At 58.7% G+C, this 57,671-nt stretch carries 54 protein-coding genes and 1 tRNA gene (2 of these 55 cut by a window edge); 12 read left to right on the top strand and 43 right to left on the bottom strand.

All coding sequences use genetic code 11. The features are described 5' to 3' along the window. From AAF659_RS09310 to AAF659_RS09210, 21 genes are all read right to left on the bottom strand, one after another. A protein-coding gene (locus AAF659_RS09310; protein WP_349751468.1) for a TonB-dependent receptor plug domain-containing protein crosses the window boundary here: on the bottom strand, positions 1–1,011 show its 5' end (the start). Its footprint begins 1,407 nt before the window's first position; only the first 1,011 of its 2,418 coding nucleotides appear in the window; the start codon lies at positions 1,009–1,011; its stop codon lies off the left edge, out of view. Positions 1,012–1,037: 26 nt separating this feature from the next. Then, positions 1,038–4,241: a carboxypeptidase-like regulatory domain-containing protein gene (locus tag AAF659_RS09305; RefSeq protein ID WP_349751467.1), complete on the bottom strand. Its 3,204-nt coding sequence runs from the start codon at positions 4,239–4,241 to the stop codon at positions 1,038–1,040. A 549-nt stretch (positions 4,242–4,790) separates the two neighbouring features. Beyond that, positions 4,791–4,867 (bottom strand) — tRNA-Pro (locus AAF659_RS09300). Between the two features lie 65 nt (positions 4,868–4,932). Next, positions 4,933–5,148: a hypothetical protein gene (locus tag AAF659_RS09295; protein WP_349751466.1), complete on the bottom strand. Its 216-nt coding sequence runs from the start codon at positions 5,146–5,148 to the stop codon at positions 4,933–4,935. 74 nt (positions 5,149–5,222) lie between these two features. Continuing rightward, on the bottom strand, positions 5,223–5,579 hold the full coding sequence (locus AAF659_RS09290; protein WP_349751465.1) for a MerR family transcriptional regulator: 357 nt from the start codon (positions 5,577–5,579) through the stop codon (positions 5,223–5,225). Continuing rightward, positions 5,557–5,862, bottom strand: a complete 306-nt coding sequence (gene ihfA, locus AAF659_RS09285; protein WP_349751464.1) for an integration host factor subunit alpha — start codon at positions 5,860–5,862, stop codon at positions 5,557–5,559. The genes AAF659_RS09290 and ihfA overlap by 23 nt, the downstream gene beginning before the upstream one ends. A 3-nt stretch (positions 5,863–5,865) precedes the next feature. Then, positions 5,866–8,238, bottom strand: coding sequence for a phenylalanine--tRNA ligase subunit beta (gene pheT / locus AAF659_RS09280; protein ID WP_349751463.1), 2,373 nt, complete (start codon positions 8,236–8,238; stop codon positions 5,866–5,868). A gap of 31 nt (positions 8,239–8,269) precedes the next feature. Then, the gene (pheS, locus tag AAF659_RS09275) at positions 8,270–9,268 is read right to left on the bottom strand and encodes a phenylalanine--tRNA ligase subunit alpha (RefSeq protein ID WP_349751462.1); all 999 of its coding nucleotides are present in this window, start codon (positions 9,266–9,268) and stop codon (positions 8,270–8,272) included. A 96-nt stretch (positions 9,269–9,364) separates the two neighbouring features. After that, the gene (gene rplT / locus AAF659_RS09270) at positions 9,365–9,724 is read right to left on the bottom strand and encodes a 50S ribosomal protein L20 (RefSeq protein WP_077528962.1); all 360 of its coding nucleotides are present in this window, start codon (positions 9,722–9,724) and stop codon (positions 9,365–9,367) included. A gap of 34 nt (positions 9,725–9,758) precedes the next feature. Then, positions 9,759–9,950: a 50S ribosomal protein L35 gene (gene rpmI, locus AAF659_RS09265; protein WP_095617772.1), complete on the bottom strand. Its 192-nt coding sequence runs from the start codon at positions 9,948–9,950 to the stop codon at positions 9,759–9,761. Positions 9,951–10,005: 55 nt separating this feature from the next. Continuing rightward, entirely contained in the window at positions 10,006–10,548 is a 543-nt protein-coding gene (gene infC, locus AAF659_RS09260) for a translation initiation factor IF-3 (RefSeq protein WP_349751537.1), read from the bottom strand. A 2-nt stretch (positions 10,549–10,550) separates the two neighbouring features. Then, positions 10,551–12,482, bottom strand: coding sequence for a threonine--tRNA ligase (gene thrS, locus AAF659_RS09255; protein ID WP_349751461.1), 1,932 nt, complete (start codon positions 12,480–12,482; stop codon positions 10,551–10,553). Between the two features lie 147 nt (positions 12,483–12,629). Beyond that, a complete protein-coding gene (locus AAF659_RS09250) occupies positions 12,630–15,014 on the bottom strand; it encodes an efflux RND transporter permease subunit (protein ID WP_349751460.1) in 2,385 nt (794 codons plus the stop codon). Between the two features lie 39 nt (positions 15,015–15,053). Then, on the bottom strand, positions 15,054–16,238 hold the full coding sequence (locus tag AAF659_RS09245) for a WD40/YVTN/BNR-like repeat-containing protein (RefSeq protein WP_349751459.1): 1,185 nt from the start codon (positions 16,236–16,238) through the stop codon (positions 15,054–15,056). A gap of 84 nt (positions 16,239–16,322) precedes the next feature. Then, on the bottom strand, positions 16,323–17,735 hold the full coding sequence (locus tag AAF659_RS09240) for a DUF1329 domain-containing protein (RefSeq protein ID WP_349751458.1): 1,413 nt from the start codon (positions 17,733–17,735) through the stop codon (positions 16,323–16,325). A 108-nt stretch (positions 17,736–17,843) separates the two neighbouring features. Beyond that, on the bottom strand, positions 17,844–20,468 hold the full coding sequence (pepN, locus tag AAF659_RS09235; RefSeq protein ID WP_349751457.1) for an aminopeptidase N: 2,625 nt from the start codon (positions 20,466–20,468) through the stop codon (positions 17,844–17,846). Positions 20,469–20,513: 45 nt separating this feature from the next. Continuing rightward, the gene (locus tag AAF659_RS09230; protein WP_349751456.1) at positions 20,514–20,762 is read right to left on the bottom strand and encodes a DUF1315 family protein; all 249 of its coding nucleotides are present in this window, start codon (positions 20,760–20,762) and stop codon (positions 20,514–20,516) included. Next, entirely contained in the window at positions 20,762–21,634 is an 873-nt protein-coding gene (locus AAF659_RS09225; RefSeq protein ID WP_349751455.1) for a rhomboid family intramembrane serine protease, read from the bottom strand. Before AAF659_RS09225 ends, AAF659_RS09230 begins: the two co-directional genes overlap by 1 nt. Next, on the bottom strand, positions 21,631–22,599 hold the full coding sequence (locus AAF659_RS09220) for a metallophosphoesterase (protein WP_349751454.1): 969 nt from the start codon (positions 22,597–22,599) through the stop codon (positions 21,631–21,633). The genes AAF659_RS09225 and AAF659_RS09220 overlap by 4 nt, the downstream gene beginning before the upstream one ends. A gap of 11 nt (positions 22,600–22,610) precedes the next feature. Beyond that, a complete protein-coding gene (locus tag AAF659_RS09215; protein WP_349751453.1) occupies positions 22,611–23,495 on the bottom strand; it encodes an NAD(+) kinase in 885 nt (294 codons plus the stop codon). A gap of 81 nt (positions 23,496–23,576) precedes the next feature. Then, entirely contained in the window at positions 23,577–25,622 is a 2,046-nt protein-coding gene (locus tag AAF659_RS09210; RefSeq protein ID WP_349751452.1) for an oxidoreductase, read from the bottom strand. 96 nt (positions 25,623–25,718) lie between these two features. Between AAF659_RS09210 and AAF659_RS09205 the strand changes: the two genes are divergently transcribed. Continuing rightward, positions 25,719–26,762, top strand: coding sequence for an AraC family transcriptional regulator (locus AAF659_RS09205; RefSeq protein ID WP_349751451.1), 1,044 nt, complete (start codon positions 25,719–25,721; stop codon positions 26,760–26,762). Positions 26,763–26,930: 168 nt separating this feature from the next. Here the strand turns inward: AAF659_RS09205 and AAF659_RS09200 are convergent, their stop codons facing one another. Next, positions 26,931–27,962, bottom strand: coding sequence for an AraC family transcriptional regulator (locus AAF659_RS09200; RefSeq protein ID WP_349751450.1), 1,032 nt, complete (start codon positions 27,960–27,962; stop codon positions 26,931–26,933). A gap of 174 nt (positions 27,963–28,136) precedes the next feature. On the opposite strand from AAF659_RS09200, the gene AAF659_RS09195 reads away from it, so the two are divergent. Beyond that, on the top strand, positions 28,137–29,015 hold the full coding sequence (locus tag AAF659_RS09195) for a MaoC/PaaZ C-terminal domain-containing protein (RefSeq protein ID WP_349751449.1): 879 nt from the start codon (positions 28,137–28,139) through the stop codon (positions 29,013–29,015). Positions 29,016–29,018: 3 nt separating this feature from the next. Here the strand turns inward: AAF659_RS09195 and AAF659_RS09190 are convergent, their stop codons facing one another. The 3 genes from AAF659_RS09190 to AAF659_RS09180 are packed head-to-tail and all read right to left on the bottom strand — an operon-like array spanning position 29,019 to position 32,062. Further along, complete coding sequence (locus tag AAF659_RS09190) at positions 29,019–30,584, bottom strand: ATP-binding response regulator (protein WP_349751448.1); 1,566 nt, start codon at positions 30,582–30,584, stop codon at positions 29,019–29,021. Then, positions 30,581–31,204: a response regulator FixJ gene (gene fixJ / locus AAF659_RS09185; protein WP_349751447.1), complete on the bottom strand. Its 624-nt coding sequence runs from the start codon at positions 31,202–31,204 to the stop codon at positions 30,581–30,583. Before fixJ ends, AAF659_RS09190 begins: the two co-directional genes overlap by 4 nt. A 12-nt stretch (positions 31,205–31,216) precedes the next feature. Beyond that, positions 31,217–32,062 (bottom strand): M23 family metallopeptidase, encoded by an 846-nt coding sequence (locus AAF659_RS09180; protein WP_349751446.1) that lies wholly within the window; start codon positions 32,060–32,062, stop codon positions 31,217–31,219. Between the two features lie 54 nt (positions 32,063–32,116). Between AAF659_RS09180 and AAF659_RS09175 the strand changes: the two genes are divergently transcribed. Continuing rightward, positions 32,117–32,725, top strand: coding sequence for an alpha-ketoglutarate-dependent dioxygenase AlkB family protein (locus AAF659_RS09175; RefSeq protein ID WP_349751445.1), 609 nt, complete (start codon positions 32,117–32,119; stop codon positions 32,723–32,725). Here the strand turns inward: AAF659_RS09175 and AAF659_RS09170 are convergent. Further along, positions 32,691–35,078 carry a Lon protease family protein gene (locus AAF659_RS09170; RefSeq protein ID WP_349751444.1) on the bottom strand — a complete coding sequence of 796 codons (2,388 nt, stop codon included), beginning with the start codon at positions 35,076–35,078 and terminating at the stop codon, positions 32,691–32,693. The genes AAF659_RS09175 and AAF659_RS09170 overlap by 35 nt on opposite strands. Before the next feature lie 219 nt (positions 35,079–35,297). On the opposite strand from AAF659_RS09170, the gene AAF659_RS09165 reads away from it, so the two are divergent. Then, positions 35,298–35,816 carry a PilZ domain-containing protein gene (locus AAF659_RS09165; RefSeq protein ID WP_349751443.1) on the top strand — a complete coding sequence of 173 codons (519 nt, stop codon included), beginning with the start codon at positions 35,298–35,300 and terminating at the stop codon, positions 35,814–35,816. Between the two features lie 18 nt (positions 35,817–35,834). Here AAF659_RS09165 and AAF659_RS09160 read toward each other — a convergent pair whose 3' ends face one another. From AAF659_RS09160 to AAF659_RS09145, 4 genes are all read right to left on the bottom strand, one after another. After that, entirely contained in the window at positions 35,835–36,566 is a 732-nt protein-coding gene (locus tag AAF659_RS09160) for a hypothetical protein (protein WP_349751442.1), read from the bottom strand. Next, positions 36,563–36,823, bottom strand: a complete 261-nt coding sequence (locus AAF659_RS09155) for a YheU family protein (RefSeq protein WP_349751441.1) — start codon at positions 36,821–36,823, stop codon at positions 36,563–36,565. The genes AAF659_RS09160 and AAF659_RS09155 overlap by 4 nt, the downstream gene beginning before the upstream one ends. A 3-nt stretch (positions 36,824–36,826) precedes the next feature. Then, positions 36,827–37,891 carry a recombinase RecA gene (gene recA, locus AAF659_RS09150; RefSeq protein ID WP_349751440.1) on the bottom strand — a complete coding sequence of 355 codons (1,065 nt, stop codon included), beginning with the start codon at positions 37,889–37,891 and terminating at the stop codon, positions 36,827–36,829. Between the two features lie 94 nt (positions 37,892–37,985). Further along, positions 37,986–38,492, bottom strand: coding sequence for a CinA family protein (locus tag AAF659_RS09145; protein ID WP_349751439.1), 507 nt, complete (start codon positions 38,490–38,492; stop codon positions 37,986–37,988). Between the two features lie 78 nt (positions 38,493–38,570). Between AAF659_RS09145 and mutS the strand changes: the two genes are divergently transcribed. Beyond that, entirely contained in the window at positions 38,571–41,159 is a 2,589-nt protein-coding gene (gene mutS / locus AAF659_RS09140; protein ID WP_349751438.1) for a DNA mismatch repair protein MutS, read from the top strand. 68 nt (positions 41,160–41,227) lie between these two features. Next, a complete protein-coding gene (gene fdxA, locus AAF659_RS09135; protein WP_349751437.1) occupies positions 41,228–41,560 on the top strand; it encodes a ferredoxin FdxA in 333 nt (110 codons plus the stop codon). On the opposite strand, the gene AAF659_RS09130 is transcribed toward fdxA, so the two are convergent. From AAF659_RS09130 to AAF659_RS09090, 9 genes are all read right to left on the bottom strand, one after another. Beyond that, complete coding sequence (locus tag AAF659_RS09130; protein ID WP_349751436.1) at positions 41,557–42,150, bottom strand: class I SAM-dependent methyltransferase; 594 nt, start codon at positions 42,148–42,150, stop codon at positions 41,557–41,559. The two genes, fdxA and AAF659_RS09130, sit on opposite strands and share 4 nt — an antisense overlap. A 70-nt stretch (positions 42,151–42,220) precedes the next feature. Next, a complete protein-coding gene (locus tag AAF659_RS09125) occupies positions 42,221–42,838 on the bottom strand; it encodes a DUF938 domain-containing protein (RefSeq protein ID WP_349751435.1) in 618 nt (205 codons plus the stop codon). After that, positions 42,835–43,698 carry a slipin family protein gene (locus AAF659_RS09120; protein WP_349751434.1) on the bottom strand — a complete coding sequence of 288 codons (864 nt, stop codon included), beginning with the start codon at positions 43,696–43,698 and terminating at the stop codon, positions 42,835–42,837. The genes AAF659_RS09125 and AAF659_RS09120 overlap by 4 nt, the downstream gene beginning before the upstream one ends. Further along, a complete protein-coding gene (locus tag AAF659_RS09115) occupies positions 43,695–45,161 on the bottom strand; it encodes an NfeD family protein (protein WP_349751432.1) in 1,467 nt (488 codons plus the stop codon). Before AAF659_RS09115 ends, AAF659_RS09120 begins: the two co-directional genes overlap by 4 nt. Positions 45,162–45,309: 148 nt before the next feature. Continuing rightward, entirely contained in the window at positions 45,310–46,074 is a 765-nt protein-coding gene (locus AAF659_RS09110) for an SDR family oxidoreductase (RefSeq protein WP_349751431.1), read from the bottom strand. A gap of 100 nt (positions 46,075–46,174) precedes the next feature. Beyond that, positions 46,175–46,867: a histidine phosphatase family protein gene (locus AAF659_RS09105; protein WP_349751430.1), complete on the bottom strand. Its 693-nt coding sequence runs from the start codon at positions 46,865–46,867 to the stop codon at positions 46,175–46,177. 10 nt (positions 46,868–46,877) lie between these two features. Next, entirely contained in the window at positions 46,878–47,942 is a 1,065-nt protein-coding gene (locus AAF659_RS09100; RefSeq protein WP_349751429.1) for a phosphotransferase family protein, read from the bottom strand. A gap of 11 nt (positions 47,943–47,953) precedes the next feature. After that, on the bottom strand, positions 47,954–48,766 hold the full coding sequence (locus tag AAF659_RS09095; RefSeq protein ID WP_349751428.1) for an SDR family oxidoreductase: 813 nt from the start codon (positions 48,764–48,766) through the stop codon (positions 47,954–47,956). A gap of 16 nt (positions 48,767–48,782) precedes the next feature. After that, entirely contained in the window at positions 48,783–49,988 is a 1,206-nt protein-coding gene (locus tag AAF659_RS09090; RefSeq protein ID WP_349751427.1) for an acyl-CoA dehydrogenase family protein, read from the bottom strand. A 124-nt stretch (positions 49,989–50,112) separates the two neighbouring features. On the opposite strand from AAF659_RS09090, the gene AAF659_RS09085 reads away from it, so the two are divergent. Beyond that, positions 50,113–51,063, top strand: a complete 951-nt coding sequence (locus tag AAF659_RS09085) for a LysR family transcriptional regulator (protein ID WP_349751426.1) — start codon at positions 50,113–50,115, stop codon at positions 51,061–51,063. On the opposite strand, the gene AAF659_RS09080 is transcribed toward AAF659_RS09085, so the two are convergent. From AAF659_RS09080 to AAF659_RS09070, 3 genes are all read right to left on the bottom strand, one after another. Beyond that, positions 51,031–51,333: a hypothetical protein gene (locus AAF659_RS09080; protein WP_349751425.1), complete on the bottom strand. Its 303-nt coding sequence runs from the start codon at positions 51,331–51,333 to the stop codon at positions 51,031–51,033. The two genes, AAF659_RS09085 and AAF659_RS09080, sit on opposite strands and share 33 nt — an antisense overlap. 47 nt (positions 51,334–51,380) lie before the next feature. Beyond that, a complete protein-coding gene (locus AAF659_RS09075; RefSeq protein WP_349751424.1) occupies positions 51,381–52,145 on the bottom strand; it encodes an EAL domain-containing protein in 765 nt (254 codons plus the stop codon). 96 nt (positions 52,146–52,241) lie between these two features. Beyond that, positions 52,242–53,228, bottom strand: coding sequence for a D-2-hydroxyacid dehydrogenase (locus tag AAF659_RS09070; protein WP_349751423.1), 987 nt, complete (start codon positions 53,226–53,228; stop codon positions 52,242–52,244). A 191-nt stretch (positions 53,229–53,419) separates the two neighbouring features. Between AAF659_RS09070 and AAF659_RS09065 the strand changes: the two genes are divergently transcribed. Then, complete coding sequence (locus tag AAF659_RS09065) at positions 53,420–54,649, top strand: pyridoxal phosphate-dependent aminotransferase (RefSeq protein ID WP_349751422.1); 1,230 nt, start codon at positions 53,420–53,422, stop codon at positions 54,647–54,649. A gap of 20 nt (positions 54,650–54,669) precedes the next feature. Next, a complete protein-coding gene (locus AAF659_RS09060) occupies positions 54,670–55,254 on the top strand; it encodes a YceB family lipoprotein (protein ID WP_349751421.1) in 585 nt (194 codons plus the stop codon). A 45-nt stretch (positions 55,255–55,299) separates the two neighbouring features. Here the strand turns inward: AAF659_RS09060 and AAF659_RS09055 are convergent, their stop codons facing one another. After that, positions 55,300–55,698, bottom strand: a complete 399-nt coding sequence (locus AAF659_RS09055) for an acyl-CoA thioesterase (protein WP_349751420.1) — start codon at positions 55,696–55,698, stop codon at positions 55,300–55,302. 105 nt (positions 55,699–55,803) lie between these two features. On the opposite strand from AAF659_RS09055, the gene AAF659_RS09050 reads away from it, so the two are divergent. From AAF659_RS09050 to AAF659_RS09040, 3 genes are all read left to right on the top strand, one after another. Beyond that, on the top strand, positions 55,804–56,301 hold the full coding sequence (locus tag AAF659_RS09050) for a TspO/MBR family protein (RefSeq protein ID WP_349751419.1): 498 nt from the start codon (positions 55,804–55,806) through the stop codon (positions 56,299–56,301). An 85-nt stretch (positions 56,302–56,386) separates the two neighbouring features. Further along, a complete protein-coding gene (locus tag AAF659_RS09045) occupies positions 56,387–57,580 on the top strand; it encodes a multidrug effflux MFS transporter (protein ID WP_349751418.1) in 1,194 nt (397 codons plus the stop codon). Beyond that, positions 57,577–57,671: the 5' portion of a YaiI/YqxD family protein gene (locus AAF659_RS09040; RefSeq protein ID WP_349751417.1), read on the top strand. The gene runs 355 nt beyond the window's last position; the window shows 95 of its 450 coding nt (coding positions 1–95); it begins with the start codon at positions 57,577–57,579; its stop codon lies off the right edge, out of view. Before AAF659_RS09045 ends, AAF659_RS09040 begins: the two co-directional genes overlap by 4 nt.

The following is a 57,671-nucleotide window of genomic DNA, read 5'->3' as shown; positions in this document are numbered from 1 at the left end:
GTCCGTTGGCGCTTCCCGACTGTTTTCGGAATGGCTGACTGACAAGCGGGCATCGACGTCTGTCCCTGAAGGCGTTTCATGATCAACCGAAAGCCTGGAACTTGTTCCTCCTCCTGTGATGGTGAAGTCGCTGTCCTTGGCGTTGGTGATGAAGAGCTCGTTCCGGTACGGTGCATGACGAGCCTGTACGTCGATCAGGGTGTCATCACTCCAGGCGGTCGAAAATTTCCCCATGACATTGAGATTGCGCTGCCGCTGTGGACGACTCTCCCCCAGTGTCAGTTCGGGCGTGGTCGAGCGCGATCGGGCCGCACTGAGCACCATGCTGGAATCCTCTCCGAGCGGACGTTCGTGAGAGATCGTGCTCCGCTGGCGACTGAAGTCCTTTGGCTCCGGCGGTTCCTGGGGAACGGCATCATCGTCCGGCTCAGGAACGAATACCCGATAATCCACCCATGCATCGCTTGTCTGACTGTGTTGGATCCGTGTCTCGGGCTCCGACCCGGCGCGGCGGGTTTCAACATCCACCACGCCTCCGGTGAAACGTCCGAATTCAGCCGGAACATTGCTGTCGTACACATCAATCGACTTGATCAGAGAACTGTCAATGAAAAGGGACTGCTCATGCCCGGGCACATCATCAAGTTGGTTCGGATTGCTGCCGGCAGGGTCAAGCCGACTGTTATTGGACAGTCCATCGACCCGAAAGTTGTTCTCGTAAAAACGCCCCCCGGAGATTGAAACCGAGTCCGGACGTAGATCGAACAGATCATCAGGATCCCGACGATCCTCACTGAACTGAACATTGGGCACCTGTTCCAGCAAGCTTGTGAAATCACCGGTTGCGGACCCGTACTCCTCGATGTCGCGACGGTTGAGCTCGTATTGCCCTACGGCGTCCGTACCGATTGGCTCATAGCGATCACCGAGGATCTGGAGAATCTCCAGTTCTCCCAGATCCTCGTCGGCTTGGGCAGTCTCCAATGAGGTTGCTGCAATGAGCACCATCATTGGTACAGCGAATCGTCTCAACGGAATCAGGCCCCCCCGCATTCCGCACAGTAGGGGGTCCTGTCACTCGTCGCCGGTACACCATCCCCATCGATATCGGAGTCCAGCATGAGGGGGGATTCACTGCGTTCGGCCTGGCTGCTCGCGGGTGAAAAGAAGTCAGGGCTACCGTCGCCGTCGTAGTCATAGGTCGCCAGGTCAGTGCCCGGATAGTCATCGCGGCTGGTGTAACTCTCCGCGATGGCCTGAAGGCGACGCTCACGTTCCGGACGATCCATCGCGGAGCGGGCGAGCTCCTTCGCCTGCTCAAAGGCTCTTGCATCCGCGAGGCAATCCACCGCTGTGGCGTCTCGCGTTGCTCGATCAGATGGCGATGCCAGGGCATCGCTCAGAGCCAGGTACCCTTCCCAGGACCCAGAGCCCGGTACGTCCTCACCTCCGGTAATCACGGCTTCAGCACTATTCCGGGCACGGGTAATGGCCGAGCGTTGCTCCGGAGCCAGTGACCCGTTTTCCGCTATGCCCCTGCGCCCCTCGTTGGCGGCCAGTATATAACGCTCAGCGGTGCTGGCTGCGTCAGTCAGGGCTGCCTTGATGGCATCTTCCGAGCTCCCAGTTGTGCCGATCTGGGACAGCAGATCCACGGACTCATCAAGAACCTGGTTGGCGCGAACCGTATCGCCTGCCTCCGCCCTCAGCTTGGCGACAGTCATAAGCTTGCTATGACGTTCCCCGGGATCAGAAAGACCGCTTGCCTCTGAGTAGAGTGTATCCACAACCGGATCGATCTGATCATCCAGGCCCACCCATAGATAGCCGAACGCGCTCAATTGGGCGGCCGTTGCCCGATCGCCTGAGCCGGAAGCTCGATCCCGCGCCAGTTTCCAACACTGCTGCATGCGACTACGGGCCTGCTCCGGTGCGTCAAGCCACTCGTAAAGACGGGCGACCTTGCGGCAGCCATCGCTGACATATTCGTTGATACCAATGCTGTCATCCGCTGCCAGTTCTTCAGAACTCGCCAGTTCCCAAGCGGCGTCTGCCACCTCAAGGGCTTCGGATTCCAGCCCGCGGTCAAAGAGCTGCCGGGCCAGGAATCGCAGACCCACATCGCGGGATCCCTCGCCCCGGTAAGTCAGACTCTCTATTTGATCGAGAACCTCATTATGTTGGGATTTGACCCGCTCAACGCCTTCCGCGACCTGCCCACTACGTGCGTCCTCTATTGCTTGGAATATGGCAAGTTGAGTACGGCCCTGTTCTGCATCGTCGGCATCAATAGGCTCGATTACATTGGTAAGAAAATCCTGGAAACGTTGGATTTCACCAAACTGTCCGTAGGCCGAAGCGACATAGCGGACGTAGGTGCTTGCGCGATTTGTATCACCCGCTGTGATCAGATCCTCGTACGCTTTTATGGCGTCCAGGCCCTGCGCGCGGGCATCAAGACGTGCATAAAGTTGTGCCGCCTCGGAGATGTAAAGCGCTCGCAACAGGAACTTACCATCGGGGATCCCTTGCTCGCCCTGCCCTTTGGCGGCCTCGTAGAATAGATTCACTGCGGACAGCGCCTCATTGACCGCACCAGGCGTAAGTCCAGCTGCCTCCGCCTCTTCAACCGCTTCTTCAGCCCCCTCCTGCAAAGCAATGGCGATTCGAGCATACGCGGCGCTGAACGGCTTTCCGGCATTGACCTCAATGAAACGCTCGACGGGTTCCAGGGCATCATCAACACGCTCACTGAGCCCTGCTTCCCTCAGGCGGCGGGACATCCCCTGATAGAATTCCGCATCCTGCTCCCGAAGGTTCTTGATCCCAATGGAATCGATGATCGCTTGATACTCGTCCAGACCGGCATCGAAAAATGCTTCAGCCTGTTCGGTGCGATCAAACTCAGCGACGGCAGCTCCGAGACGGCGGAAAGTTCGTGCACGTTCCTCGGCCTGGAAAATGCGCGTATCAACCACCGTCTCAGCGCGATCGAACAGTCCGGCACGCGCAACCCCCTGGGCGATGTCGCCGAAAACCGGGTCCAGTACGCCGTCGTCCACGACGTCATCAAAGAGCCGTTCCGCCTGATAAAGCGGGGACTCGCGAGAGCTCAGCAAGTACTCCAGCCGTGCCGTATTGTCACTTCCGAGCTCTTCTCCCTCGGCAAGGGGTACATCCGGATCCAGAACCTCAACACCTGCCAGCTGGGCAACGAGTGAATCATCCGCAAGGCCCGCCGGTACGCTGAAGTCGCTGTCGGAGAAATCCGCGGCACTGATCCCGTAACCACCGAGAGCGTATCGGACAACGTTTGCAATTTGGGAACTGCGAGAGGCAATGCCGCGACGCTCGTTGGCTTTCCAGACCGCATCCGCAAAAGCGGTGACATTGCTCTGGGTCTCACTGTCACCGCCGACAGACAGACGGTCCGAGAGAAAGTCCGAGACGGCATTCCTGACCGCTATACGATTTGCGGCTTCAAGCAAGGCCTCAGAGCTTGATTCATCCAAATCACTGATGGCCTCGAGTTCTGGTTTCAGGGTTCCCAGTCGGCCTCGCGCTGCCTCACTCAGAGATTGGTCACTCTCCAGCGCGGCAACGGCGCTGACGGGGTCACCGTTCTTCCGTAACGCCTGTGCGAATCGCTCCATACCGCCATCCTGGACACCGATTGCGAGAGCTGAGCGGGACACCAGGAGGCTGGCGCGCTGCACAGCGGGCGCATCAGCGGGATTGGCTCTAAGCTGACCTTCTGAAAGGCCCAGCCTGTCCGCCACTGCAGAGCGAGCAGCTTCAATTCCCAGATTGGTTGCTTCCGACCCGGCCACGACCAATGAGGTCAGTGGCGAGACGACCCGCGCCTCTCCTTCCTCCAGCGGAGCGGCAAGCGTCATGCCGGTAAAATCCAATCCTGTTTCAGTATCTGTGCCACCACGCGCCTCCACGGTGGCGCCAGCCAGGTCAGCGCCCCGGCCGTAACTGAGCGTGAACTCACCGTCCTGGTCAGTCCGTTCGACGGTACTCAGGGCCTCACCATTACTGGAGCGCAGGAAAACGGCGGCCCCACTTATAGGCGGATCCGTGACGATGCCTGAAATTGAAGAAGAGTCATTGTCAGGGTTGTCACCTGCACCAGACCCTGAAGACGAACCGCCACCGCCACATGCGCTGAGTAATGCTGTCGCCATAACCAGAACAATGGCAGTGACCTGCTTGCTATCAACTGACGGATTTACCACTTCTTATCCTCCGCAAACGCGAATCGTTAACATGCGTACAATAAGGTTAATGATACCCATTTGCAACAAATGATTAGCCAAAGGTGAACGATATGGGCAAGAGCTGCTCAGACAGAATGATGGGGACCAGTGACATAGATGAGCTGCAGATGCTCAATCAGTGCACTAAGTCAGTCTCGAAATTACCCACAGATGGGACAAACAAGGAGGGGCGACATCATAAGATTGGGGAGAGCAGATTCAATGCTTGTACAGAATAGCTTCCCATTTTTCAAATCACTAGAAAAAATACCGGGTTGGCCCGATATCGCTCCGAAAGGTGTTCGATCTTACCTTGAGGAGGAGACCATCAACTCGAACTCTGCAGGACGGACGGATAAAGAGCCTTGAACACCAGCGGTGACGATGACGCTCACGGTGTACTTAAAGTGGATCGATCAGCAGGGAGATCAGCGCGAGATTGCCAAGGCCGTAGGGCCTGAGTGTGCTGAAAATGTGCTGGAACCTACAGGAGGCAGCGTTAAGACACTGAAATAACTCGAAAGGAATTGGTCGGGGCGGCAGGATTTGAACCTGCGGCCTCTGCTCCCCCAGAGCAGCGCGCTACCAAGCTGCGCCACGCCCCGGACCCAGGCGTTCTATGTGAACAGCGGCGCAAATGATAACGAAAGGGGCTTGTAAATGGAAGGGGTCAGTTCAGAACTCGCCCCAATTCTTTCAGTGCCACCAAGCGCGTAATATAGGAGACTTTAACACCCAGCGCACAGATGAGCATGGTTATATGGGCAGCAATCTGGCCTGCCATATTGATGTAGTCTGCAAAGGGATACGCAACCAGAACACAGATGCCGATAACAAGAAGGCTGATAGCGAGAGCACTGTTAGCGATCAGAAGCAAACGTTCCATGGGTTACCATATGATTCATTATTTATGAATCATTTTAAGGGCGCCCCTGGATTGATTCAAGGCAGGCAAAGCCTTCAGGTATTGAGAACATCCAGAACGTCTTCCAGCTCAGTGATCATCTGGCGGATCAACTGCTTGTACTGGGTATCCTCTTCCTTGGTGTCTTCGCTGCTCAGCTTCTGCTTGGCGCCACCGATCGTGAACCCCTGATCGTAAAGAAGGCTTCTTATCTGGCGGATAAGCAACACATCCGCACGCTGGTAATATCGCCGGTTACCCCGGCGCTTAACCGGATTAAGTTGCGGGAACTCCTGCTCCCAGTAACGCAGCACGTGCGGCTTTACATAGCACAGCTCCGCCACTTCACCGATGGTGAAGTAGCGCTTACCCGGAATGGCCGGTAGTTCGTTATTGTGGCTGGGTTCCAGCATAAGCTTCTACTTTCTGCTTGAGCTTCTGGCCGGGCCGGAAAGTCACGACACGCCGCGCGCTGATCGGGATTTCTTCTCCCGTCTTGGGGTTGCGCCCCGGACGCTGGCGTTTATCCCGCAGATCAAAATTGCCAAAACCACTGAGCTTGACCTGCTCATTATGGCCCAATGATTCGCTGATCTCACCGAAGAACGCCTCCACCATTTCCTTGGCTTCACGTTTATTCAGCCCCAGCTCTTCATAGAGCCTTTCCGCCATGTCTGCCTTGGTCAGTGCTGCCATTCGCTAACTCCTCAACTGCGCTCCCAGCCTTGTGCTCAATGCGTCGGTAACGCCGTCCAGCAATCGCTGCACTTCGGCGTCACCCAGGGTACGTTCAGAGTGCTGCCAGAACAGACTTAACGCCAAGCTTCTGCAGCCCTCCTTCACATGCTCGCCCTGATAAACGTCGAACACCCTGAGCCCGGTCAGCAGCTCGCCGGCTGCTTCCCGCGCCACATTCTCAACCGCCGCCCATTCCGTTTCTTCCGCCACAAGCATAGCCAAATCACGGCGAACTTCAGGAAATTTTGAAAAAGCTTTGAAATGAGGGACATGCCCGTTGAGAACTGTGTCCAAGCTTAGTTCATACAGACAAACGTTGCCATTCAGATCCAGTGATTTCTGGATCTTCGGATGCAGGGCGCCAATCCAGCCTACGGGCTGCTCCCCCACATAGACCCTGGCTGATTGCCCCGGATGCAGTGCTGGGTGACGTTCTGCTGCTAAACGCAGGTCTTGGCCAAGCATGGCGCCAAGCGATTCCAGATCCCCTTTGGCATCATAGAAGTCCACTTCCCGGTTGCCATTGACCCAGTTCTCACTGGCAACAGGCCCGCTGAGCAGGCCACTCAGCATGCTCTCCTGTTCGATTGACTGGCCATTGCGTTCGAATCGCAGCCCGGTTTCAAAAAGCCGGACGCGATTCTGCTGGCGCTTCTGGTTGTGTGCCAGCGTTTCCAGTAACCCCGGCCAGAGACTGGTCCGCATCACTGCCATATCCGCTGAAATTGGATTGGCCAGCTCGATGCTCTCCGCCTCCGGCGTGATCTGGTTTTGACGTTCCGGCGCCACAAAGCTGTAGGTGATAGCCTCCTGGTAGCCCAGGGCCACCAGATGATCCCGCACCCGATCCAGTGGCCGGTGGGATTCCGGTTCGGCGCGCAGACGCAGGCGCCCTTCAGGCTCGGTGACCGGCATGCGGTTGTAACCATAGATCCGCCCGATTTCCTCGATCAGATCCACCTCCAGGGCAATATCAAACCGGAAGCTGGGAACTTCCACCTTCCAGCCGTCGCGGTAAAGATGCACAACCCTGAGGCCCAGTCGAGCCAGGATCTCTTCAATGGTGGTACGGTCGATCACCAGACCAAGCACCGTGCTCACCCTCTCTTCCCGCAGATGAACAGTCGTCTGTTTGGGTAGATGCTGCTCATTGACCACTTCAATCACTTCGCCGGGTTCGCCGCCAACAATAGCAAGCAGCAGCGCTGTGGCGCGCTCGGTGGCCGCCCTCTGAAGTCGCCAATCAACACCGCGCTCAAAGCGGTGGGAGGAGTCCGTGTGCAGCCCATGTTCCCGGGCTTTACCGGCCAGGGCAATCGGGTCAAAGAACGCACTTTCCAGCACAATATCCCGGGTATGACCGGACACACCGGAGCCCTCACCGCCCATTATGCCGGCCAACGCCAAAGGCCTGCCGTGGTCAGCGATCACCAGATTGTCTGTGCCGAGGGTCAGTTCCTGACCATCCAGCAGAGTCAGTTTTTCTCCCTCGCTAGCCATACGCACAACAATGCCGCCCTGAACCTGAGCACGGTCGAAGGCGTGCATGGGTTGCCCCAGTTCAAGCATGACGTAGTTGGTGACATCCACTACCGGGTCGATGCTGCGGATACCGGAACGTCGCAGCCGCTCCTTCATCCAGACCGGCGCCTCGGCCGCAACATTGACGTTACGGATGATGCGCCCAACATAACGTGGGCAGCCGGCAGCGGCGTCCACTCGTATGGCAGGGATCTCGGAATGCGCAGCCGGCACCGGCTCGGGCTCCAGATCCTCAAAGGGCTCTTCGGTCAAAGCCCCCAGATCCCGCGCCACGCCACGGATGGAAAGGCAGTCACTGCGATTCGGCGTGAGATCCACATCCAGGCTCTGATCGTCCAACTGCAGCCATTGCCGCAGATCCGCTCCGGGCTCGGCATCAGGGGCCAGCACCATCAGCCCCTCAGAGGCGTCGGAGAGCTGAAGCTCGGATTCAGCGCAGAGCATGCCGTTGGACGTCTGCCCCCGTACCTGCGTGCGCTCAATCGCCATGCCTCCCGGCAGGGACGCCCCTGGGCGCGCGAACGGCGCCTTGAGCCCTGATCGGGCATTGGGTGCGCCGCAGACCACATCCAGGGTTTCCTGGCCATCCCATACTCGGCAAAGGCTCAGCTTATCCGCTTCCGGATGAGGTTCAATCGCGGTAATTTCCCCCACGACAACGCCACCGAAGTCGCCGGCCACCGGCTCAACCTCATCCACCTCCAGGCCAGCCATGGTAATGGCCTCTACCAGTTCGGTGCTGTTCATGCGGGGATTGACCCACTCCCGCAACCACTGTTCGCTGAACTTCATCGGTCTGAATCCTGTTTATTCCACTCGGGCTTCAACGGAACTGGCGCAGGAAGCGCAGATCGTTTTCAAAGAATTGGCGCAGGTCGGTTACGCCATAGCGCAGCATCGCCAGGCGCTCCACGCCCAAGCCAAAGGCAAACCCCGACCACTGCTCCGGATCCACACCACAGTTGTCGAACACATGGGGATGGACCACACCACATCCCATCACTTCCAGCCATTGTGTATTGCCATCACCATCCCGCCCCCACTCGATATCCACCTCAGCAGAGGGCTCTGTGAACGGGAAATAGGAAGGACGGAAACGCACGGCCAGGTCCTTTTCAAAGAACGCCCGCAGAAACGCCTCGATGGTGCTCTTGAGGTCGGCAAAGCTGGCATAACGATCGACGAGCAACCCCTCCACCTGGTGGAACATGGGCGTATGCGTGAGATCCGAATCACAGCGATAGACCCGACCCGGGCAGATCATGCGGAACGGCGGTTCACCGTTTTCCATGGTACGGATCTGAACCGGCGACGTATGCGTTCTCAGCACCGTGCCCGGATTGAAGTAGAAGGTGTCATGCATGGCCCTGGCCGGGTGATGGGGCGGTATGTTGAGCGCCTCAAAGTTATGGTGATCGTCTTCGATCTCAGGCCCTTCTGCGACCTCATAGCCAGCGCCGCCGAATATGGACTCGATGCGGCGCAGCGTCCGCGTCACCGGGTGAAGGCCACCCGCGTCACGCCCCCGACCGGGCAGCGTTACGTCAATCGACTCGGAGGCCAGCCGGGCCTCCATCGCCTCAGCTTCCAATCGCTCTTTTTTTTCAGCGATCGCATTCTGGACCTGCTCTTTCGCCTGGTTGATGCGCTGGCCTGCTGCCGGGCGCTCTTCAGCACTGAGCTGGCCCAGCGTCTTGAGCAACGCCGTGAGATGGCCTTTCTTGCCCAGATAATCAACCCGGACCTGCTCAAGCTGTTTCAGGTCCGCACTCGCCTCAACCGCATTCAGCCCCTGTTCGAGCAGGGCTTCCAGATTCTCCATGCATTGGACTCCAAAAAAATAGGGGAAGAGCGTGCTCTTCCCCTACTGATCCAGGTGAGGCCCTGACGGGCCGGTTTTCAGCGGACGATGAAGAGCTCAGGCCGCGAGTGCGGTCTTAGCCTTTTCCACGACTGCCGAAAACGCCTGCTTTTCATTCATCGCCAGATCCGCCAGAACCTTGCGATCAATCTCGACATTGGCCTTCTTGAGACCCGCGATCAGGCGGCTGTAAGACAGCCCATTAGCGCGGGCGCCGGCATTGATACGGGCGATCCACAGCGCGCGGAACTGGCGCTTGCGCTGCTTGCGGTCACGGTAAGCGTACTGCTTCGCCTTGATGACTGCTTGTTTCGCAACACGATACACACGGCTACGGGCACCGTAGTAGCCCTTCGCCTGCTTCATAACCTTCTTGTGACGACGACGCGCCACTACACCACGTTTAACGCGAGGCATAATCCAATCCTTCTATCTACTGACCTTGAACGGTTTACTGGCGAAGCATGCGACGGATATGAACCTCGTCGCTCTTGTTCACCTGAGTCGTGCCACGAAGCTGACGCTTCCGCTTGGGACTCTTTTTGGTCAGGATGTGACTGGTATGCGACTGCTTGCGCTTGAAGCCGTTGGCCGTCTTCTTGAAGCGCTTCGCCGCCCCGCTGTTGGTTTTCATCTTAGGCATTTCAACTACTCCGCATTCGAGATCAGATAATGGATGACAGCTCGCAGAGAGACCGTCATTTCTTCTTGCGGGGGGCAACCACCATGGTCATCTGACGACCTTCCATCTTGGGCCGCTGCTCAACCTGAGCAAGCTCCTCAATGTCGGACTCAACACGCTGCATAAGCTGCATGCCGATTTCCTGGTGCGCCATCTCACGTCCGCGGAAGCGAATGGTGACCTTGCCTTTATCCCCTTGCTCAAGGAAACGTATCAGGTTGCGCAGTTTGACCTGATAATCCCCTTCTTCAGTTCCAGGACGGAATTTGACTTCCTTGATCTGGATCTGTTTCTGCTTCTTCTTGGCAGCTGCTTTGGCCTTTTTCTCCTCAAACAGCTTTTTGCCATAGTCCATGATCCTGCAGACCACGGGATCTGCATCAGACGCCATCTGGACCAGATCCAGATCAGCCTCCGACGCTTTCTCAAGCGCCTCTTCCAGAGGCACGATACCCACTTGATTGCCCTCTGAATCGATCAGGCGAACTTCGGATGCTTCGATGTTCTCGTTGATCGGTGGACGCTGACTGCGGCCACCACGCGGGTTCGACTTTTTGATAGTTAGGTCTCCGTTTCGACTCTGCCCTTGCGTTTGGATTCCGTCTCCAGACGGCTCTGGAGCTCCTCCAGAGTCATGGTACCCAGATCCTCGCCAGTACGGGTCCGGACAGCCACCTCGCCTTTCTCGACTTCCTGGTCGCCCACCACGATCAGGTAGGGTACCTTGTCAATCGTATGCTCGCGAATTTTAAAGCCGATTTTCTCGTTTCTCAAGTCAGCATGGGCGCGAAAGCCTGATTCCTCAAGTGTCTGCGCCAAATCCCGGGCGTAATCGGCCTGGTTGTCCGTGATAGTAAGTACCGAGACCTGCGTGGGAGCCAACCAAAGGGGGAACGCGCCTTCATACTCCTCAATCAGGATTCCGATGAAGCGCTCGAACGATCCCAGGATGGCCCGATGCAGCATGACCGGTGTCTGACGCCCCTGCTCCTGGTCTCTTGGAACGTATTCGGCCCCTAATCGCCCAGGCATAGCAAAATCCACCTGAATAGTGCCGCACTGCCACACCCGCTCCAGACAATCCGTCAGCGAGAATTCAATCTTGGGCCCGTAGAAAGCGCCCTCACCCGGAAGCAACTCCCATTCAACGCCTTCATTGTTCAACGCTTCTTCCAGCGCTTTTTCCGATTTATCCCAGATCTCGTCCGACCCCACCCGATGCTCAGGACGAGTGGAAAGCTTGTACTGAATTTCCCGGAAGCCGAAATCCTGATAGACCTCATGCAGCAAATCCATAAAGGAAGCGACTTCAGCTTGGATCTGAGACTCCTCACAGAAGATGTGGGCGTCATCCTGGGTGAAACCGCGAACCCGCATCAGGCCGTGCAGCGCTCCCGAAGCCTCGTTACGATGGCAGGAGCCGAATTCGGAAAGGCGCAGCGGCAGCTCCTTGTAGCTCTTAAGGCCCTGATTGAAAACCTGCACGTGGCAGGGACAGTTCATGGGCTTGATGGCATAGTCGAACTTTTCGGACTCAGTGGTGAACATGTCGTCCTGGAATTTTTCCCAGTGACCGGATCGCTCCCACAGACTCCGCGACACCACCTGGGGCGTCCGGATCTCATCGTAACCGTGACTGCGCAACTTGCCCCGCAGGTACTGCTCAATCTGCTGATAGACCGTCCACCCTTTGGGGTGCCAGAACACCATACCGGGGGCTTCTTCCTGCATATGGAAGAGCGACAGTTTCTTGCCAACTTTGCGGTGGTCGCGTTTTTCTGCCTCTTCCACCCGCTGCAGATAGGCCTTGAGCTGTTTTTTATCCGGCCAGGCGGTGCCGTAGATCCGTTGGAGCTGTTCATTGTCGGTATCCCCCCGCCAGTAGGCGCCAGCCACGCGGGTCAGTTTAAAGGCTCCAAGACGACCGGTTCTGGGGACATGCGGGCCGCGGCACAGATCGATGAACTCGCCCTGCTTGTAGAACGAGAGCTGCTCCTCACCCGGGATGTCATCGATGATCTGAACCTTGTATGCTTCTCCCATGCGATCAAAGAGCTGCTTAGCGCTCTCGCGGTTCATGACCGAGCGCTCAATGGCGTAATCCTGATCCGCCAATTCCTGCATCCGCTTTTCGATCTTTTCGAGGTCATCCGGCGTGAAAGGCCGGTCATACTTGAAATCGTAATAGAACCCGTTTTCCACCACAGGCCCGATGGTTACCTGGGCGTCAGGGAAAAGTTCCTTGACCGCCTGGGCCATCAGGTGGGCCGTGGAGTGGCGGATCACCTCAATGCCCTCCTGATCACGATCTGTCACGATCGCGACTTGCGCGTCGTCTTCAATCGTATGGCCGGTATCCACCAGTTCGCCATTAACCCTGCCGACCACAGCGGCTTTGGCCAGACCAGTACCAATGCTGCGGGCTACTTCCTCGACAGTGACGGGATGATCGAAAGTGCGCTGACTGCCGTCCGGCAGCGTAATGACGGGCATTAAAACGGCTCCTGTCAGTGGTGATCCCCACGAAAGATCACATGCATGTCTGGTAAGCGCAAAATTCTAACAATGGAAAAGCCGCACGGCCATCCGGATTCGCTTTGAATCCAGCGACACGTGCGGCCCGCGGCGCAATGCGCGTTTTTACTGCGGTCCGTTACCCGCCTTGGCCGCCATTTTCTCAGGCCGCAGCAGGAACCGCGCCAGAGCCGGCATCAGCCAAATGGCGCCGACCATATTCCAGAGGAACATAAAGGTCAGCAGCAGGCCCATGTCCGCCTGGAACTTGATCGGCGATAGCATCCAGGTGAACACGCCCAGCGCCAGTGTGATACCAGTGAAGGCCACGGCCTTGCCGGTGCTGCGCAGTGTCTCGAAGTAGGCTTCCTGCAGCGGATAGCCTGCTTTCAGGAAGCGCTCCAGCTTACTGAACATATAGATACCGTAGTCCACGCCAATACCAACACCCAGCGCGATGACCGGTAGCGTGGCGACCTTGATGCCGATACCGGCCTGGGCCATGAGCGCCTCAGCGATGATCGAGGTCAACCCCAGCGGCAGGATGACACAGAGCACGGCACGCACAGACCGGAAGCTGATCAGACACAGCAACGAGACCACGCCATAGACGGCCAACAGCATCTTGTTCTTGGCACTCGCAATCACCTCGTTGGTGGCCGCTTCAACACCGGCATTGCCCGCACCCAGAAGGAAGCGGTGACTGTCGTTGTTGTACTCGTCCGCAAAGTCCTCCACCTCGTCGGTCACACGGCGCAGGGTCTCTGCCTTGTGATCGTCGAGATAGGCCACCAGCGGCGTGAGGCTGCAATCGGTGTTGATCATGCCACTCGGCGCCTGCCGGATGGAGGCATTGATAATGGTCTGGTTCCGGGAGATCTCGTACCAGTTCCAGTTGCCTTCATTCAGCGCCCGGGTCACGATCTTGGAAACATCCGCCAAAGAGCCGGTCGACTCCACGCCTTTGGTATTGGCAAGCCGCCACTGGAGCCGGTCCAGCGAGCGCAGAACCGGGTACTCGGTACAGGTCTCTGGTGGCGTCTCAACCATAACGACCAGCACATCCGCGGACTGGCTGTAGTTGTCCACTATAAAACGGTTGTCCTGGTTGTACTGACTTTCAGGCCGCAGTTCAGGTGCCCCCTGATCCAGATCGCCGACCTTGAGATCCTGCTTGTAGTACATGGCAACACTAAAGCCGACCACTGCGATCAGCAATGAAACCGGTGCCACGCCGGGATGGGCAAAGTAGGACATGAGGCGCCACTTGCGATCCGCGCCACCCTCATGGTTCTGCACATGCTTGACGCCACCTTTTGTGATCCCGATGTAGGACATGACCACGGGATGCAACACCAGATTCGTAATGATGATTACCGCTACCCCGATGCCAGCCGCTACTGCCAGATCCCGGATCACGTCGATCTCGATGAACAGCAGCGTCAGGAAACCGAAGGCGTCACTGACCAGCGCGACGATACCGGGGATATAGAGGGACCGGAACGCCAGCCGGGCGCTGGTCAGCGGGTCAAAGCCCTTGGCCGCCTCCAGCGCCATGGCATTGACCACCTGCACCCCGTGGCTTATTCCGATCGCGAACACAAGGAATGGGACAAGAACCGAGTAGGGATCCAGGCCGTAGCCGAGCAGACGCAGAATGCCCATCTGCCAGAACACTGCGATGATCGAGACAAGCACGGGCACCAGGGTTCCGGCAATGCAGCGTGAGTACCAGAACAGGAACACTGTGGTCAGCACAATCGTGACCAGCGCGAACAGCGCAACGGACTCAATCCCCTCGATCAGGTCACCCACAAGCTTGGCAAAGCCAACAATGTGGATATCAACACTGGGATTCTGCTCCTCGAACTGCTGGCGGATCTTTTCCTCGAGCTGGCGTGAAAATGCCCGATAGTCAATCGGCTCGCCGGTTTCCGGATTCTGCTCAAGCAACGGCGCGTAGATAATTGAAGACTCAAAATCGTCCGCTACCAGTGAGCCTATAGTGCTGGAGCGCAGTACGTTGTTACGCACCTTTTCCAACGACTCAGAGGAGCCATCATAATCATCCGGTATTATGGTGCCACCCTGGAAGCCCTCCTCCGTGACCTCCTGCCACCGGACATTGGGTGTCCAGAGTGACTTGAGGCCGGAACGATTGACGCCATTAAGATAAAAGACCTCGTCTGTAATCTTCTCAAGCGTCTCCAGGTACTCCTTTTCAAAGATGGTGCCGTCCTCGTTCTCAACAGCGATCCGCACAAAGTTGCCTAGGTTCGACAAGTCCTCGCGGTGTTCCATCATATTGACGATGTAAGGATGCTCCAGCGGTATGAGCCGCTCGAAGCTGGCATCGGGCTGGATCTTCACCGCGTTGTAGCCGAGAAACAACGTCAACGCGAGAAAGACGATCAGGATGATCGGCCTATTATTGAAGATCAGCCGCTCAATCATGGGCTCAGTGCCCGCGGACGGAGCGCGTCGCTCACCGTCGGAATTCCAGTTAGACATTCAGTAAATCCTCAAAACCGTTTGCTGGGGTACTGCCGTTCAGTCGGGTTCAGGCGCCATCAGCGGGTCTTCTTCCTGACCCTTGCCACGACGGTCTGTAAGAACCGCCCCGTTTTCACCCACCAGCACCAAGCCATTATCCGGAACCTGGGTTACGCCCACGTAGGAATGGCGGGCCGGGCGGACATGCTCTGAAAAGCTCTGCCCGCCATCGCTGCTGTAGATCACAGCCCCGTCGTTGGCGACGATAACGATCTCTCCCTCGTCATTCACATCCCCGGCGTTGAGCGTACGGTCGCTGCTGGAATCCACTGATTTCCACTCGTCTCCATTCTGTGAGCGGTAGACATTGCCGCGCAGACCGAAGGCCAGTACACCGCCGTCACCAGTGCCGACAACACCGAAGAAGGACCCTGGATACCCGGGCTCAAGGGTTTCCCAGGTCCTGCCTTCATCGGTCGAGCGATACACAAAGCCCGACTCACCCGCGATATAGAGCTCGCCCCCCTCAACCTGTGTGATCTCATTAAGATGGAAGCGGTTCGGATTATCGATACTGTCCGAAATCGGCTGCCAGGTCTCACCCCCATCCTCCGTGCGGTAAATAAGGTTGTAGGCGCCAACCGCGATGCCGTAATCAGCATCCCGGAACCAGACGTCCAGCATCGGCTGCCAGGGCCCGAACTTTTTCAGATCTTCCTGTAGGATATCCCGTGCGTAGATCAGGTCATCCAGCTCCCACTTCAGGTCCGATATGCGACCTTCATCCTCAGCCGCTTCAATTTCCGCCTTCTGGGCGTCAATCCGCTGCTCATACTGGGTTACCAGCTTAGGGATGCCTTCACGGCCATCGAACTGGTGTTCCCAGGTTTCACCACCATCACCGGAGTGAAGGATGACACCACTGTGGCCTACCGCCCATCCCTCACTGGCGTTGCCCTCTGGAAAATCAACGCCAGTGAGTGTTGCGGAGACAGGTACCTCCGCCTGAGTCCAGCTCTTGCCGCCATCGTCGGAGTAAACAATATGGCCACGCTCACCCACAGCGACCAGCCGATCACCAAGATGCTCCACATCCAGCAGCAAAGACTCGGCCGCGAGATCCGTGTCCAGCGCGGGTATCTCAAGGATGTCGCGCTCGGCGTGCGCCGATCCGACACCACCAGCAGCAATAGCAGCGGTCATACCGATACCGACAATACGTTTCCTGGTTCGAGAGAACATTCAGACTGCCTTTCTGACTTGAACTGATTTAAGGGTTCCAGACGCCAGCAGACCCGGGCTGCGCCGGGTCTGTCCGAGCCTCTTTCAGCGGCGCCCGCGACGCCGCAGCGCCTGGGGAGAGAAATACCGTCGGTTCGGCACACGGTCCGTGAATACCCGGGTCTGCCCTTCCTCGGTATCGAGCCCCTGCACGTGGTACCGCTTGGACTGGAGATCGTGGAACACGTCAATCGCCGTCCAGACTGTGGGTACCTCGTAGTAGCTCTTCTCCATGGCTTGGCTCACCCGCCAGAGTTCACCGCGACCGTCGTACTGATCAACACTCACAACCTTCCAGCTGTCCGCGTCGATGTAGAAGACTCGGCGTGAGAAGATATGGCGCTTGTCTTCCTTGAGATTGGCCTCAACCACATGCACCCGATGGCGTTCCCAGCGCTGCAGGTCTGGATTCAGGTGTTTTTTACCGAGAATCTTCTCGTACTCAAGTCCACGCTGAGCGATATCATAATTATTATACGGAATGTAAAACTGCTGAATGCCGCGATATTCCCAGTTATATTTGTCGAGTGCCCCGTTGAACAGGTCCGTCTCATCCGCGGTTCGGAGGTTGTCCGCAGCCGCAATGGGCGAATCATACGCCAGATTGGGCGCCCGACGTACCCGGCGCTGACCGGCATTGTAGCCCCAGGCCCGGCGCGGCTCATTAACCTGGTTCAGCGTCTCATGGATCAGTACCGCGCCCCCGGCCAGACGCGGCGGTGATGTGGCCTCTGAGAGATAATAGAACAGCGTGTTTTCAAGCGTGCTCTCATCCCCTTCCGGGTTGTAGAAGTTGTAGAAAATTTCCTGTTCAGACATGGTCAGGCTATAGTCGCCATCCGTTTCAACGGCCACCTCGCCGGAACGGCGATTCACGAAGATACCTCGCCAGCTGGTCAGATGATTCCACATGGCCTGCTGGGCCTGTTGCTCATTAGTGCCATGCAGGATAGGGAAAGGAATACCACCGTAGGCACCGTCAATGCCGTTGCCTTCACCCACCAATTCCGCCTCGGTCGCATTTTCCTCAATATTGTTAAGGATCCTGTCCGGCCAGGCCATTGTGCGCCGTGATGGATAGACATTGATCTCGTAGGTATCCGGATAGGTCTCGAGCAGCGCCTTGGTTCCGGCAGTCAGGTACTGGTCATACTCGCCCATGTTGTCCGCCGTGACGGTATGACGGATCTTATCGTCCGGAAACGGATTCGGGTGAAAGTCACCGGAGCCACCGTAGTCAACGTTGCTCGGCGGGCCGTCCAGCCCGCCGTCGTAGGCTGGAATGACGCCATCGTCGCTGCCGGCACTAGGAGCACCGAAACGCGTAAATTCCTCGCCGCCCAAACGGGCCGCCTCGGAACTGGAAACCTCGGCCAGCGGGCCTGCCGTGCCAAGCAAAAGCCCACCGGTAACGGCGGCCACAAGCGCGCGGCTCAGCCGTAGTTCTCTATTTCGCATCGTTAGGGTCCTGTTGTTTTGTGCTACCAGCCGGGATTTGGCATTGACTGCAGACACGGCTCTCCGAAAGCGTAGACGATTGCTCCGTTTTGTCCATTCAGCAGTACATCACCCGGATTCATCCAGACTTTTGGTAACCACTTCGTAAAGATCGCGGGACAGGTCCGGAAGATCCCGTAGTTCACGCAGGACACCAGCCATGGAATCACGCAGGTGCGGTGCATACCGCTGCCAGCGGGTGAGTGGCTGAGCAAGCTGGGCTGAAATCTGGGGGTTGAAGCTATCCAGCCGGCGGATCTGCTCGCCGAGAAAGCGGTGTCCACGGCCATCCGGGCTGTGGAAATGCGCCAGGTTCCGGCCCGCGAAGACACCGACAACCATACGAACCTTGTTAGGGTTTTTCCAATCAAAGGCAGGATGCTCCAGCAATTGTGTGACACGCGTCACATCGCCAACCCAAGGGCTTCCGGACTGTGCTGCAAACCACTGCTCAACCACCTGCGGATCGTGCTGCCAGTCGTCGTAGAAGCGCGCGAGAACATCTTCGCGTTCCTCGTCGAAGGGAGAGTCGACCAGTGCTTTCAGCGCCGCCAGCCGATCGGTCATGTTGGTGGCCTGACCAAATTGGGTAACCGCCTGGTTACGACCCTGATCATCACCAATACGGGTCAACATTGTGAGGGCACTATTGCTCAACGAGCGGGCTGCCACCTGCCGGGGCTCAAAGGCATAGTCTTCATCAGGGTGATGATCACGACGCACCTGCAGCAGTTCCTCACGCAGGGCCGAACTGAGCGTCTGTTCCACCTGATGCCGGGCCCGGTCAATGGCGGCCACATCCGCCTCTTCGGTAAGCTCTATAAGCCAGGCTGTAGCCGGAAGTGCGAGCATCCGCGCCACCATGGCGGGATCCAGCCCCGGAGTTGTTAGCAGTGTCCGATACGCCTCGATCAATCGTGGATCCACTTCCGTATCAAGACCCTGCTGGATCGAAAGGATTACATCCACAGCCAGTTTCTGTCCGGCATCCCAACGATTGAAACCGTCCGGATCATGGCTTGCCAGAAACATGAGCTGATCCCGCGTCCAGGGGTAATCAAGCTTGACCGGAGCGGAAAAGCCCCGCAACAGAGACGGCACAGGGCGCTCGCCCAACCCCCTGAAGTGAAAACTGTGCTCGCCCTCCATGAGTTCCAGAACAGCCTCGGTATTGTGCTCCGAATCCAGCACCAGCGGCTCGCCGCTGGTGCTGATCAGCCCCATACGGACCGGAATGTGAAATGGCTTTTTGTTCGATTGACCCGGCGTAGGGGGGCACGATTGGCGGATGGTCAGGCTGTAGGTTCCCGAATCGGCATCGAACTGATCCGTGACACGCAATTCAGGCGTCCCTGCCTGCTCATACCATCGACGGAACTGCGTCAGGTCACGGCTGCTGGCGTCTTCCATGGCCCTGACGAAATCATCAGTTGTGACCGCCTGCCCGTCATAGCGGGCGAAATACAGATCACTGCCCTCCCGGAACAGATCCGGCCCGAGCAGGGTATGGATCATCCGCACCACTTCCGCCCCCTTCTCATAGACAGTGAGGGTGTAGAAATTGGCGATCTCAATGTAGGAGTCCGGCCGCACAGGATGTGCCATGGGGCCCGCGTCCTCAGCGAACTGCGCCGTGCGCAGCATGTTCACATGGTCGATGCGCTGGACCGTGGCCGAGCCCATGTCAGCAGAAAACTGGTTGTCACGGAAAACGGTAAAACCTTCCTTGAGACTGAGTTGGAACCAGTCCCGGCAGGTGACCCGATTGCCGGACCAGTTATGGAAGTACTCATGGGCAACAATGCTCTCAATCCGATCATAAGCGGCATCGGTGGCGGTTTCAGGGCTGGCCAGCACACAGGAGGAGTTGAAGATGTTCAGGCCCTTGTTCTCCATGGCCCCCATATTGAAGTCATCCACGGCCACGACTATAAAGATATCGAGATCGTACTCACGCCCATAAACCTCTTCGTCCCAGGCCATGGCCTTTTTAAGGGATGTCAGAGCGTGGTCACACTTAGCCTCATTGCGTGCTTCCACATACATGCGCAGATCAATGGTGCGCCCGGACCCGGTGACGAATTCATCCCGCTTCTCCACCAGATCGCCAGCGACCATGGCGAACAGATAGCTGGGCTTGGGGTAAGGATCTTCCCAGGTCACCTGGTGTCGTCCGTCGCCCAGCTCCCCCCAGTCAACCGGATTGCCGTTAGCTAGAAGGACCGGATAGGTATGCTGCTGCGCTTCGATCCGGGTGCGGTAGCAGGCCATCACGTCAGGGCGGTCCAGAAAATAAGTAATGCGCCGGAACCCTTCCGGCTCGCACTGAGTGCAAAACATCCCCGAAGACTGGTAGAGCCCTTCAAGCCGGGTGTTGTTCTGCGGCTGGATGCGGGTGGTGATATCAAGATGAAACTGATCCGGCACACCGGGCACGGTAAGAGAGCCCTCGTCAACACGGTGGCCCTCAACAGGTCGCCCATCGAGCATCAGTGACACCAGCTCAAGATCCTCGCCATGCAGTACCAGCTCCCGTGCCCCGGAGTCATCCTCTGGATTGCGGTGGATCTGCAGCCGTGAATGCACCATGGCGCTGTCCTCAAACAGTTCAATGCGCAGGTCGACATGATCGATGAGAAAGGCGGGGACGCGATAATCCGCCAGATGAACGGCCTTGGGTTGCTCTGCTCTCATGACGGTAGCTCTTGTTGTTGGTTGGTTCTGTCGCTCAAGCGCGGATCAGTGGCGGGTATCGTGAACCTGAACATCACCATCCCCTTTACTAGAGTCCGGTCGCTCGATGCTACCGGTTCGCTCCTCCGTTGGGATGTTGTGCTCGTTCTCATACCAGATGATGGCTTCCATGCAGATGCGCTTCTGCTCCTCGCTCAGGGGCTGGCCATCCGGCCACTTGCCCAGTTGCAGTGACTCGCGCAGACGTTGATAGATGCGCGGATCGAGCTGTCGGATCAACTCTTCATAAGTCATTATCCTCTCCTCATATCATTCGCTAACCGTACCAGACCGTAGGCCAGACCACTGAGCAGGCCACCCAGATGGGCCGCGTTCGCCATACTGGCGCCCAGCAGGGCTTCTGTCAGCGGTGTGAGGCCGATCAGCAACCACACCACTGCGACCGTCATCAGTGCTGGCGGGAACTGGAACCGTGGTCGCCGTTGGTTGCTCAGCCAGACGTAGCCCAGAACCCCGTACACCACCCCAGAAAGTCCGCCGAACAGCGGCCCCGAGAGCAGGAACTGCGGAATGTTGCCGCCCAGTGAGGTCACCAGCACCAGGGTCACCATATGACGCCGCCCGTCCATCGCCTCAATCTGGCTGCCCAGGAACCAGAGCATGACGCCGTTGAAGATCAGATGCATCAGGCTGAAATGGAGAAGATCCGGCGTCAGGAGGCGCCAGAGCTGCAGGTTCCCGAGGGTTCCGGTCAGGGCCTCGACGCGGTATTCGAAACTGGCGACAGGCCATTCATAGGGATTGACGATGGTCAGCAGCACCATGAGCTGCTCACGCGCTCCAAAGGCGGTCATCCAGGCCACCAGGGCAGCCGCCACGATCAATGCGAAGGTAAAGGGGGCGTCCTTCGGGCCGGCCTGCCAATGGCCTGGTATCCCGCGACGCTGACGCGGCTTTGTAAAGCCTTCCGGGGCACCGGCATGACGGGGATCGTCCAGGTAGCGTGATAGTGCGTCCGTCACCGGCTGGCGCAGCTGTTCACCCTTGATGAAAAGCACCTGATGACCTTCCTCATGCTCAATGACATGGGTTACTCCCTGCGAATCCAGCCAGCGCCTGAACGGTTCCAGGTTCACTCGCTCCGGGATGGCCGCAATGCGGATCATGACTCCTGCTCCGAACGGTTGACCTCAACCCAGACAAAGTGATCAGGGTCCAGATACGCCTCATCACCCAAGCGATACGCCACCATGCGTCCATACTTCACCGCACTGTAATCCAGGCAGGCCACATTGGGCGTGAGCGGCTTGGGTACGCCTTCGAGCCAGTAATGGCCGACAAACACAGGTGGTTCACTCTCGTCATAGCTGAGCACTCTTTGACGTTCTTCACGCTCCAGCGGGCGATCGGCCACATCAGCCGGCAGCGGATCCGGCTGGAAAACGATATCACCGTAGGTTTCCGCTTTATCTGCCCAGAACTTGGTTCGGAAGAACTGACGCTGGAAACCGTCCCGACCGGTCATAACCCGATCATCCGGCAACTTCATGGCCGTGCCGCGCAGCAGCCTATCCATCACCCGGCCAGCAAAGGAGTTTGGCGCCATGGAAGCGTGCAGGAAATCCTCATTGATGCATCCGTCGGGATGGATCTGCTCGAACTGGCGGATCAGGTGCTCATCCCAGCAGGCGTGCACCACCCGGAAACCGTCCCGCTCAATAAAGAGCGGCAGCTCGTAGAACCAGTTGAGGAAGTCGTGCCACTCGTCGTCATAGCGCTCAAACTGATCAAGCGTCGCCTGGATCAGACGCGTGTGACGCTCGTTGTGCTCACGTACATGACGCCGGCCACTGCCCGGGCGCGCCAGGGTACAGAACCCCAGAGCGTTATATTCATGGTTGCCCATCACGATCAGGGCGGAACCACGTTCGACCATATCGCGCACAAGGTGCAGCGCCTCCCGGATACGCGGGCCGCGGTCGATGATATCGCCCAGAAACACGGCCATGCGCGAGGGGTGTTCATAGACACCCTGGCGTTGACGGTACCCCATCTGCTCCAGCAGCCGCACCAGCGTCAGTGCACAGCCGTGGATATCCCCAATGATGTCATAGCCCTGCGAACGCCTCATGCGTGCCCCATTCAGCTTGCTGCAATGGTGCTGGCCCAGCCCAGTTTCTCGCGGCAGGTCGCGTAGAAGTTGTGGTCACTGGGATGAATCAGATTCAGGCGGAAGGGGCGCTTAGCGATGGAAATAGCATCACCCGGACCGCAGGAGAGCTCCTTCTGACCATCACAGCTGATCTGGGGCCAAGCTTCGTTGGCCTCGTCAACAATCAGCTTGATCTCGCTGTTGCCGTCCACGACGATCGGCCGACTGCTCAGCGTGTGCGGGAACATAGGCACCAGCACAATGGCATCCAGCTTGGGATGCATGATAGGCCCGCCCCCGGACAGGGCATAGGCAGTGGAACCGGTGGGGGTGGAGACAATAAGCCCATCAGAACGCTGGCTGTAAACGAACTGGCCCTCGATGTAGAGATCAAACCCGATCATCCGAGTGGATCGCCCCGGATGCAGAACCACATCATTGAGCGCGGTGCCGAAGCCCGTGGGCTCGCCGTTGCGCTTGATCTCGGTATCCAGCATAAAACGCCGCTCCTGGATGTAGTCCCCTTCCAGAACGGCGTTCAGCCGGGTTTCAAGTTCATCCGGCGAGATATCGGTGAGAAAGCCGAGTCGCCCACGGTTGACCCCGAGAATCGGGATGTTCGATTTAGCCAGGTCCCGCACGGCGCCCAGAAGGCTGCCGTCGCCGCCAACGACGATGGCCAGATCGCAGATTTCGCCAATCAGCTTCTTGCTGGCCACCTGCAGCCCATGGCCGGGCAGCACAGAGGCGGTATCGGCCTCCAGCACCACCTGGTAGTCGTTTTCAATGAGGTAGCTCTTGAGCCTGCGCAGCGTCTCTACAACCTTGACACTGCCCATGCGCCCTATCACACCAATGTTCTTGAAAGTCTCCATCAACCGCCTTAGTCCGCCGGTAGCCCGTGGGTAACATCCCCACAGTCTACCGGATCACGGCCGAGCACGGGAATCGCTGATTCAAAGTGCTGCGGCCACCCGACTGCCCTGATCAATGGCACGCTTGGCATCCAGCTCCGCGGCCACATCCGAACCACCGATCAGAGTGACCGTCTCGCCGGCATTCTCAAGATCCGCCTGGAGCTCACGGAGCGGTTCCTGGCCAGTGCAAACGATGATGTTGTCCACCGCCAGCACCTGGGGCTCGCCATCGATGCTTACATGCAGCCCTTCGTCATCGATGTGGTGATACTCGACACTGGGAATCATGCGCACGTTGCGCATTTTCAGCGAGCTCCGGTGAATCCAGCCAGTGGTCTTGCCCAGGCCCTTACCCGGTTTGGAGGTCTTGCGCTGAAGCAGCGCGACCTCGCGTGGCGGTGTTGGTGGGTTGGGCTGCAGACCTTCCACGCCCCCCGGGGTTTCCACGCTGACGTCAACACCCCACTCTTTCATGAAGTGCTCCGGATCCAGCGACGGTGACGCTCCCTCATGCGTCAGATATTCGGAAACGTCGAAGCCGATACCGCCGGCACCCATCACCGCCACGCGGCGGCCTACCGGCGCCTCCTTCTTCAGAACATCGATGTAGCCCAGGACGGAGGGATGATCGATTCCCGGAATCTCCGGTGTACGCGGATAGACGCCCGTCGCCATCAGAATCTCGTCATAGCCCTGCCCGGCCAGCGTTTCCTTTGTCGCCCTGGTGTTCAGGTGCAGGTTCACCCTGTACTTCTCAATCATCCGCCGGTAGTAGCGCAGTGTCTCGTGGAACTCTTCCTTGCCGGGGATCTTCTTGGCCATATTGAACTGGCCGCCGACCTCATTGGCGGAATCGAACAGGTGCACCTGGTGACCGCGCTCGGCCGCCACTGTGGCAGCGGCCAAACCCGCAGGACCGGCGCCGACGACCGCGATGCGTTTCGCCTGATCGACCGGCTCATAGACCAACTCCGTCTCATGACAGGCACGCGGATTCACGAGGCAGGAGGTAAGCTTGCCCTGAAAGGTATGGTCCAGGCAGGCCTGGTTGCAGGCGATGCAGGTGTTGATCTCATCCGCGCGATCGTCCGCTGCTTTAGCAATCAGGTCGCCGTCCGCGAGGAAGGGGCGCGCCATGGAAACCATGTCGGCATCTCCTTCAGCGATCACCTTCTCCGCCAGATCCGGCATATTGATGCGGTTGGTGGTCACCAATGGAATGCTGACTTGGCCTTTAAGGCGCGCCGTCACCTTACTGAAGGCCCCACGCGGCACCATGGTGGCGATGGTCGGTACCCGGGATTCGTGCCAGCCGATGCCGGAATTGATGATGTTGGCGCCGGCCTTCTCTACTTCCTTGGCCAGGTGCACCACCTCTTCCCAGGTGCTGCCCTCATCCACCAGATCGATCATGGAGAGTCGATAGATGATGATGAAGTCCTCGCCCACGACCTCACGCACGCGGCGAATGATCTCCAGCGGCAGCCGGATGCGGTTCTCAAACGAACCGCCCCACTTGTCAGTGCGGTGGTTGGTGCGCCGGGCGATGAACTGGTTGATGAAGTAGCCCTCCGAGCCCATGATCTCGACGCCGTCATAGCCGGCCTCGCGTGCCAGGCGTGCACAGTTGGCGTAATCGTCGATCTGTTTCTCAACCTCGTCCGTTTCCAGGGCCCTGGGTGTGAAGGGGTTGATGGGAGCCTGGATGGCCGACGGCGCCACAAGATCCGGAGAGTAGGCGTAGCGACCAGTGTGCAGGATCTGCATGCAGATCTTGCCGCCGGCCTGGTGTACGTGATCGGTAACGATGCGATGTTCCCGAGCTTCCTCCTCGGTATCCATTTTAGCGGCGCCCTTCATGACCGCCCCTTCCGGGTTCGGCCCAATGCCACCGGTGACGATGAGCCCCACACTGCGCGCCCGTTCCGCGTAGAACGCCCCCAGGCGCTCGAAGCCATTGGGCGCCTCCTCCAGACCGGTATGCATAGAGCCCATAAGGGCCCTGTTGCGGAGCTGGGTGAAGCCCAGATCAAGTGGCTGCAGAAGATGCGGATAGGCGTTGCTGTCGGATGGGTTCTGGGTCATGGCGGTCTCCTTATTCTGGATGCCTCACAAAGTACGCACGTGGTCCTGATGCTACAATACGACCAAATTGGTTTGGATTATTTTGGAATTGGTTTTATGGTCAATAGCCGCGCCAACCGGCTTGGAGACATCAGTATCAACCATGTAGCGGTCATGGCACGCACGTTACGCAACCGAGGTCATGAGCCCGGCCCCTGGTTGGCCCGCTACCGGGTCTCGCGACGGCTGCTGAACACGCCCGGCGCCCGCATCAGCATTCCCCGGTTCATGCGCATGGGTCACGCCGCCATTCAGATAACCGGCGACCCGGCATTGGGGCTGGACTTTGGGCATCACACCCGCATGACGGATCTCGGCCTAGCCGGCATGGCAGCTGCCAGTGCGCCCTCTCTAGGAGAGGCGCTGGAAACCCTGGTGCGCTATGAACGCCTGATGAGCTATAACAGCCGCGGCCAATCGCACACCTCGCGCGAAGCCGATGGCGGACTGAATGCCGTTTTCTACTCCATCAGTCCCTACAATCGCTACAATTGCTTCGTGGTGGATTCGATCCTTGCCGGCTGGATGGCATTACTGCGGGAACTCGATGAGCAGGCTCCGCCGCCTTCAAAAGTCAACATTGAATACGCAGAACCGCCCAACGCAAGGCGTTACACCCAATGGTTCGGCTCTCCAGTTTCATTTAAGGCAACGCATAACCGCGTTGAGTTGGCACCGGAGACGGCCTCGCGCCCCAACCGCCTGGCTCAGAGTGCTCTCTTCCAGGAGCTGTGCCAGTATTGTGAGACAGAGCGACAGAGGCTGGCTTGGGGGCAGAGCACAACAGAGCGCGTCCGCGAGGCCATTGCGCAGCGAATGGGGTCAACACCGCCGACAATGGGAGCTGTAGCGCTGGCTCTGGGAACCACGGAATGGGGGCTGCGGCGAGCGCTGGAACAGGAAGGCATAACCTACCGAACCCTGGTGGACCAGACCCGGCGGGAACTGGCGGAGGACTATGTGCGCGGCACACCACTGTCGTTTTCGGACATTGCCTCGCTGGTCGGATTCGCAAACCCCAGCGCCTTCCACGGCGCGTTCCGCCGATGGTACCGATGCAGTCCCGGCCGATACCGGCGCCGATATGGAATGGCGCGCTGAGTCAGAGGTCGATGCCGTCGTCGCATTCAACCTCCTCAATCTCGTCAACCTGCAGGCCAAGCTCCAGCAGTTCTTCTTCGTATTCGCCCATGGCAACCTCCCGGTTACTTTTCACTATCCAACTCAGGATGCCAGTGGGAGGTGACAGGGTTATGACATCTTCCGAGCTCAGGTGGCCATCGCCTCGTCACGCTCAGCGGATTGGCGCCGGTACTCAATGGGAGTCATGCCTGACCAGCGCTTGAAGGCACGATAGAAGGTGCTGGGTTCGGAAAAGCCTGTCAGATAGACAATCTCGTCGATGGATTCATTCGTGGCTGCCAGCAGCCGACACGCCAGCCGGTACCGGAACTGAGAGACGACCTGATTGAAGGAAGTATTGGCCTCGGTGAGTCGCGTGCGCAGAGTCCGTGGCTTCATGTTGAGGCGCGTTGCCACCGCATCCAGCGTCACTTCGCCCGAGTCCAGCTGTTGCGCTACCAGCCGCTCCACATCCCCGACAATATCCTGCTTCTCGAGTTCGGCAACCTGCTCACTTGCAAAGCGCTCATGCAGTGCCAGCAACCCGGGTTCGTGGTGCGGCGAGGGGTGCGTCAGAAGATTGGCCGGAAAGTACAGCCGTGTCTCGCCCTGTCCGAAACGTACCGAACAGCCCAGAATTTCAGCGACCCGATCCTGACCCTGACTGCGTTCATGTTCGAAATGAACGGCCGAGGGTCGGAATTGACCGTCCGTGACTGAGTTGAAGAAAGTCAGCACACCCTGAACAAAGCACTCGGAAAAGTGACCGATCCGCCGGATTTCCTCAGCCGCGGCATTCAGAACAAGGTGACACGACTCTCCGCCGTGCTCGTGCAACTCAAGGTCCGCGGCATCGGTGAGCAGACGCTGATAGTTCTTCGCCCGCCTGAGCCCATCGCCGAAAGTGGGACTGGAGAGGAACAGATATTCCAGCACTTGCCCTTTGTAGGTAGGCACATGCAAGCCCAGATGCAGGCCGATATCCGGATCCCCGGTGACGTCCTCAACCACTTGCCAGAACAGAACCTGAGCGGCGTGCGGTGTTCTCAGATTCTCCCGCTGAAGGTAGTTTTCATCCACTCCCAGTCGACGGAAAATTACGTCAGTATCGACGCCCGCCTTTTGCATCGCCTGATAAACCAGCCGAAACAGGACCCCTGAGTCCCTTTGTTCCTGCATATTGTCACTTCCCGGCCTATTGTTGTTTTGACTCGAGTGTCGTGCAGCGCCGGTTTTCGCGCAATTGACGCTGTCACAGACTGTGTGCATTCTTCACCTCATCATACAGGCCGATTGGCCCAGATGACATCCACCTGCAAAACGGCTCTCAGCCCAGACACAAACCGGACGCTTATGAACCAGACAGCCCATTACCGTTTCAGTGGCCCCGCCCTGCTGCCCATGTACGGCAGAGCCCTGCTCGCCAGTAGCAAGGGTGGCCGCCAGTCAGCGGCCGACATACCCGGCCTCAGCGCTGATATTGAAGGTGTACGCACTAACACTACAGAACTCCGTCGGTACCGTGATGTCTGTGGTTTCATGACCAGCAGTCGCTGCCCCATAACCTGGCCACACATACTAGCGTTTCCGCTGCACATACGGCTTATGACCGACCCCGCCTTCCCGCTGCCATTGATGGGGCTTGTGCATGTGCGTAACCGGATTGAACAGCAACGGGCGATCCGCCAGGGCGAGACCATGGAACTCCAGGCGTGGATTGCCAATGCCGCGGATACCGAACGCGGGATCGAGTTCGACATCCTCACACAGGCGAGCGCCGCCGGGCATGTCATCTGGCGGGAATACAGCACCCTGCTCTATCGTCAAGCCACCGACAACGGCGGGCAAAGTAGCAGGAAAGACCAGCCTGAAGCGCCCCAGATGCTCTCTGGTCAGGCCGCGGTTCAGGCCCCGGGCAATATCGGTTACCGATACGGTCGGGTTTCCGGGGATATGAACCCCATCCACCTGCACCCACTCTCGGCGAAGGCGTTTGGATTCCCAGCCAACATCGCCCATGGCATGTGGAGCAAAGCTCACTGCCTGGCACTGATGGAAAAAGCCGAGGGCCAATTGGAAGCGGTGACTGCTGATGCCCAGTTCAAGAAACCATTCTTCATTCCCGGAAGCGGCATCCTCACCTGGAAACGCAGCCAGAGTGAAACGCCCTTCCGGCTTCTGAACCGGGATGCATCGGCGCCCCACTTTGAGGGGGTGCTCAGCCGCGGCTGAGCATCAATCCGGTTCGGGGGCGGTATCGCCTGCCAGCGGCAGGGTGAACTGGAATACAGTTCCACCGCCCTCACGGCGCTCAAATCCGATCTCGCCCCCCTGGCCGGTGATCAGACTCCGGCACAATGACAAGCCAATTCCCATACCCTCGTCCTTGTTGGAATAGAACGGCTGGAACAGACGCTCCTCCGCATCCTCGGGCAGACCGCAGCCACGGTCCGCCACGCGTATGCGCACCGCATCGTTCAGCACCTCCGCACTGACTTCCACCGATTCATCACTACCACAGTTGCGTGTCGCCTCTAGCGCATTACGAATGAGATTAAGCACCACCTGCTGGACCTGCACTGGGTCCGCTACAGCCCGAGGCAAATGCGGCGGAATGGAGAGCGTAATCGCGACCGCGTTGTTGCGTGAATCCACTTCCGCAAACTCCCGGCTTTCAGCCAGCAGTCGCGCCACATCCACAGTTTCCTTCCCTGTGGCCGGCTGGTGCACGAACTGACGGATACGGCGGATAACCTCGCTGGCACGATGGGACTGGGCTGTAATCTTTTCGAGAACCTCCGCAAGCGCGTCCTGATCAAGAGTGTCCTTTTCCATCATGCGCGAAACAAGGCTCACGTAATTGGTGATGGCTGTCAGAGGCTGATTCACCTCGTGGGCTACCCCAGCCGCCATTTCTCCCATCAGGGAGAGACGCGAAGCATGGGCGAGCTGCTCACGCTGCTCGGCGACCAGATCCCTGGTTTCCTCCAGCGCCCGCTCCTGCGCAAGTTCCTCGGTAATATCCCGGAAAACCAGCACGCTCCCGGTCAGCCTATCTTGCTCGAAACGCGGCGCAGCCCGGTATTCCGCCATGAAGGTAGTGCCATCAGCACGGGCCATGGTCACGCCACGGCGCAGCACCGCATTGCCATCCCGACACAGGGCCCGCTGCGCATGAGCTGTTTCGTCACCAGCATGTTCCGTAAAATGAAGCTCACCAATATCACGCCCCACGAGAGTCTCCTGCTCGGCGCCCGCAATATCGGCTGCTGCAGGGTTGGCGAAGGTGATCACACCATTGGGATCGAGTCCGTAAATACCCTCAAATATGGCATTGAGCAGACTGGTCTGTTCACTCTCAAGCTGACGGTTGCGTGCCTGCATGGCACGCTCAAGCTGGATAACCCGTATCTGGGTATCGACCCGCGCCATAACCTCCTGAGCCTGGAAGGGCTTGGCAATATAATCCGCACCCCCCATATTGAAGCCCTTGACCTTGGCATCAATGTCATTAAGCGCCGACAGGAAGATGATGGCGCTCAGAACAGTAGTGGGATCATCACGCAAATACTGGCACACCTCGTAGCCATCCATGCCGGGCATCATAATATCGAGAAGGATGACTTCCGGTTCGTGCCGGCGTGCCAACTGCAGCGCCTTTTCGCCATCATTGGCGATGAGCAGCTGATAGCCCTTATCCCGCAGAGTTTCGTAAAGCACCTTGAGATTCTGCGGATTATCATCAACCAGCAGAACGCAGGCCTGCTCCGGGTCGGTGGGCGTCTGGCTCACCGCGGTCATTGGCCATCTCCATCCCGCACGCTCATGACCATGCGCACCAGCTGCGCCAGTGAATGGGTGCCCATTTTGTGCATGACCCGTGAACGATGGATTTCCACAGTGCGCTGACTGATATCGAGCTCAATGGCGATGACCTTGTTGGCCTGGCCAGCCACCATCCGATCCATGATCTCACGCTCACGCGGGGTAAGCTGGCCCAGCTGATCCTCAACCGCCCGCTTGTGTTCACGCCCCTGCTGCTGTTCCGCATCCGCCGCCAGGGCACCACGGATCTTCTCCAGAATCTGATCCTCTCGGTAAGGCTTCTCGATGAAGTCAACCGCCCCCTTGTGCATAGCTTCTACTGCCAGCGGTACGTCTCCATGACCGGTCACGAAAATGATCGGCAGGGTTGAACCACGTTCAATCAGCTCTTCCTGGAGCTCCATGCCATCCATTTCAGGCATGCGGATATCCAGCACAATGCAGCCCTGCATCCCGGCATGCCAGTCTTCCAGGAAACGCGTGGCGCGCTCGTATCCCTGGACTGCAAGCCCTTCCGAACGCAGCAGCATGGACAGGGAATCCCGAACCGCCTCATCATCCTCCACGATGTAGACCGTCTGCTCGGCCTCCGCCATTGAGATACTCCTTTACTGATTACTGTCGCCCGCTCCGGGCATGGTGGTAGCGCCTTCGACCAGAGGCGGCGCCACCGTCATCGGGTCCACCCGCTCCTGCCGCCAGTTCATGCGCCAGTCCAGATGGGGACCGGTGGCTCGACCCGAGGCCCCCACTTCGCCAATAACATCCCCCAGCCTAACCTCATCACCCTCGCTCACGTTGATGGCACTCAGATGCAGAAAGGTGGAGGAAACACCGTAACCATGATCCAGGATCAGGGTACCACCCGAGAAGTAGAGATCCGGCTCCACCAGAACCACACGGCCACCTGCCGGTGCCGCTACCGGCGTACCGCTTGCTGCTGCAATATCAATGCCATAATGGGGCTGGCGCGGCTCGCCATTATAGAAGCGCTGACTGCCATAGACACCCGTAACGGTTCCGGCCACAGGCCAGATCCAGGAGCCCGCAAAGTCTCTGCGCTTTGAATGCTCTTTGCGAGCCGCGCGCACTCGGCGCGCCTCTGCCCGGATGCGCTCCAGCGCCTGCTCGTCAGGGGTTACCGTCTCCTGGGGAACTCCTTCAACCCGCTGGATGTCGTACTCTCGCGCCTCCAACTCAATGGCGCGGGTGATCCGCTCGCCATCCGGCGAGACCACGTCCAGCTCATGGCTGAGCTGCGCCTGCCGTCCGAAGCCGACCGCAAAATACCCGGAAGCCGTAATCGCGACAGGATCACCGTTGAGATGAACCTCGCTCCCAGGCGCAACATTCCCCCTCAAAAGAGTCCCCTGGGTTCGCGGCCCTTCAAGCTCAAGCGACATCACGGAGGTGGAAATAAAAACCAGGCAGAACAGCCATACAAGGCGTGACACGCGCAATCTCCGGTTGTTGGATCAGACAGATGCCCGTTATTGTTAGCGAACCCAATGAACAACTGCAACCGCGGAGCCTTCTCGTTGTACGAGCTTCCTCCTTTCCAGCTGCCCTTCCACCATCCCTTACTGGCTCCCGAGGAAGCCGATGACCTGTTGGCACTGTTGCAGGAAAGCTTACCCTGGCAGCAGGATTGGATTACCCTGTTCGGCCGCGAGCACCTGATTCCCAGACAGCAGTGCTGGATCGCCGATAATGGCCTGACTTACCGATACTCGGGCCAGACCATGGAGCCGACACAATGGCCGGACTGGCTCAGGCCACTGGTGCTTAAAGTCAGTGAGCTCGCGGGCGAGCACTTCAACAGTGTGCTGGCTAACCATTACCGCCACGGCAGTGACAGTATGGGCTGGCACAGTGACGACGAACCCGAGCTGGGGCTCGCACCAGTAATCGCCTCACTGAGCCTGGGCGGCACCCGGCGTTTCCGCTTCCGAAGCCGCACTGATAGTGGCCGCACTCTGGGCATCGACCTGCCACACAACAGCCTCCTGGTTATGCCGGCCGGCGTCCAGTCCGAATGGCAGCATGCGCTACCAAAAACCCGGAAACCGGTAATGCCCAGAGTCAATCTGACTTTTCGTCGTCTTGTCGACGCCTGAGCTCGGCAAGACGTTCTTCAACACGGCCATAGAGACTATCAGCCGGGTAACGGCCGTTAGTATCAGGTTCACCGACCGCCAGCCCCAACATCAGCTCCAGCGCCTCCTCGATCCGTGACACGGCATAGACCTGGAAACCGTGCTCCCTGACGGCCTCGCGCACGCGCTTCGCCAGCATCAGGTTCTGGACATTGGAGGCTGGCAGGATCACCGCCTTAGTCTGCGTGTCGCCGCGCGCCACACAGGCATCCAGGAAGCCTTCCACTTTTTCGTTCAGCCCCCCGACCGGCTGAACATCACCATGTTGGTTCACCGATCCCGTTACCGCTATATCCTGTCGCACGGGCTGTTCGGCCAGAGCCGAAACAATGGCGCAGAGCTCGCCAAGAGAGGCGCTGTCGCCATCGATCTCGGCGTAGGACTGCTCAAAGGTAAGAGTCGCGGTGAGCGGCATGGGCTGTTCACGGGCAAAGCGCGAAGAGAGCCATGCGGAGAGGATCATCACCCCTTTGGAGTGGATGGAGCCGCTGAGTTTCACATCCCGTTCGATGTGAATAACGTCACCATCTCCATACTGGCAGGTGGCACTGATGCGATTGGGCAGACCAAACTCGTAGCCACCAGTAGAAAGCACGGACAGCCCATTGACCTGCCCCACTGCACCGCCGCTGAACGACAGCAGCATGGAGCCATCCGAGAAGCCCTGGAGAAACTCATCCCGTATCCGCCCATTGCGGTAATCCGCGCTGACCAAGGCTTGGTCCACGTGCTCTGGATCGATGCCTTGTCCGCCATTGCCACGGGCATGGAAATCCGCCTCCCGCAGCACATTGGCGATGTCCACGGCCTGCAGTGACAGCCGGTTCTGGTGTTCCGCCAGGCGTGAGCTGTATTCAATCACCCTCGCCACGGCCTGTTTACTGCAGGGCAGGAGCCCTTTGTCCTGACAAAGGCTTGCAATGAACTTAGCGTAGAGCATCTGGCTGTCGCTGGTGCGCGGCATTTCATTCTCAAAATCCGCCGTTACCCGGAACAGTTCCGCGAACTCCGGGTCATATTCCTGCAGCAGAAGCCAGGTTTCCCGATCGCCAAACAACACCAGCTTCACATCCAGCGGGACTGCTTCCGGTTCCAGGGAAATGGTGCCTGAAAGGGTCAGTTCACGTTCCAGCGAATGGATACTGATTTCGTGGGATCGAATGGCGCGCTTGAGCGCATCCCACACGAATCCCTGCTCCAGAACCTTGGTGGCGTCCATCAGCAGGTAGCCGCCATTGGCCCGATGCAGGCTGCCTGGGCGGATCAGCGAGAAATCCGTGTAGACCGTGCCCTTGTAGGTGACAGTTTCAATGAATCCGAACAGGTTGTGATAGGTGGGATTGTCCTCCACAACTACCGGGACCGACTGGTCCTGGCGCGACACCAGCAGGTTGATGCGATAGCGTCTGGGCAGTCGCTGCTCCATGGAGGCATAGGCGAAAGCCGCCTTATCCTCACTATCCTCGAGGAAAATATCGAGGTTATTCGCAATATCCTTCTTCATGGCCCGAAAGTGGTCGGGCACGCCATCATATTCACTGTAACGCTCAGACAGCTCATCAATCAGATGCGCTGCCACGTGGTCCACAGTTTCTTCATTCAGCTTCTGCTGCTGCTCAGCGTGTTCCTCTTCCCATTCCGCGATCTGGCGCATCACACGACGCAGTTTTTTCTCCAGATCCCGTATGGTTTCCTCAAAACTGCGCTTCTCCTCATCAGAGAGCGCATTGAACGATTCATTGGTATGCGGTTCATTACCGTTCAGGGCGGTGAGGCGATAGCCGCCGGGCGTGGTCATGGACAGGTCCACGCCCTGCTCACGGGCCTCGTGCGCAAGAGCGTTCAGCGCCTCCTCCTGGCGGGCCGCAAACCTCTGCTTAAGGTCTTCAAGGCGGCTTTGGTATGTATCGCTGTCGAATGCCTGGGGAACCACTTTCACCAGGCGCGAAACCAGCCGGTCAACATCATGGCGCAACCGTTCACCGACGCCCGCAGGCAGTTTCAGCACCCTGGGGTTGCGCGGGTCATCATAATTAGCCACATAGCACCAGTCGCTGGCCGGGTTATGGCTTTCCTGGCGATGCGCCAGATAACGCAGCATCATCGTACGTTTACCCAACCCGGAGCGGCCCAGCGCATAGACGTTATAGCCATTGTGGGGCATGGCGAGAGCGAACCGTACGGCCTCCCGGGCACGGTCCTGACCCACAATCTCATTGAGGGGTTCAAGCGCGTCCGTGTTGCGGAAGGGCAGGTCCTTCAGGACACACGCCCTGTAAAGCTGTTTCTGGGAAAGTGGCTTCAACTCAGTCAATCCGTCATCTGTGGGGAACGGTCAAACGCCGCACTTTACAGGGCTCAGAAGGATTCACAAAGGAACCCGCCAAATCGGGTCGACTTTTACCGCTCAGCAAACTGTGAGAGGCGTCACATGGAATCTTTAGCTAGGTTTGACTCGGTCACCGATTGAGCGACAATCCCTGAAGACAAACAAGTACAACATTCGATCCGACTCAAGAGGCAGCAACCGCTAATGAGTACTCAGAGTGACTCCCCCGGGATCACCATGGATCTCACGGCCATGCCCTTTGCTCTGCGCAGGGACCAGGAAGACTGCGACCAGAACTGCAGGGAAGCACCACTGACCCGTTCCTGGTCAAGCCAGTCCCGTGAAAGCGAACAGCGGATCCAGCCGCGTTTTGCCGCTCCGGGCCTGAACGTGCGTGTCCGGAGTCGGCGTTTTCTGGGCTGGGAAAGCGATGGCCAGCCCGTGGAATGCCTGGACATCAACCGCTATGGAGCCGCCATTATCGCGAAAGCAGCCTTCCGGGAAGGCACTCACCTGCGAATGGATTTCCGGGGCGAGTACATCACCCAATCCGACGTAAACGGTCAGGTTCAAAGCTGCATAAAGGACGAGGATGGCCATTACCGGCTCGGCATCCAATTCACCTACTGTTCCATGCGGGGCCACTATTCCCGCGCCAGCGACAACGCGCTGTCCCAGATCGAGGCATTCTGCCGCCGTCAGATGGCTCGTTACCGGCGTTGAGCAGGCTGAGGGCGGCGCTCAGCGCATTCCGCTGAACAGCATCGTCAGGATGATCATGACGACAATCCAGCCAATCAGCGCCATTCCGAACCCGTTCGGCATTTGACCATTGACACCATCCGCTTCCCCGGTAGCGGGGAAGGGCGTTTCCATGTCCAGAGGCGACTCGCCGCCAGGTGTGCCTCCCCCGAGCAGAAGCCGCACCTGATCCTCAGAAAACGCCTTCTCAAGCTGGCTACGATGCTGGCGCCATCCCAGTCGTTCATCAAGGTACGTCATAACGTCCTCGGTGAGCGGCGGCTCATTGGGTCTGGCCTGGCGTGACAGGAAATCGAACAGTTTGAATCGCAACACTTCGGTAACACCCGGCTTATGCGCCCTCTCGCTCTCAAGCTGGGCCCGCCACCGACGCAGATCATCCCGCCAGCCAGGATTCGAAAACACGGTTTCCAACTCCGTCATCACCCGTCCTGCCTGGATTTCGGTTTCCTGACTGGGCGGCTCAGGCATCCCTACTGATGCGCCATTATCCCCGGACGCCGGTTCACCATTCCCTACTTCCGTTCCATAATCCTGTTCCTGGGGATCGGCCCCGGCCTCCCGCATGGCGGCCTCATAGGCATGTACCAGTGTCTGGTAACGATCCGGATGGGCATCTGGATCCACGAATTTCAGCTGATGCTCGAACGCCGCCTCAATAGACTCTGGATCATGAGTCTGTTCAATGCCGAGTGTTGACCACTTGCTCACGATGCCGGATCCCCCTGCTGTTCCTCCGGAATCTCATTCTCGTCAAACCGATCAGCGGGCACCAGCGACGCCACCTGGTTGGGATTATAGGGAGTATGGACGACGACTAGCTGGCCCCTGGCCACTGCTTTCGCGACCTGAGAGCGACAAGCGGCCAGAGGGTCTTCTGTATCCATGCTCCCGGATTCCCGGAGACAATATTCCTCAACTAGGGCTTCAAGCGCCTCAGCAGAGAGCTGATCCGGCGGAATAACCATTATTCAGAGTAAATCCTCACCGGTTTCCTCTCCGACGGTATCATCGCCTGCAGCCTTTTCCTTACCAGAGGATTCATCCGCTTTTGGCATCAACCGCTCCCGGATCTGGGTCTCGATCTCCTCCGCAATACCAGGATTATCCCGCAGGAACTTACTGGCATTAGCTTTACCCTGACCGATCTTATCACCCTTATAGCTGTACCAGGCGCCGGACTTTTCCACCAGACCTTCCTTGACCCCCATATCGATGATCTCGGCCATACGATTGATGCCCGTTCCATACATGATCTGGAACTCAGCCTGTTTGAAGGGCGGCGCTACCTTGTTTTTCACGACCTTTACCCGGGTCTCATTGCCAACCACTTCCTCGCCTTCTTTCACCGACCCTGTTCGCCGGATGTCCAGACGGACTGAAGAGTAGAACTTAAGCGCGTTACCGCCGGTTGTGGTCTCGGGCGAACCGAACATCACGCCGATCTTCATGCGGATCTGGTTGATGAACACCAGCATGGTGCCCGACGTTTTCACGCTGGCTGTGAGCTTACGCAGTGCCTGCGACATCAACCGTGCCTGCAGGCCAACATGAGAGTCGCCCATTTCACCTTCTATCTCAGCCTTGGGCGTAAGCGCCGCCACGGAATCCACAACGACGGCATCGACGGCCCCTGAGCGCACCAGCATGTCGCAGATCTCAAGCGCCTGTTCACCGGTATCAGGCTGCGATACCAGCAGTTCATTGATGTCCACGCCAAGCTTCTCGGCGTAGATCGGGTCCAGCGCATGCTCCGCGTCCACAAACGCGCAGGTCTTACCATCGCGCTGGGCTTCCGCAATCACCTGGAGCGTGAGCGTTGTTTTACCGGAGGATTCCGGTCCAAAAATCTCGACAACGCGCCCCAGTGGCACCCCACCAATACCCAGTGCCACGTCCAGCCCCAGTGAGCCGGTCGACACTGCTGGCATCGCCTCCCTTGGCTGCTCGCCCATTTTCATCACCGCACCCTTGCCGAACTGGCGCTCGATCTGGGATAACGCGGAGTTCAGTGCCTTTTTGCGATTGTCATCCATTGCCTATGCCTTCTGGTCGGTCGGTTGCTGCCCGCGACGCGCTGCGGCGCCACTGTATGCATGGACAGTATTATGCACGCACCTGGTCAGTGATTCAACGGTCACCCTCAAGCCAGCGTTTGAGACGCTGAAGGGCAAAGTCCACGGCCTCACGCCGCACCTGGTCACGGTCCCCATCAAATTGTTTGCAGGCAGTAACGGGCGTGCTGCCTGCCACTCCCCAGCCGAACCAGACACTGCCAACCGGTTTCTCCGCGCTACCACCTCCGGGACCGGCAATACCGCTGACAGCCACGGCCACATCCGCCCCTGTTTTCTCCAGAGTTCCCGTGACCATGGCCGAGGCCACTGCCGAAGAAACGGCACCGTGCCCGGCCAGAATGCCTGCCGGAACCTCGAGAAGTTGCTCTTTGGCCTCATTGCTGTAGGTGACCAGCCCGGTTTCAAAATAATCCGAACTGCCGGATGTATCAGTCAGACACTTGGCGACCCAGCCGCCGGTGCAGGATTCTGCAGTTGCAATAACACGCCCCTGGCCACGCAGGCACTCACCCAGTGAGGCGGCTGCGCGCGCCAGAGTGGCGTCGGATGGCTCTCCCATAAGACTCTCCGTTTCGTTTGCGGGTTCATGGGACTAGAATCATGCATTCCACCAGATCAGCAGGCACAAAAACAGATCATGTCCGCAGCGGAACCCGACCTCAGCAGTCATACCCCCATGATGCGCCAGTATCTTCAGCTCAAAGCCCAGCATCCCAATGAGCTGCTGTTCTACCGCATGGGCGATTTCTACGAGCTGTTCTACGAAGATGCCCGCCGCGCGGCCGAGATGCTGGACATCACCCTGACCGCCCGTGGCCAGTCCGCGGGTCAGCCGGTCCCCATGGCTGGCGTGCCCTACCATTCCGCGGAAAACTACATCGCGCGCCTGGTTCGGGGCGGGCACGCCATTGCCATCTGTGAGCAGACCGGTGACCCGGAAACCAGCAAGGGGCCGGTGGACCGCGAAGTGGTCCGCATCGTTACTCCGGGCACCCTGAGTGATGAGGCCCTGCTGGAGGAACGCCGGGATAACCTTCTGATGGCGATCCACGCCCACCGAGGCGCCTTCGGCATCGCGACTCTGGAGATCTCCTCGGGGCAATTCGTCGTCGAGGAGCTGGATTCACAAGAGGCGCTAAGCGCCGAGCTGGAACGGCTCCAGCCCGCGGAGATCCTGATCAGTGAGGACTTCCCCAGCCCGGAACTGCTGGGGGGCTTTAACGGCCTACGCCGCCAGGGGCCCTGGCTTTTCGAAATGGAATCCGCACACCGGTTGCTGACACGCCAGCTTCAGGTCCGTGACCTGCGTGGTTTCGGGTGCGATGACCTGACTCTGGCCATCCAGGCAGCCGGTTGCCTACTACAGTACGCCCGCGACACCCAGCGTAACAACCTCCCGCACATCCGACGCATCAGCCGCGAGCGCCGCGAAGACAGCGTGACCATGGATGCGGCGAGCCGCCGTAACCTGGAGATTGACACCAACCTTGCCGGCGGTCAGCAGAACACACTGGCCTCGGTGATGGACCGCACTGCCACCGCTATGGGGGGACGCTTGCTGCGACGCTGGCTCAACCGCCCGCTGCGCGATACAGGCATCGTCAGTGCTCGGAGGGACAGCGTCAGCGCTCTGCTCGAGGGCCATCACCACGAAACCATCCACGACTGCCTGCGCGGGATCGGTGACATCGAACGCATTCTCTCACGTGTCGGTCTGGGCTCCGCCCGCCCACGGGACCTGGCCCGACTGCGCGACGCCCTCAATGCCCTGCCTGAGCTGCAGCAGTCCATGGCGGCGCTGGAACTGCCCCATCTGCGGGGCGTTGCTGAACGCATCGGCACCTACCCGCAGCAGGCAGAGACACTGGAACGCGCCATTGTGGATAATCCACCGGTAGTCGTGCGCGATGGCGGCGTTCTACGCGGCGGCTATGACGAAGAGCTGGACGAACTCACCAGCCTCAGCGAAAACGCTGGTGATTACCTGATGCAGGTGGAAGAGCGCGAGCGCGAGCGCACCGGCATCAGCACCCTCAAAGTAGGCTACAACCGGGTTCACGGCTACTACATCGAGATCAGCCGTGCCCAGTCCCATAACGCGCCGACGGAATACATCCGCCGCCAGACGCTGAAAAACGCGGAACGTTTCATTACCCCCGAACTCAAGGAGTTCGAGGACCGGGCCCTGAGCGCCAAAAGCCGCGCCCTGGCGCGGGAGAAACACCTCTATGACGAGCTGGTTAAACACCTGGCGGAGGATCTCTCCCCTCTGCAGGAAACTGCACAGGCCCTATGCGAGCTGGATGTGCTGGCAAACTTCGCTGAACGTGCCCAGAGTCTGCGTTTCAATGCGCCGGCGTTCAGCGGTGACCCCGGCATCGCTATCAGCCAGGGGCGCCATCCGGTGGTGGAATACCTCCAGGATGCGCCCTTCGTTCCCAACGACCTGCATCTGGACGACCGCAACCGCATGCTGGTGATCACAGGCCCCAACATGGGCGGTAAATCCACCTATATGCGCCAGACCGCACTGATCGCTCTGCTCGCCTATTGCGGCAGTCATGTACCCGCCGCGGACGCCACCCTCGGGCCAGTAGACCGCATTTTCACGCGTATGGGCGCCTCCGATGACATCGCCAGCGGCCGCTCCACATTCATGGTGGAAATGACTGAAACCGCCAACATCCTCCACAACGCCACACCTGAGAGCCTGGTTTTGATGGACGAGGTAGGGCGCGGCACCAGCACCTTCGATGGCCTGTCTCTGGCCTGGGCTGCCGCGGAACGCCTGGCACGGGATGTCGCCAGCTATACCCTGTTCGCCACCCACTATTTTGAGCTCACCAGCCTGCCGGAACAGGCTGGCAGTGCGCGCAATGTGCATCTGACCGCCACAGAGCACGAGGACAGCATCGTCTTTCTTCACAGCGTGCATGAGGGCGCCGCCAGCCGCAGCTACGGCCTCCAGGTGGCTCGGCTTGCCGGTGTACCGGTAGACGTCATCGACAATGCCCGGCGCAAGCTCAGCGAACTCGAGGGCAGCGCTGGCGCGACACGTGCCGAACCGGCCCCGGCGATGCAGGCGGACATGTTCGCCAGCCTGGAACCGTCGCCGGAGGAACGGGAGATTCTGGCCCTGGACCCGGACGCCATGACGCCTCGCAACGCCCTGAACACCCTTTACGAGCTGCGGGAACGGCTGCGCGAACGCCTCGGCGGCGATTGAACCTGGTCATTGCAGGGCCCGCCGCCTAGCCCTAGAATAGCGACCTGAACCATCGCCAGGACGTAACCATGACGTTTGTCGTTACTGAAAACTGCATCAAGTGCAAATACACGGACTGTGTGGAAGTTTGCCCTGTGGACTGTTTCTACGAGGGGCCGAACTTCCTCGCCATCGATCCCGACGAGTGCATTGACTGCGCCCTCTGTGAGCCGGAATGTCCGGCTGAAGCCATCTACTCCGAGGACGAGTTGCCGGCCGACCAGGAAGAGTTCCTGGAAATCAACGCCGAGCTTGCGGCCAAATGGCCTAATATTACCGAGAAGAAAGAACCGCCAGCGGACGGCGAGGAATGGGATGGCGTCAACGGCAAGAAGCAGTACCTGGAGCGCAACGGCGCCTAAGTCGCTTTCTGCATGAGGGCCACGTCCTTGCGTGGCACCTCACAGTGCCAGCCGAATTGCGCCGCCACCCGGTGCAGTGTGGCTTCCCGATAGAACACCACATGCGTTGGATCGCGCCGATAGTGCCAGTTGGCGAAGCGATCGTCATCCGTCTGGAAACACGTCATAATGCCGAGCCATCCTCCGTGTGCCAGAAGCTCATCCAGACGCCGGAAGGTGCCTGCAGGATCGTGCAGGTGCTCAATAACCTCTGTGCAGGTTATGGCATCGTACTGGCGCCGCAACAAGGTCTCGTCAGGTGCATAGAAGGGGTCATAGCCTTGCGCCACGTACCCAGCCTCGCGCAGCATTGTCACCAGCGCTGGTCCAGGGCCACAGCCAAAATCAAGCACATGATCCGCGGGCCTCAAACGCGGGAGCAGCACGTCTGAAAGACGTGCGAGAAAACGCCGATAACCAGCGTCCGCCACATCATTGTCGTGTTGATCGTATTCCGCTTTTTCCGTCTGAAGACCAGGCCTCTGGGAAGGCTCCAGGAAGGTTGCCTCACAACGCTGGCAGCGCCAGTAATCGCGCTCACCGACCGTCATGAAACCACGAGTAGTATCGCGCTCGCACACGGGGCAAGGAGGAGGATGGTGAGATAACATAGGGCTGTTGCTAGCCAGCGTCGCCGTACACCAGCCTCAGGAGCTGATTGTTTGCAGGCATCCGGAAGTGTTCAACGGTTTCAAAACCATACTCCGCCGCCAACGCGCCAAAAACCGCCCGGTCCTTGATGCCGCTGGCCGGATCCCGCTCCTGGAGCCAGACGTCCAGCTCCGCGTTCCCCTCGCTGGTGTAGTCCCCACCCTCATTAAAGGGACCGTAGATCAACATGTCACCGCCGCGGCGCAGGTGTGCCGCGGCGATTGCCAGAAGCCCGTGCACAATCCGCCAGGACACGAAGTGCATTGTATTGGCGGTAAAGACGGCATCGTAGGTTTGTCCCAGGCGAACGCCTGTATCCAACGCATCCACCTCCATCGGTGCTCTCAGATTGGGCAGCTTGGCCTCACGCCGCCATAGTCGGATGCCATCGAGATTCTCCGCGATATCCGTGGGCTGCCATTCCAGATGCGGCAGATGACGGGCCATGTAAACCGCATGCTGACCCGTGCCGCTGCCCAGCTCCAGAACCCGGGCCGGCTGGGTCAGAATCTCGGCGAGCACCTCCCGGATCGGCTCCTGGTTGCGTTCACAAGCTGTCGAAAAGGGTTTTTCCGGTGCCGCGGTCATGCCTTGGCTTCCTCGTCGCCACCGAGAACACTGCTGGTATCCGGGAACTCCGAGGATGAATGCGCGGCTGCCGTTTCTTCACCCTCATCCTCATCCTCAGGTTCCGGCGTCTCGGCACCAGCGACAGTCTTCTGCAGATCCCGCAACAAATCTACCGGGAAAACAATGGTATTGGTCTTGTCGTTGGAGATATCGGTGAGAGTCTGCAGATACCGCAGCTGCAGTGCCTCGGAACGCTTCGAAAGTGTCCGCGCGGCCTCCAGCAGCCGCTTCGAGGCTTGCTGCTCACCTTCGGCATGGATGATCTTAGCCCGCCGCGTGCGCTCCGCCTCAGCCTGACGCGCAATCACCCGGATCATGGAATCATCCAGGTCCACATGCTTGATTTCGACGTTCGAGACCTTGATGCCCCAGGCATCGGTCTGGGCATCCAGGATTTCCTGGATATCCTCGTTGAGCTCATCCCGGGATGCCAACATATTGTCCAGATCATGCTTGCCCAGTACCGACCGCAGTGTGGTCTGGGCCAACTGGCTGGTGGCAGCGTAGAAGTTTTCCACGTTGATGACCGCGTTCTGCGGATCCATCACCCGGAAATACAACACCGCATTCACCTTCACTGAGACGTTATCCCGCGAGATCACGTCCTGAGAGGGCACATCCAGCACAATGGTTCGCAGATCAGTCCGTACCATCTGCTGGATGAACGGGATCACGATGATCAGGCCCGGCCCCTTCACTTTCTGGAACCGGCCCAGAAGGAAGATCACGCCCCGCTCATACTCACGCAGGATCCGGAACATGCTCACCAGCAGGCTGATGACAATCAGTACAATAGCTAGGGTGAAATATTCAATCATTCGACTGGGCCTCCCGACCTAACTTTCAATTTGAGCCCTTCAACGTTCTGAATCATCACAACGTCTCCCTCATGCACCGGATCCGCCGAGTGCGCCTGCCAGATCTCGCCCAGCACACGCACCCAGCCCTTCCCATGGTCATCAAAATCCCGTATCGCCACCGCGGTGCTGCCTTCCATGCCCTCGGAACCACTAACCACTGCCTTGCGCACTGACTGCAATGCCATACGCAGCACAAGCACCATGATCAACACTGTTGACACCGACAGCGCTGCTATGACCGGCATAGCGATCTGGTAGCCCGGCACATCCGTGTCCATGAGCATGATCGATCCCATCACAAAGGCCACGGCCCCACCCAGCCCCAGGACACCGAAACTCGGTGAGACCGCCTCAACCACCATCAGCCCGATTCCGAGCAGGATCAGCGCCAGCCCAACATAGCTGATCGGCAGCATCTGCAGTGCGTAGAGACCTACCAACAGGCAGATGGCGCCCACCACGCCGGGCACGCCCATGCCAGGGTTATAGAACTCCAGGATCAGACCATAGATACCAACCAGCATCAGGATGTAGGCGATACTGGGATCCGTGATCACGCTCAGGAACTGAGTTCGCCAATCCTTTTCGACACGGCTGATACGGTGCTCCGCCAGTGCCAGCGCCTGCATCACACCGTTCACGTCCACTTCCATGCCGTCCGCCTGACTCAACAAGTCGGTGACGTTATCCGCCCGTATATCGATCACGTTCTTTGCCAGCGCCTTACTGGATGGCAGGTTCACCGCCTCGCGTACCGCCTGCTCCGCCCAGTCCGCATTGCGGCCGCGAAGCTCCGCCAGACCACGGATATAGGCCACGGCATCATTGATCACTTTCTTCTCCATGGCGCTGGCGTTACCGGCACCGCCCCCCTGCTCAGACGAGGCTCCGCTGGCGTCTTCCGGATCACCCTCAACGGTATCTTTCTCTCCAGTTCCCGCGTTACCAGCCTCATCGCCCGTCTGGAGGCTGAGGGGCGAACCGCCGCCGCTGTCATCACCGCCACCAATCTGCACTGGCGTCGCCGACCCCAGATTCGTAGCCGGCGCCATGGCCGCCACATGAGAAGCATAAAGGAGGTAGGTTCCGGCACTTGCCGCACGGGCCCCGCGCGGCGTGACATAAGTCGCCACCGGCACCTCCGAGGACAGAATCCCCTGGATCATGTCCCGCATGGACTTATCAAGGCCGCCGGGGGTATCCATCTCCACCAGCAACAGATCCGCCCCCTGCTGCTCCGCATCCGCCAACGTGCGCAGGAACCAGTCCGCCACCGCCGGTCCAATGGCCTCCTGAATCGTCATAACCCGGACATCCGCAGCGCCATTGCGGCTCGTCCCTCTATCCTGAGCCTGGACGCTCAAAAGCAGAACCCCGGTAAACAGCAGGAGCAGTGAAACTGCGCGGGACAGTCGTGGCATTGAGAGGCTTCCCTGAAGAAAGATTCTTCAGTGAAAGATGGTGGATTTAAATTGGTTTGACAAGAGGCGAGCAGAAACACGCCCTCAGCCGACTGGATCCTGTGATCAATCGCGCCCAGGGCGTGCTTCCATGGTTGTGGAGATAGCGCTATACGGTGAGGTAGCCGCCATCCACATTCAGGCACGTGCCGGTGGTGTAAGTAGCCGCATCCGACACCAAGTACAGCGCCGCCCCGGCCATTTCACTAGGCTCCGCAATACGCTTCTGGGGAATGTGCCCCAATGCCTGCTGCTTGATGGAATCATTGCTGGTAAGGGCGCTGGCGAACTTCGTATCGGTCAACCCCGGCAGCAACGCATTCACACGCACACCCTTGGTACCCAGCTCCGTGGCGAAAGACTTGGTCATCTGAATCACCGCAGCCTTAGAGATGGAATAGATCCCCTGATAATGCCCCGGGACTACCCCGTTCACCGATGCCACGTTCACGATCGAACCACCACCGTTGTTCTTCATCAGGTTTACGCCAGCGCTGGTCATGAAGAAGTAACCCCGGATGTTCACATCCACCGTCTTGTTGAACGCTGCCTCATCCGTATCCTCGATCGGCCCGAAATACGGATTAGCCGCGGCATTGTTCACCAGGATATCCAGCCGCCCGTAACGGCTCTCAATATCCGCGAAGATAGCCTCAATCTGCTCCATCTCCCCGATATGGCACGCAATGGCCTCAGCTTTGCCACCCTCGTCACGGATCGCCTGCGCCACTGCCTCACAACCATCAATCTTGCGGCTGGATACAATCACCTGCGCCCCGTGCTTTGCCAACAGCTTGGCAATCTCTTCACCAATCCCGCGGCTCGCGCCGGTTACCAGCGCAACGCGGCCCGTCAAATCAAACAGGTCACTCATATTCCAATCCTTTTCTTTGCTTTGCCAGATTATTGATTCTCGCCTACGCGGCGCTAAGAGGCGGCGAATCGGGGGCTGCCCTTCAGTCTCGAGACAAACCTCAACGATAAGTCACCAGCTTCGGATCTTCCCCCTCCAGATGCCCGAAACTGTTAAAAACAGCCAGAGAACGCCGCTCCCCACTGAACAGCACCCGCGACACACTCGCATTCGCCAGCACCTCATTCAGCTGGAACGCCCGCGTGTCATCCAGCTCCAGAAGTGACTGAGCCATAACACTGATCGGTCCGCCCGAGGTCACCACAAACACATGCCGGGCATCGCCCGCATCGCGGATCACCTCCTCAAAACCCACCAGAACCCTCTTCTTGAACGATCGCCAGGACTCCGGGTAATCCAACTCATGCTCGCCGCCGATCCAGCGCCGAATCGCCTCACTGAACGCATCCTGAAACGCTTTCCGCGGATCCGGCTGTTTCGCAAGCTCCCGCGCCATGGTTTCAGGATCTCCCCAGCCGGGCCGATAAGCCGCCAGAACGGCCCGATGATCAAACTCATTCAGACCCGGATGCACCCGGGATTCAGGAAACCCGCCACCAAAACCCTCAGCCAGGGCATCAATTGTTTCTCTATGGCGACGCAGTTCCCCCCCAAAGAGTCGCTCCGGTTGGGTGTGCCGACTGACCCAACGGCCAAGCACACGCCCCTGCTCCCAGCCCCGCTCTGAGAGCTGGTCGTAATCCGAAGCCCCGAAACTCGCCTGACCATGGCGGATCAGATGCAATGTCGCCATCCATCCGCTCCTATAGGCTACTCTGGTCGATCAGACGCCTGCAGCGCTGTTCCAGATAGTTCGCCGCCTGCCCAAAACCAGCGAAGCGCTTGTCCGTGGTCTGACCGTGGTAATAACGGTAGTAGATCTGCTGCACGATGCCGGCCAGGCGGAAAAGCCCGTAAACCTCATAGTAATCAAAATTGTCTACCTGGTACCCAGAACGTTCCATGTAGTAAGCCACGACCTCGTCACGGGTCATCATACCGGGACGATGAGTGGGCTGGCGGCGCAGCATCTGGAAAAACTGATCATCATCCGCCTGCACCCAGTAGGCCAGGCTGTTGCCCAGATCCATGAGCGGATCGCCGAGCGTAGCCATCTCCCAGTCCAGGATACCGATCACCTCGAACGGGTTGTCCGGGTTCAGCACCACATTGTCGAACCGGAAATCGTTATGGATGACGCAGGTCGCCACGTCTTCCGGCATCTTCTCCTGAAGCCACGCCATAACGGGCTCAAAATCACTCACATCCTCAGTCCGCGCCTTGCGGAAACGGTCGCTCCAGCCATCAATCTGACGCTTCACATAGCCTGAGCCCTTGCCTATCTCGTCGAGCCCGGCCGCTTGGTAGTCCACCCTATGCAGGTCTACCAGCTTATCCACAACATTGCGGCACAGCTTGCGTGTATCGCCCTCGCTGAGCTCAAATCCTTCCGGGAAATCCTGGCGCAGGATGATGCCCTTGAGGCGCTCCATCACATAGAACTCGTCCCCAAGCACATCGTGATCGTCACAGATGGCGATAATGTCCGGGACATAGGGATAGACAGGTTTAAGGGCACGCATGATGCGCGCCTCGCGCAGCATGTCATGTGCAGACTTCGCCTTGTGACCAAAGGGCGGGCGCCGCAGCACGAAGGAGCGCTCGCCGTAGTCGATCTGGTAGGTCAGGTTCGAGGCACCCCCCGGGTACTGGCGGATTACCGGCTCTCCCTCAAGCTCTGGAAGCTGCTGCTTCATGAATCGGTCCACCGCGACCGGATCCAGCGCTTCGCCCTCGCGTGTGTCCGTTGGCTGATCAATCAGGGTCATGGTCGCCTCGCTCAGTTCTTCTGCATCTTTTTCATCCAGCGCTTACTTTCCATCCCGAGCAGAAAGTCAAAGGCTTTCGGGCTGGCGCGCTTGATGTACCACAGGCGGCGTTCGGTCTTATGCGGCAGCACCCAGAACTGGCCCTTGCGCACCGCCCGAGCGATGTCATTCGCAACATCGTCCGCAGTGATGCTGGAGCGCTGCATCAGCTTGTCCACATTCTTCTGAATGCCGGGAATAGCTGAGCGCATGGAGCTGGTCAGGTTGGTCTGGAAAAAAGCTGGGCAAACCACACAGACATTGACGCCGGTGCCGATGAACTCGTGGTTCATGGTCTCGGAAAGCGCGATCACGCCCGCCTTGGACACGTTGTAACTGCACATCAGTGGCGCCAGCATCAACCCAGCCATCGAGGCAATGTTCACAATCGTGCCGCTGCCCTGCTCCTTGAGCAGGGGCGTGAACACCTTGCTGCCGCGAACCACGCCCATGACGTTGATATCCAGAATCCAGTCCCAGTCCGCAATAGTGGTGTCCTCAACGGAGCCTGCAGAGGCAACGCCAGCATTGTTAACAATCACATCCACGCCGCCCCAGCGCGCCACCAGTGTATCCTTGGCTTTCTCGAAATCATTCAGGCGGCGTACGTCACATTCGACAAACACCCCCTCACCACCAGCCTCGTTAATAGCGCTTTCGGTCTCCACACCCTGCTCCGGCGTAATATCGCCGATGCAAACGCGTGCGCCCTGGCGGGCGTAATTCAGTGCCAGTGCCCGGCCGAGGCCACTGGCCCCGCCGGTGATGAATACCCTTTGGCTCATGCTTTTCATTCCCCTGTTATCGGTATTTGGCCAGTTCCAGCCGAGCAACCATGGCGCGGTGGACCTCGTCGGGCCCATCCGCCAGGCGCAGCGAGCGCGCAGCGCCGTACATGGCCGCCAGTTGGTGATCGTCGCTCACACCACCGCCACCGTGCATCTGGATAGCCTGATCCACAATGGTACACAGCATTTCCGGAACCACCGCCTTGATCTGCGATACCTCACTCAACGCACCGCCAATGCCCTTGGTGTCCAGCAACCAGGCGGTCTTGAGCGTGAGCAGCCGCGCCTGCTCAATGTTCATGCGCGCCCGGGCAATGATATCCGGGTTGCCGCCGAGCTTGGACAGCGGCTTACCAAACGCCTCGCGCGAGTTGGCCCTGTGGATCATTAATTCCAGCGCCCGTTCAGCCGCACCAATAGCCCGCATGCAGTGATGTACACGCCCCGGACCGAGCCTGCCCTGGGCAATCTCGAAGCCCGCACCGGGGGCCTTGATGACAGCACTCTTCGGCAGCCGAACGTTATTGAAGCTCACCTCGCCATGCCCTGCGGGCGGATCCTCATCCCCGAAGACTTTCAACATACGCTCGACTTTCACGCCCGGTGTATCTTTCGGGACCACCACCATGGAATGACGCTGATGCCGGTTGGCCTCCGGATCGGTCAGCCCCATGAAAATCAGTACCTGACAGTTCGGATGCCCGATACCAGTACTCCACCACTTGCGCCCATTCAGCACCACTTCGTCACCTTCAATGACCGCTGTGGCCTCCATGTTGGTGGCGTCCGAGGAGGCCACATCCGGCTCCGTCATGCAGAAAGCGGAGCGGATCTCGCCCTCAAGCAGTGGCTTGAGCCAGCGCTCCTGCTGTTCCTCAGAGCCGTAATAATGCAGAACCTCCATGTTGCCGGTATCCGGGGCGTTACAGTTGAAGATTTCCGGCGCAATGAAGCTGCGCCCGGTCTGCTCTGCAATAACTGCATAGTCGGCGTTGCTCAGACCGGCGCCATGGTCGCTGTTGGGAAGAAACATGTTCCACAGCCCCTGGGCCTTCGCCTTGGCCTTGAGCTCATCAATCACCGGTAGCACGACCCAGGGATTATCCAGGCTGTGCAGTTCGCGGAAGTAATCCGCCTCGATGGGCTCTATCTCGTCCTTCATGAACTGACGAACCCGGTTGTAAAAATCCTGGCCTTTTTCTGAGAGCTCAAAGTCCATCGTGGGATCTCCGCTTTGAACGAGGTTTCAATTTGATATGAGTGTAGAAACCTGTACCGAATAAAGCTACTGAATTATCCTCATTACACGTTATGCGGAAAACTAATGCGGAGAGCTGCCGATCATGATCCCTGGTAACCGCCTCGACCTGAATCTCCTGACCGTCTTCATTACCATCTACCGCGAAGGCAGCCTGACCCGCGCCAGCGAGATCCTGCACCTAACCCAACCCGCAGTAAGCCACTCACTCGCGCGACTCCGAGAGCAGTTCGATGATGCCCTCTTCCGCCGCCAGGGCAACCGCATGGTGCCCACGCCCCTGGCTCAACGGCTGGCCAGTTCCGTACACCCTGCCCTGAGCGAGATCCACTCCGCTCTCAACGCCTTCCACGACTTCACACCTGAGCAGCAACCACGGGTATTCAACATCGCGCTTAGGGACGTACTGGAGGCCACTTTCCTGCCGCCATTGATGCAGGAGATGACCCGGTATCCGGGCATTGAACTGGTAAGCCAGCGCGTACCCCGACGGGAGATGGAACAGCAGCTGGCGGCGGGCAAGCTCGATTTTGCAGTGGATGTACTGCTGCCGGTCAGCGAACAGACGGCGCATGAGCGGCTGCATGAGGACAGACTGGTGGTAGTAGCACGCCGGAATTGCGCCATTGCATTTGAAGGTATGACTCTGGAGCGCTATCTGGAGGCGCGCCACGTACTGGTTTCATCGCGCGCCGAGGGTCAGGGCCTTGAGGATTTCGCGCTCAGCGCTCGCGGCTATCGCCGGAGGATCGCGCTGCGCTGCCAGCACTATTTTGCGGCCTGCCGGGTAGCAGCGGAGACCGACCTGCTGGTGACCATGCCGGAAGCCTATGCGGACATCATTCGCCAGTACCTGGATGTGGTACTGGTCCAGCCTCCGGAGGGCATGCCGGAGGTGGATGTGCACCTCTACTGGCATCGCCAGTACGAACGCGAACCAGCGTTGATCTGGTTCCGGGAGCGGCTGCACGCGCTGAAAGCGCCTGCGGGCCATATCGAAAACTCAGGCGACCAGTGCCAGCCCCCCGAAGAGTAGACCGCCGGCCACAAGCGTGCTCAGAAGAACTACCGAAAAGCCCCAGAGCAGAACCCGCGCTTCACTGATGTGTGGCAAGGTCGCCCGGGCACTGCGATAGAACGCTACCGTTCCCAGCACGGGACCACCCAGCCCCATAAAGAGAAGACCGATACCGAAACCCGCAAAGGTCCACACGGCGATGAGCCTGGCGCGCTCGAACACGCGCTCTTTCTCGCCCATCCGCTCCATGAAGAATCCGGCGCCCGCCCACATGAGGGCGAAGGTCATGCCAACCAGCGCCAATCCGATAACAAAAATAATCACGCGATAAAACACTAATGGTCACTCGGGATGTAGGGATCCGGCAGCGTCTCGAAACCCGGTCGTGCCAGCAGGAACCCCTGAAAGTAACGGATGCCCATCTGGCGACACAGCTGATACTCGGCCTCAGTTTCAACGCCCTCGGCAATGGTTGCAATGCCAAGACGGTAATTGGTCAGGAGAACACCTTCAATTACTGCCTGCTTGCGCGGATGCTCATGCACATTCCGAATCAATGACATGTCCAGCTTTACATACTGAGGCGTGGTATCCGTAAGGAGGTTCATCCTGGAATAGCCAGCTCCGTAGTCATCCAGTGCAATGGCAAATCCCATTTCAGCGTAAGCATCGATAATGCTGATGAGGTGATCTGTATTGGCTAGATCCTCTACCTCCGTGAACTCAAACACCAACCGGTTGGTGTCGAACTCATACCTGTTTGCCGCTGCAAGAGTGGTCTGGATACAGGTCTCGGCCCGATACACCGCATTGGGCATAAAGTTGATGCACAGGTTGGAAGTCATGCCCAATTCTGATGCGAGCTTCACCGCTTTGACCCGACATGCCTGATCAAATCGGTACATGTTCTTACGCGTCACGCGCGCAAGCACTTCGCCGGCGCCTTCGCCGTTGAGGCCGCGAACCAATGCTTCATACGCCAGGACGGTGGCGTCTTCCGCGTCGACAACAGGCTGAAAAGCGAACGAGAAATCAAAATCCAGACCTGCCCCACACGCGCAATGATCGCAGAAAGACTGATCAAAAAGTTCCTGTTCCATAACCTGTCCAAAACCGGGATTTAGGCTCGGGCCAGCAAACTCCCGGCCCGTCACCGTGAAAGTATGACACCAGCTCGCAAAAAGCGCACAACGTAGCTACCTATTAGGGACATAGCCCCGCGCTTTATCAACACCATTAAATAGGTCCCGCCCAACCAGCCAGTTGTCAAGATTGTCGACGAACTGCTCAGTCAGGGCCTTCTTCCAGCCAATGAAATCCCCCGCCATATGCGCCGTCATGGTGACATTTTCCATGGCCCACAGAGGATGATCCGAAGGCAACGGCTCTTGCTCGAACACATCCAGACCGGCACCCGCGATCTCGCCGCTGCGCAGCGCATCCACGAGCGCATTGGTGTCCACGATAGGCCCGCGACCAATGTTGATCAGGCGAGCCGTCGGCTTCATGGCCCGGAACACACCGGCATCGAACAGCTTTTCAGTTGCTGGTGTCAATGGCGCGGCAATGACGACATAGTCCGCCCGACCCAGCTGCTCAGGCAACGCTGCATTGTCATGAACCTCGTCGAAGTCCGGGTCCTCGCTGCGGGCACGACGCGCGACCCCGTGCGCTTCCATTCCCACAGCCGTTACCAGACGTCCAATCTGACGCCCAATCGAACCAGCACCAACAACCAGCACCCGAGCGCCCCGAGCGCGCTCGGTATCCCGGTGCTGCCACTGGTGCGCCATCTGCAGGCGGATTGACCGCGGAAAGTCCTTGGCGAACATCAGAATGGTGCACAGCACGTATTCAGCAATGCTGCGGTCAAAAATACCCTGGGCATTGGTCACCGTCACCCCACTGTTGACCAGCTCCGGGAACATCAGTGCATCGACACCGGCACTGGTGGCGTGGATCCACTCTAGGCTGTCCGCAAAGGGCCATGCCTCGCGAAGCGCCTCAGTGCGGAAATCAGTCACCATCATGATACGGGTGCCCGGCAGGTTCTGGCGCAGGGTGGCCGCATCCCAGGCAAAGCGCACCTCGGCCCGATCGAAAAGCGGATCCAACCCTGGTGGGCGTTCTTCATCCGGCGCTGTAAGGACGGTGATCACAGGACGTGTCTCGGTGCTGGCCATGATGCTCTCCTGCTCATTGAGATAGTATCAGGGTAGAGGCTGAACCCCCGGAATGCCATGCCCCGAAGTGCGCCACGACAGGCCTTCACGTTACGGGATTACCCCTACCCGCGCTTGCTTTCCGCCCCTGTCTTAGTCATTGTAACTGATGACCGATTGATTCAACTGATTGATGTATGGGAGAGCGGTTAATGGCTACGTCGGCAGGCAAGACAATACCCGCGAGCGCCCCCAAGCGTAAGCTGACCTATCGTAAGACCAAGGCCCGCTGGCATCCCTCAATGCAGGCGATTCCGGTGCCGGGTATCCGGCGTATGGTCAACATGGCCGCAGAGATGGACGATGTAATCCATCTTTCCATCGGTCAGCCGGATCTGCCTACTCCCAAGCATGTCACCGATGCCATGGTGGATTCACTCCAGGCGGGACAGACCGGTTATACCATGGACGCCGGCCTGCCGGAGCTTCTGGTGGCGCTGCGTGACTATTACGGCAATCGCTACGGCCGCAAGCTGTCAACGGAGAACATCCTCGTCACCAGCGGCGCGACTGAAGCCATGTACCTAGCCCTTTCGGCTACAGCGGCTCCTGGGCGGCAGTTCCTGGTGGTGGATCCATCCTTCCTGCTGTATGCGCCGCTGATCCGGATGAACGGGGGCGAAGTCAAGTTCATCCCCACACACCCGGAAAACGGCCATCAGCTGGACCCGGACGACATCATCAAAAACATCAGCATGCGCACGTTTGCGGTGGTACTGAACTCCCCCAACAATCCAACTGGGGCGGTCTACCCCAAGTCCACCATCGAGCGGATCGTGGAAGAATGCGCTTTCCGCGGCATCCAGGTTTTCAGCGACGAGGTCTATGACCACTTGATTCTGGACGACGAGGAGTACTCCAGCGTTCTGAGCTGTGGCACGGATCTCGACCACCTGATGTGCATCTCCAGCTTCTCCAAGACCTACAGCATGGCCGGGCTGCGGGTGGGATGGATCATCTCCAGTCAGGGCGCCATCAAAAAGCTGCGGCGCTACCACATGTTCACCACGTCAGTGGCAAGCACGCCGGCTCAATTCGGGGGCGTAGCCGCCCTTGAGGGTGATCAGCAGAGCGTTCGCGATATGATTGACATTTACCGCGAACGCCGTGATCTGATTACCGACCTGGTCAGCCAGACGCCCTATCTGACCGGTTACAAACCCAGCGGTGGGTTCTTCATCTTCCCGGATCTACCGGATCATGTGGATGCCTCAGATCTGTGTCTGCGCATGCTTAAAGAAACGGGAGTGTGCGCGGTACCCGGCGATGCCTTTGGCGAGCAATGCACAAATTCGATACGCTTCTCGTTTTCCGCGTCCAGCGATCGAATTCAGGAGGCGTTCGAACGCATCGTCCCCTGGATGAAAAAGCAGAACCTGTAACAAACAATTGAAGGATTTTGATGAAACGGATTACCAGAACCGCTCTTCTGATGCTGTTGCCGGTGGTCGCCGGCGGCTGCGCCAGCTTCTCGCCCTACAGCGTGGATGAGTCCACCATTGAGAGCCATCTCAGGGACCGGATTGCGAGCTTCTCCCAGGATCTCAGTGACCGGGGCCTCCCGGTTACGCTGGAATTAACCAGCGCTGATATTGCCATTGGCCCTGAGGGTCGTAATGTGGCGGTGGTTGATTTCGGTGGGCGCGCCGTTCTGCAGGCACCGCGCATCCCGATCGATCTGGATTTCAGTGTCGAAGGCACGCCCGTCTATGAGGCGGAAAAAAAGGCCATCTACATTCGTGACCTGAAAGTACTGTCCACGAACGTGGAAGCGGCCGGCAGCGCCTTTGATCTGTCGCCCATCACCGGCACGCTTTCGGATATTGCAGCGCAGTTCCTCAACGAGCGTCCGGTCTACCGGCTCAATGAAGAGGAGGCCGGCGCACGGCTGTTCGGAATGATGAGCCTCAGGCTCGATGTCCAACCCGGTCGTCTGACACTGGTCCCGGCGGGCTCCGGCGAGGATGTCCAGCGCTCGATCCGGTAATGGATAAATCCGGCCCGCGGGCCGGGCCGGTTACTGGCGGCCTTGTCACTGCTCCTCAGTGATAGCCGCCTCAAGCTGTTCCCTGATTTGATCCGGTATTGGCATCGCCTTTTCGGACGTATAATCGAAGTGAATCAGGACCGCCTCGCTGCGCGCCACTTCCACGCCGCTCTGGTACGCTGACTGGAGCACCTGGAAAGAGGACGTGCCAACATGGCCAATTGTGGTCTGAATATCCACCGGGCGCCCCCAATAGCACTGGGCCTTATAGTCAATGGCGACCCGCGCTACGATCAACGGCCATGATGCAAACTCAAGCGATGGGTGGAAGATCTCAAAAATCGGCATCCGAGCATGTTCAAACCATGTTGGATAGGCGGTATTTCCAATGTGGCCTAGACCATCGGTGTCGCTGAAACGGGGCTCAATCTGAAAATCGAACATCCAGTACGCTCCTGACTGCATCTATGGCTGTAAGACTGGGTGAGCTGATACGTAACGGACTGCGTAACAGCACCAAATTTTCTGCGAAAACCAACCCGGAGAAACATGTCGAACCTTTCCTCAACCCGTCAGAGCCTCGGCCTTGTTGGCTGGTGTCTCCTGCTGCTGGTCATCGCCATTCTCGGGGCGGTTGCCTCGATCAATGCCGGCGCATTCTACCAGTCTCTGGAACAGCCTGCCTGGGCACCACCGGCCACTTGGTTCGGGCCCGTCTGGAGCACTATTTACACCCTGATGGCAATTGCAGCCTGGCTCGTCTGGCGTCCCTCGGGGTTCGGGGGAGCGCCAATAGCTCTCGCGGTTTTCATCGGCCAGCTGGTACCGAATGTGCTCTGGAGCTGGTTTTTCTTTGTCTGGCATCTAGGAGCCCTGTCCTTTGCCAACATCCTGATCCTGTGGGGACTCATCGTGGTTACACTCATTGGCTTCTGGCGGGCAAACCGGATTGCGGGGCTGCTGTTGGTCCCCTATTTGCTATGGGTCACTCTGGCAGTCGCTCTCAATTACAGCGTCTGGCAACTCAACCCCGCGATGCTTGGGTGACGTCCGTATCGCTACCTAATTAGCAGCCTAAGCAGTACAAGGGCAACGTGCTAGAATAGCCGCTTTTGGTCTTAAGAGTTATTCCATGCCGCACCTGCAGCTGGCCCTTCTGCTCGGAATGACAGTCGCCCTGGGCCCACTGGCACTCGACGCCTATCTGCCTGCTTTTCCGAGAATTGCTGACGATCTCGGCACTGCTAATGCTGACGTGGGCCTGACGCTGAGTGCGTATGTCGCAACACTGGGGCTGGCCCAGCTGATCGGCGGACCGCTTTCCGATCGTTATGGGCGCCAGAAAATCCTGTTCAGCGGATTGGCCATCTTCGCCGGCTCCGCCCTGATGGTCTCACAGGCCGGGTCGCTGACCGACATGCTGGTATGGCGCGCCAGCCAGGGCGTCGGCGGTGCTCTGTGCGCGGTCTCCGTGCCCGCACTCGTTCGGGACCATGCGGATGGCGCGGACTCCGCGCGCCTGTTCGGGCTCATCGGGTTGATCATGTTCATTGCCCCTGCGGCGGCGCCTTCCATCGGGACGCTGCTTCTGACGCTCAGGGGGTGGCCGACGATTTTCGTCATGCTTGCCGGCTACGCCGCCCTTCTGGCGGTACTGCTGCACTTTGCACTCTTCAATCGGCTGACCCCAAGGCAACGGGACAGAACCCCCGTGCGGACGTTGGTCACAAACTATCTTCTGGTACTGAAACATCCCGCGACCATGCGCTTCATCGCTCTTCAGGCCCTCGCTTTCAGCACCATGTTGGTCTTCATCACCAACGCATCCTTCATCTACCAGGAGTGGTTCGGGCTCTCAAGCGCGCTGTTCTCGATGCTCTTCGCCGCCAACATTGGAGCCATGGCGCTGTTCAGTCTACTCAACCGCCGGCTCCTGCTGCATTTCGAGTCGGTTATCCTCTTGCGAATCTACGTCTTTATACAGGCCGCAGCCGTGACAGCGCTGGTGGTCTGCGCCTTCGCGGACGCCGCCTACTGGGCTGTGGCTGCCTGCATTGTTGTTGCCACCGGCTGCATGGGCGCCCTGGTGCCCAATAATATGGCCAATGCTCTGGAATTCTTTCCCAAGCTCGGGGGCACCGCCTCGGCACTGCTTGGCGCCTCCCAATTCACCGTCGCAGGAGTGATCAGCGCAGGGTCAGCAGCTATGGGCGGTAGCTCGCTGGTGCCGATCGTACTGATTATGGCAGCCTGTTCCAGCGGCTGTGTTCTGTTGGCTAAGGGCGCACCAGCAGCAGTCAGAAAAGCAAAGGAGATAGCGGTATGACGATCTGGGTGGATGCCGATGCCTGCCCTGGCCCGATCCGGGACATCCTTTATAAAGCCGCGCAACGCACTGGCATCCGTTTGGTTCTGGT

The sequence above is a fragment of the Salicola sp. Rm-C-2C1-2 genome, assembly GCF_040196175.1.
Classification (GTDB): Bacteria; Pseudomonadota; Gammaproteobacteria; order Pseudomonadales; family Oleiphilaceae; genus Halospina.
This window is presented reverse-complemented; position numbering and strand designations above follow the sequence as displayed.

What these genes read in the sequence shown, in the direction of transcription:
- AAF659_RS09240 (WP_349751458.1), bottom strand. Translation starts at nt 17,735, where the DNA reads ATGCGAAATAGAGAACTACGGCTGAGCCGCGCGCTTGTGGCCGCCGTT.
- AAF659_RS09060 (WP_349751421.1), top strand. Translation starts at nt 54,670, where the DNA reads ATGAAACGGATTACCAGAACCGCTCTTCTGATGCTGTTGCCGGTGGTC.
- AAF659_RS09250 (WP_349751460.1), bottom strand. Translation starts at nt 15,014, where the DNA reads ATGTCTAACTGGAATTCCGACGGTGAGCGACGCGCTCCGTCCGCGGGC.
- rpmI (WP_095617772.1), bottom strand. Translation starts at nt 9,950, where the DNA reads ATGCCTAAGATGAAAACCAACAGCGGGGCGGCGAAGCGCTTCAAGAAG.
- AAF659_RS09125 (WP_349751435.1), bottom strand. Translation starts at nt 42,838, where the DNA reads ATGACCGCGGCACCGGAAAAACCCTTTTCGACAGCTTGTGAACGCAAC.
- AAF659_RS09090 (WP_349751427.1), bottom strand. Translation starts at nt 49,988, where the DNA reads ATGGACTTTGAGCTCTCAGAAAAAGGCCAGGATTTTTACAACCGGGTT.
- AAF659_RS09205 (WP_349751451.1), top strand. Translation starts at nt 25,719, where the DNA reads ATGGTCAATAGCCGCGCCAACCGGCTTGGAGACATCAGTATCAACCAT.
- AAF659_RS09130 (WP_349751436.1), bottom strand. Translation starts at nt 42,150, where the DNA reads ATGACGGTCGGTGAGCGCGATTACTGGCGCTGCCAGCGTTGTGAGGCA.
- AAF659_RS09095 (WP_349751428.1), bottom strand. Translation starts at nt 48,766, where the DNA reads ATGAGCCAAAGGGTATTCATCACCGGCGGGGCCAGTGGCCTCGGCCGG.
- AAF659_RS09050 (WP_349751419.1), top strand. Translation starts at nt 55,804, where the DNA reads ATGTCGAACCTTTCCTCAACCCGTCAGAGCCTCGGCCTTGTTGGCTGG.
- AAF659_RS09215 (WP_349751453.1), bottom strand. Translation starts at nt 23,495, where the DNA reads ATGGAGACTTTCAAGAACATTGGTGTGATAGGGCGCATGGGCAGTGTC.
- AAF659_RS09045 (WP_349751418.1), top strand. Translation starts at nt 56,387, where the DNA reads ATGCCGCACCTGCAGCTGGCCCTTCTGCTCGGAATGACAGTCGCCCTG.
- AAF659_RS09225 (WP_349751455.1), bottom strand. Translation starts at nt 21,634, where the DNA reads ATGATCCGCATTGCGGCCATCCCGGAGCGAGTGAACCTGGAACCGTTC.
- rplT (WP_077528962.1), bottom strand. Translation starts at nt 9,724, where the DNA reads ATGCCTCGCGTTAAACGTGGTGTAGTGGCGCGTCGTCGTCACAAGAAG.
- AAF659_RS09200 (WP_349751450.1), bottom strand. Translation starts at nt 27,962, where the DNA reads ATGCAGGAACAAAGGGACTCAGGGGTCCTGTTTCGGCTGGTTTATCAG.
- AAF659_RS09055 (WP_349751420.1), bottom strand. Translation starts at nt 55,698, where the DNA reads ATGTTCGATTTTCAGATTGAGCCCCGTTTCAGCGACACCGATGGTCTA.
- AAF659_RS09085 (WP_349751426.1), top strand. Translation starts at nt 50,113, where the DNA reads ATGATCCCTGGTAACCGCCTCGACCTGAATCTCCTGACCGTCTTCATT.
- ihfA (WP_349751464.1), bottom strand. Translation starts at nt 5,862, where the DNA reads ATGGCAGCACTGACCAAGGCAGACATGGCGGAAAGGCTCTATGAAGAG.
- AAF659_RS09230 (WP_349751456.1), bottom strand. Translation starts at nt 20,762, where the DNA reads ATGACTTATGAAGAGTTGATCCGACAGCTCGATCCGCGCATCTATCAA.
- AAF659_RS09295 (WP_349751466.1), bottom strand. Translation starts at nt 5,148, where the DNA reads ATGGAACGTTTGCTTCTGATCGCTAACAGTGCTCTCGCTATCAGCCTT.
- AAF659_RS09075 (WP_349751424.1), bottom strand. Translation starts at nt 52,145, where the DNA reads ATGGAACAGGAACTTTTTGATCAGTCTTTCTGCGATCATTGCGCGTGT.
- AAF659_RS09195 (WP_349751449.1), top strand. Translation starts at nt 28,137, where the DNA reads ATGAACCAGACAGCCCATTACCGTTTCAGTGGCCCCGCCCTGCTGCCC.
- AAF659_RS09210 (WP_349751452.1), bottom strand. Translation starts at nt 25,622, where the DNA reads ATGACCCAGAACCCATCCGACAGCAACGCCTATCCGCATCTTCTGCAG.
- AAF659_RS09175 (WP_349751445.1), top strand. Translation starts at nt 32,117, where the DNA reads ATGAACAACTGCAACCGCGGAGCCTTCTCGTTGTACGAGCTTCCTCCT.
- mutS (WP_349751438.1), top strand. Translation starts at nt 38,571, where the DNA reads ATGTCCGCAGCGGAACCCGACCTCAGCAGTCATACCCCCATGATGCGC.
- pheT (WP_349751463.1), bottom strand. Translation starts at nt 8,238, where the DNA reads ATGAAGTTCAGCGAACAGTGGTTGCGGGAGTGGGTCAATCCCCGCATG.
- fixJ (WP_349751447.1), bottom strand. Translation starts at nt 31,204, where the DNA reads ATGGCGGAGGCCGAGCAGACGGTCTACATCGTGGAGGATGATGAGGCG.
- AAF659_RS09070 (WP_349751423.1), bottom strand. Translation starts at nt 53,228, where the DNA reads ATGGCCAGCACCGAGACACGTCCTGTGATCACCGTCCTTACAGCGCCG.
- AAF659_RS09120 (WP_349751434.1), bottom strand. Translation starts at nt 43,698, where the DNA reads ATGATTGAATATTTCACCCTAGCTATTGTACTGATTGTCATCAGCCTG.
- AAF659_RS09080 (WP_349751425.1), bottom strand. Translation starts at nt 51,333, where the DNA reads ATGACCTTCGCCCTCATGTGGGCGGGCGCCGGATTCTTCATGGAGCGG.
- AAF659_RS09220 (WP_349751454.1), bottom strand. Translation starts at nt 22,599, where the DNA reads ATGAGGCGTTCGCAGGGCTATGACATCATTGGGGATATCCACGGCTGT.
- AAF659_RS09115 (WP_349751432.1), bottom strand. Translation starts at nt 45,161, where the DNA reads ATGCCACGACTGTCCCGCGCAGTTTCACTGCTCCTGCTGTTTACCGGG.
- AAF659_RS09245 (WP_349751459.1), bottom strand. Translation starts at nt 16,238, where the DNA reads ATGTTCTCTCGAACCAGGAAACGTATTGTCGGTATCGGTATGACCGCT.
- AAF659_RS09110 (WP_349751431.1), bottom strand. Translation starts at nt 46,074, where the DNA reads ATGAGTGACCTGTTTGATTTGACGGGCCGCGTTGCGCTGGTAACCGGC.
- AAF659_RS09155 (WP_349751441.1), bottom strand. Translation starts at nt 36,823, where the DNA reads ATGGTTATTCCGCCGGATCAGCTCTCTGCTGAGGCGCTTGAAGCCCTA.
- AAF659_RS09065 (WP_349751422.1), top strand. Translation starts at nt 53,420, where the DNA reads ATGGCTACGTCGGCAGGCAAGACAATACCCGCGAGCGCCCCCAAGCGT.
- AAF659_RS09165 (WP_349751443.1), top strand. Translation starts at nt 35,298, where the DNA reads ATGAGTACTCAGAGTGACTCCCCCGGGATCACCATGGATCTCACGGCC.
- AAF659_RS09190 (WP_349751448.1), bottom strand. Translation starts at nt 30,584, where the DNA reads ATGACCGCGGTGAGCCAGACGCCCACCGACCCGGAGCAGGCCTGCGTT.
- thrS (WP_349751461.1), bottom strand. Translation starts at nt 12,482, where the DNA reads ATGCCCGTCATTACGCTGCCGGACGGCAGTCAGCGCACTTTCGATCAT.
- AAF659_RS09105 (WP_349751430.1), bottom strand. Translation starts at nt 46,867, where the DNA reads ATGGCGACATTGCATCTGATCCGCCATGGTCAGGCGAGTTTCGGGGCT.
- fdxA (WP_349751437.1), top strand. Translation starts at nt 41,228, where the DNA reads ATGACGTTTGTCGTTACTGAAAACTGCATCAAGTGCAAATACACGGAC.
- pheS (WP_349751462.1), bottom strand. Translation starts at nt 9,268, where the DNA reads ATGGAGAATCTGGAAGCCCTGCTCGAACAGGGGCTGAATGCGGTTGAG.
- AAF659_RS09290 (WP_349751465.1), bottom strand. Translation starts at nt 5,579, where the DNA reads ATGCTGGAACCCAGCCACAATAACGAACTACCGGCCATTCCGGGTAAG.
- AAF659_RS09145 (WP_349751439.1), bottom strand. Translation starts at nt 38,492, where the DNA reads ATGGGAGAGCCATCCGACGCCACTCTGGCGCGCGCAGCCGCCTCACTG.
- recA (WP_349751440.1), bottom strand. Translation starts at nt 37,891, where the DNA reads ATGGATGACAATCGCAAAAAGGCACTGAACTCCGCGTTATCCCAGATC.
- AAF659_RS09100 (WP_349751429.1), bottom strand. Translation starts at nt 47,942, where the DNA reads ATGACCCTGATTGATCAGCCAACGGACACACGCGAGGGCGAAGCGCTG.
- pepN (WP_349751457.1), bottom strand. Translation starts at nt 20,468, where the DNA reads ATGAGAGCAGAGCAACCCAAGGCCGTTCATCTGGCGGATTATCGCGTC.